Genomic DNA, 54,590 nt, shown 5'->3' with positions numbered 1-54,590 from the left:
CGAGGAAGATCGGGGTGATCCCGGGGGGATCCATGATGACGAAGAGGGTCAGGAACAGCGAGCCGAACACGGCGATGTCGAACATGGGGAAGTGCAGGCCTTGCGGGAAGAGGAACTACGGGCGTGAGGCGGTCCGGACCGCGGGCATGAGGCAGTACGGACCGCGGGTGTGAAGCGGTACGGCGGGACGGCCCTCCGAGGGCCTCAGGCTCCGCCGGTCCCCGGCACCGGGAACGCGCCCGTCGCCCGCCGGGTAATCTCCCCGTAGACCTCGGGGTCGGTCGTGAAGGCGCCGAGCGCCACGGTCTTGCGGCTGCCGTGGTAGTCCGAGGAGCCCGTGACCAGCAGCCCCAGCTCCTTCGCCAGGCCCCGCAGGCGGTCCCGGGCGTCGGCGTCGTGGTCCATGTGGTCGACCTCGATGCCGTCCAGGCCGGCCTCGGCCATCTCCGCGATCCGGGACTCCGGCACGGTGCGGCCGCGCTTGGCGGCGGCCGGGTGCGCGAACACGCTGACCCCGCCCGCGGCCTTGACCAGCCGGATCGCCTCGAAGGGGTCGGTCTCGTGCTTCTCCACGAAGGCCCGCGCGCCGTCGGCCAGCCACTCCTCGGTGAACGCGTCGCCCACCGTCGGTACGACGCCCAGCTCGACCAGCGCCGAGGCGACGTGCGGGCGCCCCACCGACCCTCCGGCGGCGATCCGCTCGACCTGCTCCCAGGTGACCGGCACGCCGAGCGCGTTCAGCTTGGCGACCATCGCCCTGGCCCGCGGCACCCGGTCGTCCCGGACCAGCTCGCGCTCGGCGAGCAGGGCGGGCTCCTCGGGGTCGAAGAGGTAGGCCAGCAGGTGCATCGAGACGCCGTCGACCCGGCAGGACAGCTCGGCCCCGGTGACCAGCGTCAGCCCCTCGGGCAGCGCGCCGATCGCCTCGCCGTACCCCCGCGTGGTGTCGTGATCGGTCAGCGCGACGACGTCCAGGCCGGCGGCGGCGTTGCGCACCAGCTCGGCCGGGCTGTCCGTACCGTCGGAAGCCGTGGAGTGGCAGTGCAGATCGATACGCACGACGACTCCAGGACACGGACGGAAGCAGGGGGACACCTAAGGATAGCGGTGTTTTCGACCCCTACTGTCACACCCGCAACCGGTGAGCACCCTTTACTTCAGCGCCCCGGAAGGGGCGCGGGCCACCACGGCTCACCCGCGGGCGCGAGCCACGGAACCCGGCACCCCGGGGGCGTCACGGCCGGAGCAGGCGCGGCGACAACGCCCCGCAGGGCACCAGGTCCAGCTCCGCCCCCGCCTCCCGCAAGTCGGTCAGCACCAGCTCGTCGTACATGAGCAGACCGGACTGCTCGGGCCACATGACCGCCCACAGCCACATCCCGAGCGCCTCGCCGGCGAAGACGGCGCGGTCGTCCGGGGTGCGGTAGACGTGCCAGAGCGGGGTGGGGCGGCCGGCGGCCAGCACCTTGGCCTCCGGCGGCTTCTCCACGTTCATGTACGACCCCGGGTCGGGGCCGTCGATGCCCGCGTAGTGCGCGCCGAGGCCGACGCCCAGCTCCTCGGCGATCAGGATCAGCTCGCCGGGCCCGCCGAGCGGTCCGGGGCCGGAGCAGGCCACCGCGGTCGCCCGGCCGCCGCTGCGGTCGTCACCGGCGTACGCCACCCCCGTGAACAGCCAGCCGACGGGCAGCGGCCACGGCATCCACACCGGCACCTGCGTGCGGTGCACGACGGCGTTGAGCGCCTCGACGCTGGGCGGGATCACGGGCTGCAGCGGATACACCGTGCCGTGCACGTCGCACTGCCACGCGTCGGCGAAGAGTCCGGGAGCCCTGACCCGGCCACCGCACCTCGGGCAACTGGGTTCGCCCCTCATAGGGCTCCACGGTCCTACCCCTGCCCGCCCACGTCAAGGACGATCACCCGTCCGGACCGAAGTGCCCTCCCTGTGCCCCGCCGAGGTGCTCCGTCTCCAGGCGGCCGAGCAGGATAGATGCACCTTGCATTAATTAGCCGACCTAACTTACTATGTGCATAGCCCAACTATCTATCGTGAGGATGGGAGAAGCACATGGACCCCCTCGACGCGGGAGCCGGCGGCATCCTGCGACAGCCCAAGGCGGTCTGGGCCACGGCCGGCGCCTCCGTCGTCGCCTTCATGGGCATCGGTCTCGTCGACCCGATCCTGCCGTCGATCGCGCAGGGCCTGCACGCCACCGCCAGCCAGGTGTCCCTGCTCTTCACCTCGTACTTCCTGATCACCGCCGTCGCGATGCTGCTGACCGGCTTTGTCTCCAGCCGCATCGGCGGCCGCAAGACCCTGCTGCTGGGCCTCGCCCTCGTGGTCGTCTTCGCCGGCCTGGCCGGCACTTCCGGCTCGGTCGGCCAGCTCGTCGGGTTCCGGGCCGGCTGGGGGCTCGGCAACGCCCTCTTCGTCTCGACCGCCCTCGCGGTGATCGTCGGCGCGGCGGCCGGGGGCAGCGCGGCCGCGATCCTGCTCTACGAGTCCGCGCTCGGCCTCGGCATGGCCTGCGGCCCGCTGCTCGGCGCGGTCCTCGGCAACGTGAGCTGGCGCTACCCGTTCTTCGGCACGGCCACGCTGATGGCGATCGGCTTCCTGTGCATCACGGCGTTCCTGAAGGAGCAGCCGAAGCCGGCCCGGAAGACCTCGGTCCTCGACCCCCTCAAGGCGCTCGGCCACGGCGGCCTGGCCTCGGCGGCGGTCTCGGCGTTCTTCTACAACTACACGTTCTTCACGGTGCTGGCCTTCACGCCGTTCGTGCTGAACATGACGCCGTACCGCTCGGGCGCGGTCTTCTTCGCCTGGGGTGTGCTGCTCGCCGTCTTCTCGGTGATCGTCGCCCCGCGCATGCAGGCCCGGTTCGGCTCGCTGAAGGTGCTCGGCGGCTCGCTGGTGCTGCTCGCGGCGGACGTCCTCGTGCTCGGCTACGGCGGTCACACCGCGGCCGTCGTCTGCACGATCCTGTCCGGTGCCTTCATCGGCGTGAACAACACGGTCTACACCGAGCTGGCCCTCGGGGTGTCGGACGCGCCGCGCCCGGTGGCGAGCGCGGGCTACAACTTCGTCCGCTGGTTCGCGGCCGCCGCAGCGCCCTACTTCGCGCCGAAGATCGAGGAGTGGACCGACGTCCACGTCCCGTTCGCGGTCGCGGCCGTCACGGCGGTGCTGGGCGCGCTCGTGGTCGCCGTCCGGCGCAGGGCCCTCACCCACGAGGCGGAGGTGCTGGAGCCGAAGCACGCCACCGAGGACGGGGTCGGCGTCTTCGCCAACTGACCGGATCCGGCCTTGTGTTGGTGAGTTCGGTCACGCACGGCCGGGGCCGGATCAGTCCAGCGGGACGGATCGGCGGACGGGGTCCCTCAGGTCCGTCCCGTGTCCGAGCCAGCGCTCCTGGAGGGCCTGGGCGCCGTGCACCCGCTTCCAGGCGGCCTCGTTCGGGGTCATCGGCAACAGCGGCAGGAACCGCACCGGGTCCATCGGGGCGTCCAGTTCCAGGTCCTGAACCAGCCCGCCGGGCTCGCCCACCAGCACGGAGGTGAAGGGGGCACCCGGCCACAGCGGCTCGCCCACGTCCAGCGAGGCGCCCGGGGTCACCACCAGCCCCTCCACCTGCGGAGTCGCGGCGAGCACGGCGAGCGGGCGCAGCACCTTGCCGGTGTCGGCGAGGCCCGCGCGGACCGACAGGACCAGTTCGGCGCGGGGGCCCTTGACCGGATCGGCGAGCATCGCCGTGGGGTCCGCCATGGGGTGCCGGGACATGCCGAGGGTGGCGTAACGGACGACGTCCCCCTCCTGGAAGCGGAGCACCTCGATGCGGTCCGTGCCGAGGAAGGTGACCGCGGCTCGGGCGTCCGGCTCGCCCAGCGCGGTGGTCAACCGGGCCTCGACCAGAGGAAGAACATCAGCCATGCGCCGAGCATAGAACTCGTCAGCGGCGGGCAAAGCGGCGCCTTGACAGTACGGGCGGCTGGTACTCTGAGCCGGTGGTTCGGGGCCAGCACGCCGAAGCGTGCCGTCGGGTCCCGACGCCGATGGGACTCCCTTACGAGGGACCGGCCGGAGGAGGTGGGGCTGTCATGGATCGAAGTCGACCGTGCAGTACCACTCGCTCTTCCGGCTGCTGATGTAGTTACCGGCTGGCCGCCGCCTTCCCCTGCGCTCCGTCGTTCGGAAGAGCACTTCGTTTCGCTTTGCCTGATCTGTCTGACCTGAATCAGTTCTGCGTCAGCAGCGAAGTCGCCACCGTGACGGTGCGGTGCTCCCCGCTTTGTGGACGTGCCAAACACACGCACTCAGGACGTCCCCATTCCGGGTAGTTCCACCCGTCGCCGCGTGCCCTCGCTGCCCGCCCGCGAAGGAGCCTGCCCATGTCGATGATCCGCGACCTGCGCGCCGTGGTCCGCCCGTCGTCCCGTGTCTCGCTGCGCAAGGACACGAGCACGTCGTACGACGCCACGCGCGCCCCCGGCTCGCCCTCGGCCGTCGTCGACTGCGCCGTCTACCGCGACGGCGCCCGTGTGCAGAGCCCGGGGCCGCTCAGCCCGCAGGAGGCCATGCGGCTGGTGCGCCGGGACGGCGGCTTCGTCTGGATCGGGCTGCACGAGCCGACCGAGGCCGAGTTCGCCGGTATCGCGAGCGAGTTCGGACTGCACCCGCTGGCCGTCGAGGACGCGGTGCAGGCCCACCAGCGGCCGAAGCTGGAGCGGTACGACGACTCGCTGTTCACCGTCTTCAAGACCATCCACTACGTCGAGCACGACCGGCTCACCGCCAACAGCGAGGTCGTGGAGACCGGCGAGGTGATGTGCTTCACCGGCCGGGACTTCTTCATCACCGTCCGGCACGGCGGCCAGGGCTCGCTGCGCGCCCTGCGGCACCGCCTCCAGGACGACCCGGAGCTGCTCGCCAAGGGCCCCTCGGCCGTGCTGCACGCCATCGCCGACCACGTCGTGGACGGCTACATCGCGGTCGCCGACGCCGTCCAGGACGACATCGACGAGGTGGAGACCGAGGTCTTCTCACCCGGCCGCCGGGGCGGGGTCTCGCGCGGTGTGGACTCCGCGCGGATCTACCAACTCAAGCGCGAGGTGCTGGAGTTCAAGCGGGCGGTGGCGCCGCTGCTGCGGCCGATGCAGCTGCTGAGCGAGCGGCCGATGCGGCTGATCGACCCGGACATCCAGAAGTACTTCCGGGACGTCGCCGACCACCTCGCCCGGGTCCAGGAGCAGGTGCTGGGCTTCGACGAACTGCTGAACTCCATCCTCCAGGCCAACCTCGCGCAGGCCTCCGTCGCGCAGAACGAGGACATGCGCAAGATCACCGCGTGGGCGGCCATCATCGCCGTGCCGACGATGGTGTGCGGGGTGTACGGCATGAACTTCCAGTACATGCCCGAGCTGCACTGGAAGTACGGCTACCCGGTGATCATGGGCATCACGGCCGCGCTGTGTGTGGGCATCCACCGCACGCTGAAGCGCAACGGCTGGCTGTGAGCGGGCCGGTACGGCCTGGTTAGGCTGGGGCGCATGACTAGCGAGCTGCTCGACCGGGCCCTCATCGAGGAGGCCGCGAAGAAGTCCGGCCTGATCTGGGTCAGGGGCGCCGGGGCCACGGCCGCGCGTGCGCTGTGGCACGTGTGGCACGAGGGTGCGGTGTGCGTGGTCGGTGACGGGCCCGGTGAGCAGCCTCTGGAGGGGCTGGCCGACGGGGGCTCCGCCGAGGTGAGCGTGCGCAGCAAGGACAAGGGCGGCCGGCTGGTGACGTTCGCGGCGACCGTGTCCGAGCTGGTGTCCGGTTCGCCGGAGTGGGAGGCGGCCGTCGCCGAGCTGAAGGGCAAGCGGCTGAACGCCCCCGACGGCGAGCGGATGCCGGCCCGCTGGGCCCGCGAGTGCCGGGTGCTCCGCCTGGCACCGGCCGGACCGGTGGCCGCGCTGCCGGACGGGAACCTGGCGCAGCGCCCGGTCACGACTCCGGCGACCACCCGCAGACCGGTGCCGGCGGGCCTGCCGAAACTGTTGCTCGGACGCCGGAAGGGCAAGTGACCGGCCGCCCCCGCGGCAACAGTCCCACGACCCCGCGGCTCCCCTACGACGCCGGCAGCTGCCTGCCGTAGTCCACCGTCTCCGACTTGGCCGGTTCCTCGACGGTGAAGTTCCTGCCCCAGTCGGAGAAGCGGAGCGTCCCGGCGTCGCCGGCGCGGACCAGGCGCAGGGGGTAGGGCGTGCCCTCGAGGGACACGTCCAGCGTGCCGCCGGCGCCCTTGTCGCCGGTGACGCGGACCGTGCGGGTACCCGTCCCGTCGGTGTGGTGGCCGTCCGTCGCCAACGCGCCGTGCAGCGTGAGGAGACCGTCGAGGAGGACGTCCTTGTCCGTGAAACCGCTGAACTTCTTGTACGAGGGATCCCCCTGCGGCACCTTCACGTACTTGCCGTCCAGCTTGCCCGCGGCGCCGTCGCTGCCGTCGGCGTGGCTCCAGAAGTCCGCGTCGGCCTTGAGGTACAGCTCCTCGCCGATCCGCAGCAGTTTGAAGGTCGCCCCCTGCGAGGTCACCGACCCGGTCCCGCCGGCGTCCTTGAGCCGCATGTCCAGCCGGTACGTACGGCCACTGGTCACCACGGTCCCGGCCAGCCGCACGGCCGACGCCGCCTCCGCCGCCGCCCGCGTCTTCGCCTGGATCCTGTCGGCGGGCAGCTTGCCCACCCCGTTGGTGCCCGCGTCCGGGTCGTCGCCGCCGCAGCCCGACAGCACCATCGCTCCCGTCACCGCCAGGGCGCAGGTCGCGGTCAGCAGCGCGGTCCGGCGGGCACGGCCCCGGGGCATCGCAGTCACGGGTGGGATCGCCTTTCTGACGGTTCCTGAGCGGCGTACCGCAGCGTACCGGTGCCCCGCCCGCCCGGCGGAGCCAGTCCGTCCGGACCCCCCACCAGGGCGTATCCGAGCGGTACGGGCTAGCCTGAAGCGCACCCGCGCGGGCAAATCCGAGCAAATTCCACCCACAGCAGTCCTCAGCGACTCCCAGGCAGACTCCCAGCGACTCCCAGGCAAAGGAAGCACAGCCATGGCAGCCGGCGCCCCCCGGATCTTCGTCTCGCACCTCGCCGGGGTCCCCGTCTTCGATCCGACCGGCGACCAGGTGGGTCGCGTCCGCGATCTGGTCGTCATGCTGCGCGTCGGACGACGGCCCCCGCGCGTCCTCGGACTGGTCGTCGAGCTGTCCACCCGACGCCGCATCTTCCTGCCCATGACCCGGGTCACCGGCATCGAGTCCGGCCAGGTCATCACCACCGGCGTGGTCAACGTCCGCCGGTTCGAGCAGCGGCCCACCGAGCGGCTGGTCTTCGGCGAACTGCTGGACCGGCGCGTGACGCTGGTGGAGACCGGCGAGGAGGTCACCGTCCTCGACGTGTCCGTGCAGCAGCTGCCCGCCCGCCGGGACTGGGAGGTCGACCGCGTCTTCCTGCGCAAGGGCAGGAAGGGCGGCGCCTTCCGCCGGGCGAAGGGGGAGACGCTGACCGCCGAGTGGTCGGCCGTCACCGGGTTCTCGCTGGAGGAGCACGGACAGGGCGCCGAGAGCCTGCTCGCCACCTTCGAGCAGCTGCGCCCCGCCGACCTCGCCAACGTCCTGCACCACCTCTCCGCGAAACGACGGGCCGAGGTCGCCGCCGCCCTGGACGACGACCGGCTCGCCGACGTGCTGGAGGAGCTGCCGGAGGACGACCAGATCGAGATCCTCGGCAAGCTGAAGGAGGAGCGCGCGGCGGACGTGCTGGAGGCGATGGACCCGGACGACGCGGCCGACCTGCTCGCTGAGCTGCCCGAGGCGGACAAGGAGCGGCTGCTGAGCCTGATGCAGCCCTCCGACGCGGCCGACATGCGCCGCCTGATGTCGTACGAGGAGCACACGGCCGGCGGTCTGATGACGACGGAGCCGATCGTGCTGCGGCCCGACGCGACCGTCGCCGACGCGCTCGCCCGGGTCCGCAACCCGGACCTGTCCCCCGCCCTCGCCGCCCAGGTCTACGTCTGCCGCCCGCCCGACGAGACCCCGACCGGCAAGTACCTGGGCACCGTCCACTTCCAGCGGCTGCTGCGCGACCCGCCGTACACCCTGGTCAGCTCGCTCGTGGACGACGATCTCCAGACGCTGTCCCCGGACGCGGCCCTGCCGGTCATCGCCGGGTTCTTCGCCACGTACGACATGGTGGCGGCGCCCGTGGTGGACGAGTCCGGGTCGCTGCTCGGCGCGGTGACCGTGGACGACGTACTGGACCACATGCTGCCCGACGACTGGCGCGAGACAGAGTTCCACCTCGATCAGGGAGAGGAGGCGCCCACGCATGGCTCCTGAGCGCGAGACCGCGACCCGCGAGCGTCATCCGGCGGGCGCCACGGCCGCCGGGCGGCCCCGGACCACCCGGCTGGACCAGCCGCGCGCGCCGCGCCGCCGGATCCTGCCCGAGTGGGACCCGGAGGCCTTCGGCCGGCTGTCGGAGAAGATCGCCCGCTTCCTGGGCACCGGGCGCTTCATCGTCTGGATGACGGTCGTCATCATCGTGTGGGTGGTGTGGAACGTCGCCGCGCCCCGCCACCTGCGCTTCGACGAGTACCCGTTCATCTTCCTGACCCTGATGCTGTCCCTCCAGGCGTCCTACGCGGCCCCGCTGATCCTGCTCGCGCAGAACAGGCAGGACGACCGGGACCGGGTCAACCTGGAACAGGACCGCAAGCAGAACGAGCGGTCCATCGCCGACACCGAGTACCTGACCCGGGAGGTCGCCGCCCTGCGCACGGGCCTGGGCGAGGTGGCCACCCGCGACTGGATCCGCTCGGAGCTCCAGGACCTGGTCAAGGAGCTGGAGGAGCGCCGCCGCCACGACGGGCACCCGGGTCACGTCGTATTCCCGGCGGAACGGGCGGAACGGCCGCCGGGACGTGACACAGACGACCGCTGAGGGGCATCCCGGACGCCCCTCGGCGCGCCGTACCATCGTCCTTATGGCTACGGAAGACGCGGTGCGCGAGGCACTGGCGACGGTGAACGACCCCGAGATCAACCGCCCGATCACCGAACTCGGGATGGTCAAATCGGTGGAGATCGGCGCGGACGGAGCGGTCGCGGTCACCGTGTACCTGACGGTGTCCGGCTGCCCGATGCGCGACACCATCACGCAGCGCGTCACCGAGGCGGTCTCCCGGGTCGAGGGCGTCACCCGCGTCGGCGTCACCCTGGACGTGATGAGCGACGAGCAGCGCAAGGAGCTGGCGACGGCCCTGCGCGGCGGCCAGGCCGAGCGGGAGGTCCCGTTCGCCAAGCCGGGCAGCCTCACCCGGGTCTACGCGGTCGCGTCCGGCAAGGGCGGCGTCGGCAAGTCCTCGGTGACGGTGAACCTGGCCGCGTCGATGGCGGCGGACGGCCTGAAGGTCGGCGTCGTGGACGCGGACATCTACGGCCACAGCGTGCCGCGCATGCTGGGCGCCGACGGCCGCCCCACCCAGGTCGAGAACATGATCATGCCGCCGTCCGCGAACGGCGTGAAGGTCATCTCGATCGGCATGTTCACCCCGGGCAACGCGCCGGTCGTCTGGCGCGGCCCGATGCTGCACCGCGCCCTCCAGCAGTTCCTGGCGGACGTCTACTGGGGCGACCTGGACGTGCTGCTGCTGGACCTGCCGCCCGGCACCGGTGACATCGCGATCTCCGTCGCCCAGCTGGTCCCGAACGCCGAGATCCTGGTCGTGACGACCCCGCAGCAGGCGGCGGCCGAGGTGGCCGAGCGGGCCGGCTCCATCGCCGTGCAGACCCACCAGAAGATCGTCGGCGTGGTCGAGAACATGTCCGGCCTGCCCTGCCCGCACTGCGGCGAGATGGTCGACGTCTTCGGCACGGGCGGCGGCCAGCTGGTCGCCGACGGTCTCACCCGCACCACGGGCGCGTCCGTTCCCGTCCTCGGCAGCATCCCGATCGACGTCCGCCTCCGCGAGGGCGGCGACGAGGGCAAGCCGGTCGTCCTGACCGACCCGGACTCCCCGGCGGGCTCCGCGCTGCGCGCGATCGCCGGCAAGCTGGGCGGGCGGCAGCGGGGGCTGGCGGGGCTGTCGCTGGGGATCACGCCGAAGAACAAGTTCTAGGTCCGCCGCCGCGTTCCGGATCCGCCACGCCGAAGGGGCGCCGTCTTCACGGACGGCGCCCCTTCGCCGTACCCGGCGCGCTCACCTCGTACCCGGCGCGCTCAACGGCTCTCGTGGTCGTCACGGCGCTCGTGGCCGTCCGCGCGCCCGGGGCAGAGGTCGAGCGTGGTGCACAGCATGATCTCCTGCACGGAGCCGCCCGCGGCCCCCGCGTCGCCCGGCTCCTGCCCGGCGTGCGGCACGAACCGCCACTGCGACGCTTTGGCGTGCCGCGTCCCGTCCGCCTTCTCGACGTGGGCGTGCAGTGTGCGGGCCACGGGGTCGTTCGTCTCCACCAGCACTTCACCGGCGCGCAGCGGGAAGTGGTCGTGCAGCAGGCAGAGTCCGAACCGGTCCAGATTCCCGTGCCTGGCCAGCACCGCCACCAGATCCTCGACGAACTCGGCGTCCTGGGGCCCCAGTCCTTCGGCCTCCTCGAACCGGGGAAGCGGAGTGCGCGGGACGCCCGTTTCGGTGTCGGTCATGGGTCCTCCGTCAATCGGCTGACGGTCACCGGGCTTCCATTGTCGGACGCCCGACCAGCCCCCGCAAATGCCGCCGGCACGCCCAAGCAGGTGGGTGAGGGCGGTCCGCCGTGTGTCCACGCATGACATGTACAACGCTTTGTCTACATTCGCCGGGACAGGGAGAGGTGGCGGCCCTATGGCGATGACTCGGTGGTGGCGGCTGCTGCTGCCGCTCCTGGCGCTGGCGGCCTGGGCCGGGGGGTGCGGTCCGGCCCAGGCACGGCAGCGCGATGCCGGTACCGGCTGCATGGCGGACGGCCTCAGGGGAAGCACCGTCAGCGCCACCCTGCGGCTGGAGCAGCACAAGCGCTCGACTCCCCTGCTCACGTCCGACATGACGGTACGGGTGCCCCGACAGTGGCCGCACGCCAGGCATCTGACGTTCGGTGAGGAGTCCCCGCAATACCGCCAGGCGATGCGGTGCCTGCTGCTCGGGGACGAGGCCCCCGGGGGCCGCAGCGAATGGCGCCACCACGACCCGGTGGTGACCGCCACCGACGCCGAGGTCACGGTGCACTACGTCGCCTACAACTGGATCACTTCGGAAAACCCCGTCCTCGTGGGCCCCTGGCAGGTCATCCCCACGGGACGGACGTGGATGATCTACCTGTGGCCGCCGACGCTCCAGACCGCCCGCTGGGAGCGGATCGAGGTCGATCTGGGCGGCCTCAGCTTCAACGACCTCGTGGAACACGCGTCGTTCTCCACCGGGAGCCACCTCGTGTGGGAGGACAAGCTGCCCGAAGAGGTACAGGTGGAGGTCGATCCACCCTGGCAGCGCCTGCTGCCGATGGAGCTCGGTCAGTCGCTCTGGGCCACCGCGGGCATCGCCTCGTGGTGGGTGTGCGCCTCGATCCTGATCGCCGTGGCCGCACTGCGTGCCGGGCCCGCCGAGCAAGCCACCGGGCCCGGCGCGGCACGGCGGCCGGCACCGGAGGAGGAGGACCGGCCGTCCACGGCGGACGCCCCGGACACCGGCTCCGGACAGGACGTCAGTTTCACGCGCACGCTGCTGGAGTGGGCCGGTCTGAGCGCGGGGGTCGCTCTGGCACTGCTCCTGTTCGTCCCCCAGGGCCGGTTCTCCCCCCGGTCGCACGCCCTTCTGTGCATCCCCGCGGGCGTGGCCCTCGTCTTCGCCGCCCGCCCGTGGAGCCCGGGCGCGTCACAGACCCCGGCGGGCGCCGGCCCGGACGCGCCGGCCCGGCCGGCGGAGAGCCGGCACCGTCAGGCGCTCGCCGTCATGGCGACCACGTGTGCGGTGGCGGGCACCGGCCTGCTGGTGATCCTGGCCCACGATGTCTTCGGGCTTCCCGGGAGCCTGGCGGCGAGGACGACGACCGCCTTCGGCCGCTTCGGGCTCGCCCTGCTGGGACTGGTGACCGTGTGGTTGTGGCTGGCCGCGATGGCCGCCTGGGCCTGGCGCTTCGTGCGCGAAGGAGGACTGCTGCGCGGGCGACGCTGGACCAGGTGCTGGGACGACGACCCGGTCCGGTGCGTGGCCGTGGCCGGAAGCGTGCTGGCCGGCGTCGCCGTGGCCCTCCTGGCGTGCGCCTGGTGGGTGAACGAACGGCGCTGGGCACGCGTCAACTGGCTCGTCGAGCAGCCCGACCCCGCTGCTCACAACGCGGCCCTGAGCCAGATGTTCGCCAACTTCTTCTACACCGACCTGAGATGGCTCTACGCCTACAGCTGGGTGCTGACAGGGATCGCCCTGCTGGCTCTGCTGCGCTTTCGCAGCAGACCGCCCGGGGCACCCGGCCGCCGGGGACACGAGCGGTTCCCGCTGGGGCCGAGCAGGCCGGATCTCCTGCTGACCGTCTCGCTGTTCGCCTTCTTCGTCGGCGTCCGGGCCGCGCGGTTCGCGGGCGCCGGCGCGCTGTACGGCGTCTGGCTGGGCCTGAACATCCTCGCCCTGTACGCCCTTCTCGCCCTGGGGCGGCGGTGGTCCGTGCTGAGCCGGATGGGGGAGCACTGGCGCGGGGAGCGGCTGGGCGGCGAGCAGGACAGGAACGAACTGCTGGAGAAGGCCCGGCAGTACCGCACCGCGAACCACCAGATGCACCTGCTGGACCAGGGTCACGCCGGCCAGGTGACCTGCGAGCAGTTGGAGGAGAAACTGAACGAGCTGCACCAGTGGGTGGTCACCGCGTACGAGGGGGACGACCCACCGGAGCAGATCTCGGTGCTGGACCTCGCGCTGGCCTGGGGACCTGAAGGGCACTGGTGGTCCAACGCGGTTCGCGCGGCGCGTCTGGCGTTCTGGTTCGGGACGCCGGCCACCGCGCTGCTCGTCTACTACGAGGCGCAGGACGCCTACGCCCGGCAGCAGGCCCTGTACTCCCCCATCGGCCTCCCGGAGTTCATCGCGGACCTGGTCCTCTACCAGCTGGGGTGGGCGGTCGCCGGCTTCACGCTGGGGGCGCTGTGGCGCCTGCTGCCCGGGCACCGCAGCCAGGGGCGGGCCTGGCTCCTCACGGCCGCCTACGGCTTCCCGGCGGTGCTGGCCGCCGCGCTCATCCACCTCATGGACACCGATCCCCGCCAGCTGCTCCTGTACGCCGCGCTGCTCCTCGCCGTCCTGACGCTCACCAGCGTCTGGATGGACCTGGCGACGTTCCGGAGGGAGCGGAAGTACTGGCCCAGCGGTTTCGCCCTGCTGGTCTCCATCCACCAGCTACGCGGCTTGTCCGTGGGGGTCACCTGGATCCTGGCCCAGTTCGTGGCCATCGTGACGATCTTCAAGAGCCTGACCCGCTGAACGCACGGGCCGGCCCGGGCGGCGGCACACCCGGGCCCGGCCCGTCAGGCGTAGGCCGCGATGTCCTTGATCACCGAGAAGCCGAGGCCGTACGCGCTCATCCCCCGGCCGTACGCGCCCAGGTGGACCCCGGCCTCCGTGGTGCCGGCCAGGACCCAGCCGTACTCGGACTCCCGGTAGTGGAACGAGGCGGACACGCCGTCGACGGGCAGGGAGAGCCGGGACCACTCCGGGCCCTCCAGGTCGTCGGCCAGGGCCCACGCCGTCTCCGTCTGCTGGTCCAGCCAGTCGTCCCGCAGGCTGTGGTCCATCTGCCCGGGCCAGGTGAACGACAGCAGCCCCACCCCGGCCAGCCACGCCGCCGAGGACACCGAGGTCGCCTCCAGCAGTCCCGTGCCGTCGGCGCTCCGCCGGGACGGCTGTGCGGCGACGGTGACCACGACCGCGAACTTCTCCCGGGGCTCGCCGGCGGAACCGGTCTCGCCCCGCACCGAGGGCTCGTCGCCGTGCCCGATCGAGCCGTGCTCGACCGCGCCGTCGGCGGCCGTACCGACCTGCATCAGCCAGCGCGGCCCCGTGAAGGCCTCGTCGAGCCCGTACCACGGGAAGGGCGCCCGCAGGTAACCGTCGACCGTACGCCCACCGGAGGGGAGCTGCTGTCCGCCCTCCCCGGCCGGCACCTGCGCGCCCACCCGACTCGTCGTCTCCATCTGCCCGGACGCCTCCTCGCTCTCGTCGGACCGGGGTGGCCCGCCCCCCATTCGGGCGTACGCGTCCGGTCCGCACAACAACTCGGCAGCATATCCACACCGCCGAAGGCAGCAGGGCAGGCGCTGACGCGTGGGTCGCGCGTACGGCCTGTTCAGGTCGTGTGCGACGGACGTGCGCTATGAAACGCGTCACGTGCGCGGCGTACGGACGCGCGCGTGTCGGCGGGCGGGAGCGCCGGCGGACGCGGCTACGTGGCGTCCGCGTCGAAGGGCGGGCGCTCGTCGTCCCCGGGCGTCTCGGGCTTCTTGGTCATGTCCACGCGTCCGCCGGAGGACGGCGAGGGCGTGGCGGACGACGACGTGGAGGACGAACCGTCGCGGCCGTGGACCGCGTCCGTGACCTCCGCCATCTCCTTCTTCAGGTCGAAGCCGTTGCGGATCTCCTTGAGCCCCAGCTCGTCGTTGTCCAGCTGTTTGCGGATGAACGTCTTGGGGTTCAGATCCTCGAACTCGAAGTCCTTGAACTCGGGACCCAGTTCGGAACGGATGTCCTGCTTGGCGCTCTCCGAGAACTCGCGGATCTTCCGGATCGTGCGCATCACGTCCTGGATGACCTTCGGGAGCTTGTCCGGACCGAAGACGAGCACGGCGAGCACGATGATCGTCACCAGCTCCAGTGGTCCTATGTCATTGAACACCTGACGCTCCTTGCGATGTCCTCGGTCGCTCAACGGTACCCGGCGTTCCTGTCCGACCGGTACCGTCCCAAGGTGAGACTTCTGTCAGTTCTGCTCCGACTCGCCCAGCACGAGTGACACCTCCCGCTCGCCGCCGTCCCGCTCGACCGTCAGCCGCAGCCGGTCCCCCGGCCGGTGGGCGCGGATCTTGACGATCAGTTCCTCACCGGTGTGGACGCGCTCACCGCCGACCGCGGTGATGACGTCGCCCGCCTCGAGCCCGGCCCGCTCGCCGGGGCCGCCCCGGGTGACGGCGGGACCGCCGTTCGCGCTCTTGCTGTCGACACGGGCGCCGTCGCCGGTGTAGCCCATGTCGAGGGTGACGCCGATGACGGGGTGCGTGGCGCGGCCGTCGTCGATCAGTTCCTCGGCGACGCGTTTGGCCTGGTTGACGGGTATGGCGAAGCCGAGGCCGATGGACCCGGCCTGGCCGCCCTCGGCCTCGGAGCCGCTGCCGGCGGAGCGGATGGCTGAGTTGATGCCGATGACCTGGGCCCGGGAGTCGAGCAGCGGACCGCCGGAGTTGCCCGGGTTGATGGGGGCGTCGGTCTGCAGCGCGTCGACGTACGACACATCGCTGCCGTCGCTCTTCTCCCCGCCGGCGGTGATCGGCCGCTCCTTGGCGCTGATGATCCCGGAGGTGACCGTGTTGGCGAGGTCGAAGGGGGCGCCGATGGCGACGACCGGGTCGCCGACCTGGACGTCGTCGGAGTTGCCGAGGGGCAGCGGGGTGAGCCCGTGCACGCCGCGCACCTGGACCACGGCGAGGTCGTAGCCGCTGTCCCGGCCGACGACCCTGGCCTTGACGGTGTCGCCGCTGCTGAACGTCACGGATATCTCGCCGCCCGTCCCGGCGGGCTCGACCACGTGGTTGTTGGTGAGGATGTGCCCCTGGGCGTCGAGGACGAAGCCCGTGCCGGTGCCCGCCTCGTCGGCCCCTCGGACGTGCAGCGTGACCACGCTGGGCAGGGCGCGGGCCGCGATCCCGGCCACGCTGTCCGGCGCCCGCCCGGCCGGCACGCTCCCGGCCTGCGGCAGCCGTACGCCGTCGCCGAGGCCCTCGCGCTGGACATAGGCGCCGGCGACTCCGCCGACGCCCGCGGAGACCAGGGCGACGACCAGGGTCCACGCGAACAGCAGGCGCCGCGCGCTCCTCTTGCGCCGCTGCTCCGTCGGCACGGGCTCACCGGTCTGCTTAAGCGGCCCCCGGGCGAGCGCCTGCTCCGTGGCGGAACCGGCGGCCCAGGGGTCGTACCGGCTCCAGGGGTCGGCCCCCTGCGCGGCGGTGCCGGGAGGGACGGGGGCGGTGGGGGCCGGTGCGGGGGCCGGTGCGGGGGCGGCCAGGTGCGGCCCGGTCGCCACGGGCGTGGGTGCGGACACGGCCGTTCCGTGCGCCGGGGTGGCCGCCGGATGCTGCACCGGCGGTGCGGGCGCCCAGGGGCCGGGCCGGCCGTACGGCGGGGTGCCGTACGGGTCGGGGTCGTGCAGCGGCCTGGGCCGCTCGGAGGGAGCCGCCCAGGAGGTGTCCCCGGCCGTTACGGCGTCGCCACCGACGCCTCCCCGGACGGCTCCCTCCGTGCCGGGGCCGTGGGTCCGCTCTCCGTCCGCGGCCGCCGGTGACCGCGTCGGGCCGGCCAGTTCGAAGTCGCCGTCGGACCCGGTGGCTTCCGGTACGGCGCCCCCGGGCGCCCCGGTCCGGCCGGCCGGTGCCGGCTCCGCCGCTCCCTCCGGTCCGTTCACCGGCGGGACACGGTTCCCCTCGTTCATGCTCTCCCCACGGCTGGGCCGCGACCGCGCGCTGCCGCGGCCTTGGAACGTCGTCCACCGCCCCCGGGTCATCGCCGCGGGAGCGGTCTCTCAGGATTCAACCAGGTTCGCGGGCCGGGGCGCAGTGGCCGGTCAGGGGGACTGGTGGGGCACGGCGGGAGCGGGAGCGGGGGCGGTGGGGGCGGGGGTGGTGTCGGGGACGGGGGCGGACAGCGGGCCGGAGCCGGTGACCGCGGGGGCGGTGGGCCAGTCGGCGAGCGGCAGGGGCACGGTCTCGTCGAGCTTGCGTATCAGCGGGGAGACGGCGGCCACACCGGCCAGCATCGGCGCGGTGACGGGGCGCACCCGCTCGGTCCGGTCCTGCCCGGCGGCCGGGGCCGGCCCTCCGGGGAGCAGCGGCGCGGACAGGGTGGTCGGCGCCGCGGGGGCCGGCGCGAGCAGCGCGCCGGCCTGGCCGAGCAGCGGTCCCACCTGGCGCCGGCGCTGGGTGTCCGGGGTGGCCGCGCCGCCGCCCGCGCCGGTGCCGGCCGGGCGGGCCGGGGTCACGTTGCTGCCGGCGCCGGTGCCGCCGCGGGCGTCCGTGGTCAGGTCGCCGGGGAGGGAGGTGGTCACGCCGCCGAGGGCGACCGCGGCCAGCGACACCGCGCCGGCGGCGGCGAACGCGAACCGCAGTCCGCGCCAGGCGGAGCGGCCGTCGTCGGCGCGGCCGACGGGGTGGATGCGGAAGCCCCGGTCCTCGGGCGCCGCCACGCGGTCCGCGCGGGCCGGGAGGAAGCCGGGAGCGCGGGCGGGGACGTAGCCGAACGAGAGGCGCTCGCCGCGGCTCACGCCGAACGGCCCGGGGTCGTCGGACGCTCCGGCGGCGGTGCCGCCGCCGAGGAGTCCGCCCCCGGGTGACGGCGTCCCGCCGCCGTCCGGGTCACCTCCCCCGGGAAGGCCCTGGAGGCGGGCCAGGAAGCTCGCCGAGGGCGGGGGCGGGGCCGCCTCCGCGAACACGTTCTTCAGCGCGCGCTGGGCGTCCGCCTCCGCCTTGCACCGGGCGCAGGTCGCCAGGTGCGCGAGGACGCGCTCACGCGTCTCATGACCGAGCTCTCCGTCCACGAGGGCGGAGAGCCGGTCTCCCAGGTGCTGCTCTGCGAGGCGCGCCTCCTCGACAGGTTTCGGCCGAGATCCACTCACGCGGTCGCGCCCCCTCCCCCCAGAGCGGGGACACGGGGGGTCAGGAAGGAGCGCCGCTCGGCCGCGCGGGCCTCCGGCGAGCGGTGCGCGAGGGCCTTGCGGAGCTGGGAGCGGCCGCGGTGGATGCGGGAGCGGACCGTGCCGAGCTTCACGCCGAGGGTCGCGGCGATCTCCTCGTACGACAGGCCCTCGATGTCGCACAGGACGACGGCCGCGCGGAACTCGGGCGCGAGGGTGTCGAGGGCCTGCTGGACGTCGGCGTCGAAGTGGGCGTCGTTGAAGAGCTGCTGCGGGGTGGGCTCCCGGCTGGCCAGGCGGTCGGCGGCGTCCTCGCCGAGGGCGTCGAAGCGGATGCGCTGCTTGCGCCGGACCATGTCCAGGAAGAGGTTCGTGGTGATGCGGTGCAGCCAGCCCTCGAAGGTGCCCGGCGAGTACGTCGACAGGGAGCGGAAGACCCGGACGAAGACCTCCTGGGTGAGGTCCTCGGCGTCGTGCTGGTTGCCCGTCAGGCGGTAGGCGAGTCGGTAGACCCGGCCGCTGTGTGTGCTGACGATCTCCTCCCACGCGGGCGGAGTCCACGCCTGCGCGTCCGCGTCGGTGGCGAAGGTCGCGGTCTGGGTCTCGCCCGTGGCGAGGCCGGCGGCGTGGCTGTCGGCAGCGGTGTCGGTCACGGATTTCGGCCTGCCCGCCGACCCGAGGAAGCGCCGCAGCACTCCACCCCGGTCCCCGGGCGCAGCCGCACCTCCCCTGTCGGCTCTGGTGGTGTCCAGTGGAGCCCCTACCATAGCCACCTCGCCCGTTAGCTCCGGATAAGCGGTTTTACGAGAATTTGATACACGCTGATACGGCTCATGCGGCTGCGTCAGCAGTTGCTCGGCGTCCTGTCCCACCTCTCGCCCCCCGTCGCGTCCCCGGTCACCGGCTCATCCTTCTAAACGCCCGGTCCCATCTGCGGGTTCCCGACGCCAACGGATACAGTCACGCCCAGGCAACCACGGGGACAGGAGAGGGTCATTACCGGCAACCGGCAGACGAGCTGGGCGTTCGCCGACGCCTTTGTCGCCGAGGACGAAGCGCTGCGCTGGGCCCGCGACCGGGCCCGCGAGGCAGGGCTGCGCTCGGTGTCGCCCAGCACGGGCGCCGCGCTGCGACTGCTCGCCGCCTCCGTGGACGCGAAGGCGGTCGCGGAGATCGGCACGGGCTGCGGGGTCTCCGGCATCCATCTGCTGCACGGGATGCGGCCCGACGGGGTGCTCACCACGGTGGACCCGGAGCCGGAGCACCAGCAGTTCGCCCGGCAGGCCTTCCGCGTCTGCGGCTTCGCCAGCAACCGGGCCCGGTTCATCCCCGGCCGCGCGCTGGACGTGCTCCCGCGCCTCGCCGACGCCGGCTACGACCTCGTCTTCTGCGACGGGGACCGCCTGGAGTACCCGGACTACCTCGCTGAATCGTTGCGTCTGCTGCGGCCGGGCGGGCTGGTGGTGTTCGAGGGCGTGTTCGCCAACGGCCGTACGGTCGACTCCGGGCCGCAGCCCACCGAGGTGCTGCGGCTGCGCGAGCTGCTGCGCACCGTGCGGGAGAGCCAGGAACTGGTCCCCTCGCTGCTGCCGGTGGGCGACGGCCTGCTGTGCGCCGTCAAGCGCTGAGGCCGCGGCGGGGTGCGGGAACGCGGCTGCCCCGGCACCGCGTACGATGCCGGGGCAGCCGGAAGGACTGATCGCTGGGGCGTCAGACGACGACCTTCTTCAGGGCGTCGCCGAGCGCCTCGGCCTCGTCAGGGGTCAGCTCGACGACGAGTCGACCGCCGCCTTCGAGCGGAACGCGCATGACGATGCCCCGCCCCTCCTTGGTCACCTCGAGCGGGCCATCACCCGTCCGCGGCTTCATGGCCGCCATGCTCGTTCCCCTTCCTGAAACCAGCTCATCGTCTGCCGACGGCCCCACGGGGCACCCGCCATCCGGAACGGACACGCGACACCGGCATCGAACACATTGCTTCCAGGCCATTATCCCGCATCGCAGGACCCGATGACCAACATCAGTCGGCATCGCTTGGGCAACGCGCGCGAGCAAAACCACCCAATTCGGCGATGTGGCTGCGATACTGCGCCCCCGCACGAAGATCCGCCGACGGCTTCCGCTCCGGTTTTCTTTGACGCAGGTCACACGACCGGTCCGGCCCCCGGACGGCGATCTCCGCCATGCTGTCCTCAGACATGGACGTACTGAGCGGTACGTCACCCGCCGCGAAGCAGAGGGGATGCGCCATGGCCGACACCGTGCTCTACGAGGTCAGCGACGGACTCGCGACGATCACGCTGAACCGCCCGGAGGCGATGAACGCGCTGAACATCGCGACCAAGGCCGCCCTCCGGGAGGCGGCGGAAACGGCGGCCGGGGACACGGCCGTGCGGGCGATCCTGCTGACCGCCGCCGGGGACCGGGCGTTCTGCGTGGGCCAGGACCTCAAGGAGCACATCGGGCTGCTGGCCAGTGACCGGGAGACCGGGGCCGGGCAGACGATGACCACGGTCAGGGAGCACTACAACCCGATCGTGCGGGCGCTCGCCGGAGCGCCGAAGCCGGTGGTCGCGGCGGTGAACGGCGTGGCGGCGGGGGCCGGATTCGGCTTCGCGCTCGCCGCGGACTACCGGCTGGCGGCCGACAGCGCCTCCTTCAACACGTCGTTCGCCGGTGTGGCCCTCACCGCCGACTCCGGGATCTCCTGGACGCTGCCCCGGGTGATCGGCCCGAGCCGCGCCGCCGACCTGCTGCTCTTCCCGCGCAGCATCAGCGCGCAGGACGCGCTGGAGCTGGGGATCGCCAACCGGGTCGTCCCCTCCGCCGAGCTGCGCGCGGAGGCCGGGAAGGTGGCGCGGGCGCTGGCCTCGGGGCCGACGGTGGCGTACGCGGCGCTCAAGGAGGCGGTGGCCTTCGGGCTGACCCACTCCCTCGCCGAGACGCTGGAGAAGGAGGACGAGCTCCAGACCCGGGCGGGGCGGTCCGAGGATCACGCCATCGCCGTCCAGGCGTTCGTGAACAAGGAGAAGCCGAAGTACCTGGGACGGTGACTCAGCGGGCGCTCCTGGCCACGCACGTCTCCAGGTGGTCGTCGACCAGGCCGCACGCCTGCATCAGCGCGTACGCCGTCGTCGGGCCCACGAATCTGAGCCCCCGCTTCTTCAGGGCCTTGGAGAGCGCCGTCGACTCCGCGGTCACCGCCGGGACGTCGGCGAGGGTCTTCGGGGCCGGGCGGGTGGCCGGGTCGGGGGCGTGGGACCAGATCAGCTCGTCCAGTTCGCCCGTCGGCCAGTCGGCGAGGACGCGGGCGTTGGCGAGGGTGGCGTCGATCTTGGCCCGGTTGCGGATGATGCCGGGGTCGGCGAGCAGGCGGTCGCGGTCGGTCTCGGTGAAGGCGGCGACCTTCTCGATGCGGAAGCCGGCGAAGGCCGCGCGGAAGCCCGGGCGGCGGCGCAGGATCGTGATCCAGGACAGGCCCGACTGGAAGGCCTCCAGGCTGAGCCGCTCGAACAGGGCGTCGTCGCCGTGGACCGGGCGGCCCCACTCCTCGTCGTGGTACGCCACGTAGTCGACGGTGGACAGGGCCCAGGGGCAGCGCAGGGCGCCGTCCGGCCCGGGAACGGCCGCTTGGCTGGTCATCGCTGCTCCTCCGGGCCCTCGCTCCGCTCCGGCTGTGCGGGGTGCGCGTGCGCCGCTGCGGCTCTCGCGCCGGCCAGCGCGGACTCCAGGTCGGCGATGCGGGCGTCCCGCTCCGCCAGTTCCGCGGCGAGCCGGCCGAGCGCGTCGTCGACGTCGGCCATGCGGTAGCCGCGCGGGGCGAGGGGGAAGCGCAGGCCCTCCACGTCCGCGCGGCCCACCGGGCGGTCCGCGGGGAGGGGGTCCTGGAGCCGCTCGGGCGCCACCTCGGGCAGCGGGGCGCTCTCCCCGCCGCCCACCACGGCCAGGGTCACCGCGGCGACCACGACGGCCAGCGCGACGACCAGGAACAAGAACATCACCATCGCCGTAGGGTCCCCACGCTCGTTCACCGGACGCTGTGCCGGAAGCCGAAACTGTCAGGGTCCGATCGTGCCATGCGAGTCTGACAGTTAGGGTCGCAGGCGGCCGTACTGCGGAACGTACTAGGAGAGGTCACAGCGGATGCTCAGGCTGGGCAGGCGGGAATTCGGGCCGCACGAGCCGGTGATCATGGCGATCGTGAACCGGACGCCGGACTCCTTCTACGACCGGGGAGCCACCTTCCGCGACGAGCCGGCCCTCGCACGTGTGGAGCAGGCGGTGGCCGAGGGCGCCGCGATCATCGACATCGGCGGGGTCAAGGCCGGGCCCGGCGAAGAGGTCACGGCGCAGGAGGAGGCGCGCCGGACGGTCGGTTTCGTCGCGGAGGTGCGGCGGCGCTTCCCCGAGGTGGTCATCAGCGTGGACACCTGGCGGGCGGAGGTCGGCGAGGCCGTGTGCGAGGCCGGCGCGGACCTGCTGAACGACGCGTGGGGCGGGGTCGACCCGGGCCTCGCGGAGGTCGCGGCCCGCTACGGGGTGGGGCTGGTGTGCACGCACGCCGGGGGCGCGCAGCCGCGTACGCGTCCGCACCGGGTGACGTACGACGACGTCATGGCCGACATCCTGGACGTGACCGTGGGACTGGCGGAGCGGGCGGTCGCGCTCGGGGTGCCGCGCGAGTCGGTGCTGATCGATCCCGGGCACGACTTCGGGAAGAACACCCGGCACAGCCTGGAGGCGACGCGGCGGCTGGACGAGATGGTGGCCACGGGGTGGCCGGTGCTGGTGTCGCTGTCCAACAAGGACTTCGTCGGGGAGACGCTGGACCGGCCGGTGAAGGAACGGCTGATCGGCACGCTGGCGACGACCGCCGTCTCCGCGTGGCTGGGGGCGCAGGTGTACCGGGTGCACGAGGTGGCCGAGACCCGTCAGGTGCTGGACATGGTGGCGTCCATCGCCGGCCACCGGGTCCCCGCCGTGGCGCGCCGGGGCCTGGCCTGACCGGCGGGAGGCCGGCCTGACCGGCCGGGGGGCCGAGGCGGGCGGACGCTCCCCTCGGCCCCCCGGTGCCGGCGCTCAGCGGGCCGCCTCCTTGGAGACCAGGGACACCGCCTCGTCCACCTCGTCCGTCACGTGGAACAGCAGGAGGTCCTGCTGCGACGCCTTGCCCTGGGCCACCAGTGTGTTCTTCAGCCAGTCCACCAGGCCGCCCCAGTACGCGCTGCCGAACAGGACGATCGGGAACCGGGTGACCTTCTGGGTCTGGACCAGCGTCAGCGCCTCGAAGAGTTCGTCGAGGGTGCCGAGGCCGCCGGGGAGGACCACGAAGCCCTGCGCGTACTTCACGAACATCATCTTGCGGACGAAGAAGTAGCGGAAGTTCAGGCCGATGTCGACATAGGGGTTGAGCCCCTGCTCGAAGGGAAGCTCGATGCCGAGGCCGACCGAGACGCCGCCCGCCTCGCACGCCCCCTTGTTGGCCGCCTCCATCGCTCCCGGGCCACCGCCCGTGATGACCGCCCAGCCGGCCTGCACCAGCCCCCGCCCGAGCCGCACGCCCGCGTCGTACTCCGCCGAGTCCACCGGGGTCCGCGCCGAGCCGAACACGCTGATGGCGGGCGGGAGTTCGGCGAGCGTGCCGAAGCCCTCGATGAACTCCGACTGGATCCGCAGCACCCGCCAGGGGTCGGTGTGGACCCAGTCCGTGGGGGCGCGCTCGTCCAGCAGCCGCTGGTCGGTGGTGCTGGCCGTCACCTGGCCCCGCCGTCGGAGGACCGGTCCCAGCCGCTGCTCGTCCGGCGGCTGCTTCTTCCCCTCGGGATTGCCGGTAGGCATGTGCGCTCCCTCCGCTTGCCGGTAGTTCGACCTCAGACTAGATCTACGCGGGTTACGGCGGGGGGACCCGGGCGTGTCCGGCGTGCGGTGGCGCGTCCCGGGCGGGCTACGCGGTGAGCCAGTTCCGCAGCCGTTCCTCGCCCGCGAGGATCTTCGCGGTCTCCACCCGCTCGTCCCGCTTGTGCGCCAGGTGCGGGTTGCCGGGGCCGTAGTTGACCGCGGGGATGCCGAGCGCGGAGAAGCGGGACACGTCCGTCCAGCCGTACTTGGGCCGCGGGGTGCCGCCCACCGCCTCGATGAAGGCGGCGGCGGCCGGCTGGGAGAGGCCGGGCAGCGCGCCGGGGCTGTGGTCGTCCACCACGAACTCCTCCACCCCGCAGTCCGCGAACACCTCGTGGACGTGCGCGACGGCCTCCTCCTCGGTGCGGTCGGGGGCGTACCGGAAGTTGACCGTGACCACGCACTCGTCCGGGATGACGTTCCCGGCCACTCCCCCGCTGATGCCCACCGCGTTCAGGCCCTCGCGGTACTCCAGCCCGTCGATGACCGGCCGGCGCGGCTCGTAGGAGGCCAGCCGGGCCAGCACGGGGGCCGCCGCGTGGATGGCGTTGGAGCCCATCCAGCCGCGCGCCGAGTGGGCCCGCTCGCCCTTGGTCCTCAGCAGCATCCGCAGCGTGCCCTGGCAGCCGCCCTCCACCTCGCCGTCGGAGGGCTCCAGCAGGACCGCGAAGTCGCCCGCCAGCCACTCCGGGTGGGCCTCGGCGACGTGCTTCAGGCCGTTGAGGTCGGCGGCGACCTCCTCGTTGTCGTAGAAGACGAAGGTCAGGTCGCGGTTGGGGGCGGGGACGGTGGCCGCGATGCGCAGCTGCACCGCCACGCCCGACTTCATGTCGCAGGTGCCGCAGCCCCACAGCACCCCGTCCGCGTCGAGCCGCGAGGGCACGTTGTCCGCGATCGGCACGGTGTCGATGTGCCCGGCGAGGATGACGCGCTCGGCGCGGCCCAGGTCCGTCCGGGCGATCACGTTGTTGCCGTAGCGGTCCACCGTCAGGTGCGGCAGGGCGCGCAGCGCGGCCTCGACGGCGTCCGCGAGCGGCTTCTCGGTGCCGCTCTCGGAGGGGAAGTCCACGAGCCGCGCGGTGAGCGCGGCGGCGTCCAGCGTGAGGTCAAGCGAGGTGTCGGCCATGGTCACGACCCTAGCGCGCCGCCCGCCGGGGCCCGGGGCGCGCGGGACGGCACGGTCCCGCGGACCCCGCGTGAGGGGCCCGGGGGGCTCCAGTACCTTGTACGCGTGTCAGAGCCGTCCCCCACCCGTCCCAAGCGCCGCGGGCGCCTCTTCCGTTACGCCGCGGCCCTGTTGGTCCTGTGCGGTGTCGCCGCGTACCTCGTGGTGCAGTACGTCACCGGAGGCGGCGGTGCGCGCGGCTGCGCGGTGGTCTCGGCCTCGGGCGACGGGCAGTCGTACGAGTTCACGCCCGAGCAGGCGGCGAACGCGGCGACGATCGCCGCCGTCGGCACCGGGCGCGGGATGCCCGAGCGGGCCGTGACGATCGCGCTGGCGACCGCCATCCAGGAGTCGGGGCTGCGCAACATCGAACACGGCGACCGGGACTCGCTGGGCCTGTTCCAGCAGCGGCCCTCGCAGGGCTGGGGCACCGAGCGGCAGATCATGGACCCGGCCTACGCGGCGGGCATCTTCTACGCGCACCTGGCCAGGGTGCCGGACTACACCGGCCTGCCGCTGACGGTGGCCGCGCAGCGGGTGCAGCGCAGCGGCTACCCGGAGGCGTACGCCAAGCACGAGCAGGACGCCACGCTGCTGGCGGCGGCCCTGACCGGGCGGGCGGCGGCCACCCTGACCTGCGACGGACGCCCGCGGCGCACGGCCTCGGCGACCGGTCCGGACGCGGTGCGGGCCGCGCTGGTACGGGACTTCGGGCGGGACGCGCTCCAGGAGACCGGCGCGGTGGTGGGCGGGACGCCCGTGCCGTCGCCGTCCCCGTCGCCGAGCGTGACCGCGACCGCGCGCGGGCGGACGGTGACGGTTCCGGTGCCGGAGGGGGCGAGGACGGACGCCACCGGGCGCGGCGAGCGGGAGCGGGGCTGGCAGCTGGCGCAGTGGGCGGTCGCCAACTCCTCGGCGCTGCACATCGAGCGGGTGGCGTACGCGGGCCGGGTGTGGACCGCGGGGAGCGACAGCGACGAGTGGCGGACGGCCGCGCCGGACGGGGCCGGGGGCGCGGAGGGCTCCGCGGGGACGTCCGGGGAGACCTCCGTGGGCGCGGTGCGGATCGTGGCCGGACAGTAGTACGGGCGATCACTCCGGCGGGTTGTGCGGCGCCGGGGCGCACGACGGTGCGGGCGGGTGGCGCACCCGTCCCGGAAACCCCTGGGAATCAAGGGCGGGAAGGATTCTGCACGATCTCCGGCGGACGGTGTTTGCCCGTTTTTATCCACACCTGATAATGCGACGCGTTATCCATTCTTTACCGGGGGCGTCCGCAACCTTCGCGGGCTTCGAGCGGTAGTCACGGCGTCCGAGCCGCAGACGGGCTCGGACACCGACACCGTTCTCTCCCGTCGAATGGAGCATCATGTCCCTCCCCCTGACCCGCCGGATCGCCCGTGCCGCGCTGCTCGTCGCAGCGGGAGCGGCCGCCGGGGTCGGTGCGGCCGGCTCCGCCGGAGCGGCCACGAATCTGCCGGCGGCCACCCCGAACCTGGGCGGTCTGACCGCCCTGGACGGCGCGCACGTCGGCAACACCGTCGACGGTGCCGCGCAGAGCGTCACCTCGGTCGCGGGCCACACGGGCGGCAAGGCGGTCGAGCAGGCGGTGCCGGCCGCGGGCAAGACCGGCGGCGGCGCCGTGAAGAAGGCGGCTCCGGCGGCGCAGAAGGCCGCGGGCGACGCGGCCGGGACGGCGGGCGGTGTCCTGGGCGACGCGGCCTCCGGTGCGACGAAGGGCGGGCTGCCGACGGACTCCCTCACCAAGGGCGGGCTGCCGACGTCGTCCCTGCCGACGTCCTCCCTGCCGACCAAGGGTCTGCCGCTGGGCGGCTGAGCGCCGGGCTGTGCACGCCGACGGGGTCCGGGTCTCCCCTCCCGGGCCCCGTCCGCTCGTGCACCGGCACGACGCCGGGACGGCGGACCGGCGGGCTAGGCGGTCAGGCGGGCCACCGCCGCCCGCACGCGTTCGTCCGTCGCGGTGAAGGCCACGCGGACGTGATCGCGGCCCGCCTCGCCGTAGAAGTCGCCCGGGGCCACCAGGATGCCCCGGTCGGCCAGGCGGGCGACCGTGGTCCAGCAGGACTCGTCGCGGGTGGCCCAGAGGTAGAGGCTCGCCTCGCTGTGCTCGATGCGGAAGCCGTCGGCGAGGAGCGCCTCGCGGAGGGCCTCGCGGCGGGCGGCGTAGCGCTCGCGCTGCTCGTGCACGTGGACGTCGTCGCCGAGCGCGGCCACGACCGCCGCCTGCGTCGGCGCGGAGGTCATCATGCCGCCGTGCTTGCGGATCTCCAGCAGCGGGCCCAGGACGGCCGGGTCACCGGCGGCGAAGGCCGCGCGGTAGCCCGCCAGGTTGGAGCGCTTGGAGAGGGAGTGGACGGCGACGATGCCGTCGTAGGTGCCGCCGTTGACGTCCGGGTGCAGGACCGAGACCGGGTCGGCCTCCCAGCCCAGCTCCAGGTAGCACTCGTCGGAGAAGACGAGGACGCCGTGGGCGCGGGCCCAGGCGACGATGTCCGTCAGCTCCTGCCGGGAGAGGACCTTGCCCGTGGGGTTGGACGGCGAGTTCAGCCAGAGCAGCTTCAGGCCGGCCGGGTCCAGGTCGCGCGGGTCGTCGTAGACCTCGTACGCGGCGCGCGCCAGGCGGGCGCCGACCTCGTACGTGGGGTAGGCCAGGCGCGGGTAGGCGACCTTGTCGCCGGGGCCGAGGCCGAGCTGGGTCGGCAGCCAGGCCACCAGCTCCTTGGAGCCGACGACCGGCAGGACGTGCCGGTGGGTGATCCCCCGGGCGCCCAGGCGGCGCTCCAGCCAGCCGGTGATCGCGTCGCGCAGGGCGGGGGTGCCCCAGACGGTCGGGTAGCCCGGGGAGTCGGCCGCGTCGATCAGGGCCTTCTGGACCAGCTCGGGAACCGGGTCGACCGGGGTGCCGACGGAGAGGTCGACGATGCCGTCCGGATGGGCCGCGGCCGTCTTCTTGTACGGCTCCAGCTTGTCCCAGGGGAAGGTGGGGAGCCGGTCGGAGACTGCGGACACGGGAATCAGGCTCACTTTCGTACGGTGCGGCAAACGCCTCGGTCCCGTGCGGCGGTGATCAGGGTGATCGGGCCGTACGGGACCGAGGCGGCGCGGTATGGCGGCCGCTTGGCGCTCAGACGGTCACTCGCCCTGCGGCGGCAGTGCGGCGACGAAGGGGTGGTCGCGCTCGATCAGCCCCAGCTTGCTGGCGCCGCCGGGCGAGCCGAGCTCGTCGAAGAACTCGACGTTCGCCTTGTAGTAGTCCTTCCACTCCTCGGGGACGTCGTCCTCGTAGAAGATCGCCTCGACCGGGCAGACCGGCTCACAGGCACCACAGTCGACGCATTCGTCCGGGTGGATGTACAAGGACCGCTGGCCCTCGTAGATGCAGTCGACCGGGCACTCCTCGATGCACGCCTTGTCCTTGACGTCGACACAAGGCTGCGCGATGACGTAGGTCACGCTGTCGTTCCTCCTCGATAGGGCGCTGGCGGGCCTCCTCAGGCTCCGCCGCCTGGCGCGCGGGAGCGCGGCGTCGTCGATGCCCGCCCCTAGTATCTCCGTTCCGGAGCACGATCCGAACAGGAGGGGTGAACTCACCGGTGGAAATCTCGGCGAAAGGACGCCTGGAGGTCCGAATCACCCCTGCTGACGTGGGGAAACGGGTCTCTGTACGGCAGTTGGGCGAACCCGGCGGCGGACCGGAGAAGTTCACTGACACGGTGGGTGTTCTCACATCATGGGACGGTGGCGTGCTCATGATCACACGCCGGAACGGCGAACGGGTCCGGATTCCGCAATCCGCGCTGGTCGCCGGGAAGGTCGTGCCCGCAGCCCCGGCGCGGCGCAGGGGGCCCGCCGCCACGTACCCGGAACTCGCGCGGATCTCCTCCCGGGCGTGGCGGCCGGTGGAGAGCGAGCGGCTGGGCGAGTGGGAGCTGCGGGCGGCCGGCGGGTTCACGCGGCGCGCCAACAGCGTGCTGCCGATGGGGGACCCCGGGCTCCCTCTCGACGCGGCCCTGGCGGCCGTACGGCGCTGGTACGGCGCGCGGGGCCTGCCCGCGTACGTGCAGACCGCGACCGGCGCCGAGGGCGCGCAGGAGATGCTGTGCGCGGAGCTGGAGCGGCGCGGCTGGGTGCGGGAGGTGACGGCCGAGCTGTGGACCGGGGCCCTGGCGCCGGTCGCGGACCGGGCCGGGGGCGCGGGGGTGGTGCTGTCCCGGGCGGCGGACGAGGCGTGGCTCGCGCGGTACCAACGCAAGGGGGTGGGCGAGGTGGCCCTGCGGGTGCTCGGTTCCGGCCCGTCGGTGTGGTTCGCCTCCGTGCCCGGCGCCGGGGAGGGCGAGCCCCCGGCGGCGATCGGGCGGTGTGTCGTGGACGGGCGGTGGGCCGGGTTCGCCGCCGTCGAGGTGGACCCCGGCCGGCGGCGGCAGGGGCTGGCCACCGAGGTCATGGCCGCGCTGGCCCGGCGCGCGCTGGAGGAGGGCGCCTCGGCGGCCTGGCTCCAGGTGGAGACGGACAACGACTCCGCCCGAGCCCTCTACCGCGCCCTCGGCTTCACCCCCCACCACGCCTACCACCACTACCGGGCCCCCGAGGCGCAGAGCCCGCCGCAGCAGCCCCCCGCCACCGCCGACCGGCCGTCCCCGGGGGACGCGCCGCAGGGGCGGTCCCTGGCCCAGGGCGCCTCCGGGGCGGGGTCTCTGCCGCAGGACGCCTCCCACACCGGGTCCCTGGCTCAGGGCGCCCCCGAGACCGGGTCCCCAGATCAGGACACCCCCGAGGCCGGACCCCTGCCGCAGGGCGCCTCCCAGACCGGATCCCTGGCTCAGGGCGCCCCCGGGGCCGGGTCCCTGGCTCAGGGCGCCCCCGGAACCGGACCCTCGCCTCACGGCACCCCCGAGACCGAGTCCCTGCCGCAGGACACCCCCCAGACCGGATCTCTGGCCCAGGGCGCCTCCGGGGCCGGATCCCTGCCGCAGGGCGTCTCAGGGACGGCGTCTCTGCCGCAGGACGCCTCCCACACCGGGTCCCTGGCTCAGGGCGCCCCCGGAACCGGACCCTCGCCTCACGGCACCCCCGAGACCGAGTCACTGCCGCAGGGCACCGGCCCCCTGCCCCAGGACACCCCCGCCACCCGCCCCCTGCCCGAGAACGCCCCCGTGACCCCGGGTCCGGGCCGGTGACGTGGGCGGTGTCCGCCGGCGGCGGGGCGACGTGCGCAGGGGTCCGACTCGGCCGAGAGGCCACCGGATCCGGCCCCGTGGCCCCCCGGTGTCCCGGGCGTCGCGGGCGTCCCGGTCCGGGCGGCCGTAGAACTCCTCGTGGAAGGGCATGAGGCTGCCATGAGCCATCCGTATCTGCCGCCCCCGTATCCGCCCCCCGAGGACCGCTCCGCCGAGCTGCGGCGGCGGTTCGCCGAGGAGGCCCGGTCCGAGCGGCCGGACCTGTCGGCGCTGTGCCTGCTGATCGGCGCGGAGACGGACGGCTCGCTGGACGAGGCCGGCCTGGACGCCGCGCAGGCGGAGCTGGACCGGCTGGCGGGCGAGCTGCCGTACCGGCCGGGCGGGCCGCGGGCGTGGGCGGAGGCCGTACGGGGGCTGCTCGGCACCCGCCACGGGTTCCACGGGACGCCGGGCGACTACCAGCGGCTGGAGTCCTCACTGCTGCACGAGGTGCTGCGGCGGCGGCGCGGGCTGCCGATCCTGCTGTCGGTGGTGTGGCTGGAGGTCGCGCGCCGGGCGGGCGCCCCGGTGTACGGGGTCGCGCTGCCGGGGCACTTCGTGGTCGGGTTCGGGGCGGCGGCGGAGCAGGTGCTGGCCGATCCGTTCGACGGTGGCCGGCTGCTCACCGGGACGGACGCCGAGCTGCTGGTCGTGGGGGCCACGGGCACGCCGCCGGACCCCTCGATGCTGCGACCTGCGCCGCCCCTGGAGGTCGTCCAGCGCGTCCTGAACAACATCCGGGCGTGGGCGGCGGCCCGGCCGGAGCGGTCGGACGTCGCGCTGCGGGCCGTCGAGCTGGCGCTGCTCATCCCCTCGCACCCGGCGCGGCTGCGCTACGAGCGCGGGCAACTGCTGGTGCAGCGCGGCGAGTTCACCGCGGGCGCCGAGGAGTTGCAGCACTACGCCGACCTGATCGAGGTGGTGGACGAGTCCGCGGCCCGCAAGGTCCGGCAGGAGGCGCGCACGGCGAGGGCCAAACTCAACTGAGCCGGTCGCTCAGAGCCATCCCTTGTCCCGGGCTATCCGTACCGCCTCCGCCCTGTTGCGCGCGGCCAGTTTCTGGATGGCGGTCGACAGGTAGTTGCGGACCGTCCCCTGGGACAGGTGGAGGGCCCGGGCGAGTTCGGCGTTGGTGGAGCCGTCGGCCGCCGCGCGGAGCACCTCGCGTTCGCGTTCGGTGAGCGGGTTGGCGCCCTCGGCGAGCGCGGCGGCGGCCAGGGTGGGATCGATGACCCGCTCCCCGGCCAGCACCTTGCGGATCGCCTCGGCGAGCTGCGCGGCCGGGGCGTCCTTGACGAGGAAGGCGTCGGCGCCGGCCTCCATGGCGCTGCGCAGGTAGCCGGGGCGCCCGAAGGTGGTGAGGACGACCAGCCTGACCCGCGGATGCTCCCGGCGCACCCGGGCCGCGGCCTCGATGCCGGTGCAGCCGGGCATCTCGATGTCGAGCAGCGCGACGTCCACGTCGTGCGCGCCGACGGCCGCGAGCACCTCGTCACCGCGCGCCACCTGGGCGACGACCTCGATGTCGTCCTCCAGGCCGAGCAGCGCGGCCAGCGCCTCGCGGACCATCGACTGGTCCTCGGCGAGGAGGACCTTGATCATGCTCGTCATGCCCCGGATCCTACGTCCGCCCCGGCGGACGCGGGCACGCGCGCGACGAGCCGGAACCCGCGCCCGGCCCGCCCTGCCTCCAGAGCGCCGCCGGCCTTCTCCAGGCGCTCGGTCAGCCCGGTCAGCCCGTTGCCGGGCCCCTTCCCGGAGCCCCCGCTCCCGCTGTCCTCGACGGACAGTTCGAGCACCGGTCCGTCCAGGGTCTGGCGGCGCAGCAGCCGTACGGCGCAACGGTCGGCGCCGCTGTGCCGGACCACGTTGGTGACCGCCTCGCGCAGCGCCCAGGCCAGCGCGGACTCGGCCTCCTCGGGCACGCCGGCGAGGTCGGGTTCGGCGGGCACCTCGGCGACGACCCCGGCGGCCGTCAGGGCGACCTGGGCGCCGGCGAGTTCGGCGGCGAGCCGGGGCCGCCGGTAGCCGGTGACGGCCTCCCGGACGTCCACCAGGGCCTGCCGGCTGACCTGCTCGATGTCGGCGACCTGCTGGGCCGCCTTGTCGGGGTGGCCGGGCAGCATCCGGCCGGCCAGCTCGCTCTTGAGCGTGATCAGTGACAGGGAGTGGCCGAGCAGGTCGTGCAGGTCGCGGGCGAGGCGGAGCCGCTCCTCGTTGGCGGCGAGCTGGGCGACGGTGGCCCGCGCCTTGCGCAACTCGATCGTGGTGCGCACCAGTTGCCCGACGCCGACCATCGCGAAACCGATGAGCACGACGAGGAGCAGCAGGCCACGGGCCTCCTTCTCGTTCGAGTGCAGCCCGACCAGGTACATCAGCGCGGCCGTCGCCGGGATCGCCCAGTACGACGCCCGGACCGGCAGGGTGGCCCCGCAGGCCACCGACAGGTAGACGAAGAGGCCGAGCCAGGCGCTGCCGAGGGTGCAGGCGAGGACGGGGGCCAGGACGGCCAGGACCACGAGGAGGCCGACGACGGTCCGGGGCGCGAAGGACCGGCCCATGTTGCGGAAGACCAGCGCCAGGTAGATCCCGACGAACGCGGCCAGGCCGAGGGAACCGGCCAGGGTGGCGCGCGCGGTGTGGCCGCCGTTGACCAGGTCGTCGACCGGTGAGCTGAGGAAGACCAGCCACACGCCGATCCACAGCACCTTGGTCAGCACGTCCCGCCGGGTGCGGGGGAGCTGGCCCAGCCGCACGTGGTGTTCCGGCCGCTTCTCGTTGGTCAGGGGGTCTTCCGTCATCGCGCTCACGCCTTCAGCGTGTCCTTCCGGTACAGCCAGGCCGCGCCGCCCGCGAACAGGACGAAGTAGACGGCGAGGACGGCGATGTCCGCCCCGTGGGGCGCCTGGCTCTGCTCGATCGCCCGTCCCAGGGCAGCGTACGCGTGCGTGGGGAGCCACCTGGCGATGTCCTGGAGGACCTGCGGGAAGGTCGTGGACGGCATCCACAGGCCGCCGAGGATCGACAGACCGAAGTAGACGATCATCGTGATCGGGCGGACCGCGTCCCCGGAGGCGAGGTAGCCGAGGGCGACGCCGAGCGCGGCGAAGACCAGGCTGCCGGCCCAGATGACCCCGGTGAGGGCGAGCCACTGCCAGGCGTCCAGGCGCACCTGCTTCACACCGGCGGCGACGGCGAACACGACGACGATGGCCGGCAGGCTCACCACGGCGGCGCTCGCGGTCTTGGCGAGGACGTAGCCGCGGCCCGGCAGCGGGGTCAGCCGCAGCTGCCGTACCCAGCCGCTCTCGCGTTCCTTGGCGATGCGCTCGCTGTTGCCCATCAGGACGGCGGTCAGGGCACCGAAGGAGGCCATGGAGACCATCAGGTAGGTGGCGACGGTCAGGCCGGTGCCGTCGACCCGCTCGTTCGCGCCGGCGCTGCTGGAGAAGATCAGGTAGATGATCGAGGGGTAGAGCACCGAGAAGAACAGGAACTTCCTGTTTCGCAGGGCGCGGGCCAGTTCGAGCTTGATGAGGGCGTTCACGACTGCCTGGCCTCCTCGGCCTCCGTGATGGCGACGAAGGCCTGCTCCAGACCGAGCCCGGCGACTTCGAGATTGCGGGGGTAGACGCCGAGGCCGTAGAGGGCGTGCACGGTCGCGTCGGCGTCGGCGGACTGGATGCGGACGGTCTGGCCCGAGACGTCGATCGAGGTGAGGAACGGCAGCCCGCGCAGGGCGCCCTCGTCGATCTCGCCGGCCAGGTCGAAGGAGATCCGCCGCGCGCCCGCCCTGGCCTTGATCTCGGCGGCCGTGCCGTCGGCGAGGAGCCGGCCCCGGTGCAGCACCAGGACCCGGTCCGCGATGGCGTCGGCCTCCTCCAGGTAGTGCGTGGCGAAGAGGACCGTACGGCCCTGGTCGGCCTGTTCGCGCATGGTGGCCCAGAAGGCCTGGCGCGCGGCGACGTCCATGCCGGTGGTCGGCTCGTCCAGGAGGATCAGGTCGCTGTCGCCGGCGGTGGCGAGGGCGAAGCGGACCCGCTGCGCCTGGCCGCCGGAGAGCTTGTCCACCTTGCGGTCGGCGATCTGGGCGATGCCCGCGCGGGCCAGCACGTCGGAGACCGGGTACGGCCGCGGGTGCAGGGAGCACGCCAGCTTCACCAGTTCGGCGACGGTGACCCCGTCCATCAGGCCGCCGCTCTGCAGCATCGCCCCGACCCGGCCGGCGACGATCGCCTCGCGCGGGCTGCCGCCGAACAGGCTCACCGTGCCGGTGTCGGCCTGCTTGAGCCCGAGCAGCAGGTCCAGGGTGGTGGACTTGCCGGCCCCGTTCGGGCCGAGGAGGGCGACGGTCTCGCCCGGGTACAGCCGGAGCGAGAGGCCGTCGACGGCCCGTACGCTCCCGTACGTCTTGGTCACCTGGTCGAACCCGACCACCGGGGTGGTGGTGGCCGGTGCCGCTGTCGTCGTCATGCCGTCCATGCTGACGGCGGGAGCCCCCGGCCGGGCAGTGCCGGGCGTCCTGAGTGCCGCATGACAGATGTCACGCGGACCGGGCCGCCGACCCGGCGGGGGGCGCCCCCTCGGCGGGAGCGCCCCGGAAACGGCCGGGCTACTTCGGGTTGGTGTCGATGACCCCGACCCGCTGCGCCTCCGTCTTGCCCCGCAGGGCCTGGCGCAGCGCGCCGACCACGTCCTGCGGCAGCACACCGCGCTTTCCGGTCGCGGTCTGGATCTGTACGCCGTCGAAGGTGCTGCCGTACGCCTCCTTGAGCGCGTTGAGGTCGTACGTATCCACGAGCTTGCCGTCCACGGCCTTGAAGCCGAGGATCTTCGGCAGCGAGACCGGGCCGAACCGGATGACGTGCGCCGCGTCGGTCTGCACCTTGACGATGCCGGACATCGCGGGCTTCGCGAAGTCGTTCATGACCCGGTCCACCTCGGCGTTCGACACCGTCGGCTGCTTGATGGCGGTCGGCACGGTGACCGGGGGCGTGCTGCCCGTCTCCACCAGCGTGCGGTACGCCTGCTCGACCGCCGTGGTCGAGCGGGCCGCGTCGATGGCCTTGCCCGCCTTGCCGTAGACCGCCACGGCCTTGCCGCCGGGCTCGAACTTGATGGTGCCGTCCGTGGCCGAGCCCGAACCTCCGCCGGCCTGCTGGAGCGCGGCCTGGAGCTTCTCCTCGTCCACCGGCATGACCGGCTCGACCACGCGCTTCTGCCCGAAGAGGGAGCCGACGACGTGGACCGGGTTGTAGTCGCTCTTCGCGGCCCCGCTCACCGTGGACTGGTAGTCGAACTGGAGGCCGGCGTTCTCCGGCGTGAGGGTGACCGTCCTGCCGCCCACGGCCAGCTTCAGCGGCTTGTTCACCCGGCTGCCGAAGGCGTCGTCCAGCTTCTTGACGGCGTCGTCGCGGGTGCCGCCGCCGATGTCGACGCCGAGCACGGTGGTGCCCTTGGGCACGTCGGTGCGGTTCATCAGCAGTCCGGCGCCGTAGGCACCGCCCGCCACGACGAACACGCCGACGACGAGCAGCATCAGCTTGCTGCGGCCCTTCTTCTTCTTGCCCGCCGCCTTGGGCGCGGCCGCCGGCTCCGGCTTGGGCGCAGCGGGCGCCGCGGGGCCGCCCGGCGAGCTGCCGAACGGGAGGGGCTTGCCGGTGTCCGGGCCGACCGGGATGCCGCTGGTGACGGTGTGTCCGGAGACGTTGTCGGCGGACGGGGGCCGGTATCCGGGCGTGCCCGGCTCGGGGGCGTGCTTCTGCGGGGTGAGGATCGCGGTGTCGTCGCTGAGCCCGCCGCCGGGAGCACGGCCGGCCGGGCCGCCGGGGGTGACTCCCGGAGCGCCGGGACCGCCGGGTCCGTTGAAGCCGCCGGGGCCGCCCGCGGCGCCGGGCGCGTCGAGAGCGGCGATGTCGGTGAGGGCGCTGCGCGCCGGCGAGGAGCCCTGGCCGCCGAAGCCGGCGGCCGGCGGGACGAGGGTGCCGTCGCCGGTCACCGGGCCGCTGGTGGGACCGGCCGGGCCGCCCTGCGGACCGCCGGGGCCGCCGTGGCCACCAGGTCCGCCGTTCCCACGGGCACCGCCCGCGGCACCGCCGAAGCCGTCCTGGCCGCCGACGCCCGCGGCACCGCCGCCGAAGCCGTCCTGGCCGCCGAAGCCGTCGTGTCCGCCGGTGCCCGTGCCGTAGTCGTCCTGGCCGCCGTGCTCCGAGAAGTACGGCAGGTCGTCACGGCGGGGCTCGTCGGAGCCGGTGGAGGAGCCGGGGCGGGAGCCGCCGAGGGGGCCCGCGGTCAGGGCCTCGGTCACGTCGAAGGAGCCGGTGCCGCCGCCGTGCCCCGGGGCGACCGGGCCACCGGTGGCGCCGGGCAGTCCCTTGCCGTTCGTACCGCTGGTGCGCGGTCCGCCCGGCACGCTCATGGAGCCGACCACCCCGCCGGGACGCCCGCCGCCGGAGCGTGCGCCGGTGGTACCGGCCGCACCCGAAGCTCCCGGACCACTCGAACGGGTGCCCGACACGCCGGAGGGGGCGGCGGCGGAACCGCCGGACGCCCCGGCGCCGTTCGCGCCGCCGCCGCCCGGACCGCCCTTGGGCGCACCCGACTTGCGCGGTGCGAACCAGTCGCTGGTCTTCTCCCCCGCCTGGGCGTCGGGCCCGGCCGGGGCCTCGGCGGCGCCGGCGGACGGGCCGTCGGCCACGGGCCGCGGCTCGGCGGCCGGTGCCTCCTCCCCGGCGCCCTCGCCGTCCCCGACGGGCTTGCGCACGACGACCGGCGGGATGGGCCGGGACCCGGGGATGTTGATCCGGATCCGGGTCGTCAGCGTGGTCTCGGTCTTCTTCTCCTCGGGCCGCGTGCCCGAACGGCCCGCGCCCGTACCGTCGTCGGAAGCCATGGGGGTCCCGTACGGCGGCGTGCCGGAGGGGTATGCGGCTCCGCCGCGCCCGTTGGGCCCGGAGGACGGAGTGTCAGTTTCACGACTCAAGGCAGGTTCTCCCGGTTGGCTCCGCCGCCCGTTTCGACCTCAGCTGGGGGCACCCCCTGTTCGAGCGCAGTCGACAACTTGGGGGAGGCTCGGCGGCGCGCACCACCATACTGGCCACTTCTGGCGCGTATCCCATGACCGCCGAGGAAACCCACACCGGACTCGCACGGGCGCCGCACGGCGAAGTGGTACGTCACTTGGCAAGTCGGGCGGAGCCGCCGCGCGGTTGCCGTCCCGCGCCAACGGTGGCGCAGATCACAGCGACGGCCATGCCGCCGAGCAGGTACAGGTAGGAACTGCCGCCCGCGCCGAAGAGGTAGTCGCCCTCCGGGCGCGTGGTGGTGAGCAGGATGACGGCGACGACCCAGCCCGCCGCCGGCGCGACCGCCCCGCCCCGGCCCCGGGTGGCGTACGCCCCGCCGAGGAAGAGCCCGGCGGCGCCCGCGAGGGAGAGCAGCAGCCCGCCGGGGAACCAGGCGGCCTGGAGCAGGGCCCCGGCGAGGCCCGTGACGGCCCCGAGCAGGAACAGGCCGACGAGGGCGGCGGCCCGTCCCGCGGAGGGCGGACGCAGCGGCTGGGCGAGCGGGGATCCGTTCCCGCCGCCGCTCATGACGTCTCCCCGAGGCCGAGACCGGCGAAGAGGTCGGTCTCCCCGCGCTCTCCCACCCCGTGCACCAACTCGTAGTACTCGGTGGTGAACAGCGGCTGGGCGAGTGCGTTGGAGAGCGCGAAGTACGGCTCGGCGACCTCGATCTGGGTGGCGTGGGCGCGCATGGCGGCGGCCTTGGCGGCGGCGTACGCGCTGCCGTCGATCGTGGTGGTGATCCGCTCGTCGGCCACCACGCCGGGTACGTCGTCCACGGTGGCGCCCTTGTCGAACGGCAGTACGGACAGCTCGTCCTGGAGGCGGGCGAAGGCGGCTTCGGCGACGGAGCGCGGGACGCGGTTCCAGTACACCTTGGCGACCCGGTGGCCGCGTCCGGCCGCGAGGTCGACCGCGCGCATGGCGACGCGGTGGGCCTGGATGTGGTCCGGGTGGCCGTAGCCGCCGTCGTCGTCGTACGTCACGAGGACCTGGGGGCGGACTTCCAGGATCACCTCGGCGAGCGTCCCGGCGGCCTCGTCGACGTCGGCCCGCCAGAAGCAGCCGGGGTCGTCGTTGTCGGCGAGGCCCATCATCCCGGAGTCGCCGTACCGCCCGGCGCCGCCGAGCAGCCGGACGTCCGTGACGCCGAGCGCGGACACGGCAGCGGCCAGCTCGCCGCGCCGGTGCGCGCCCAGCGCGGCGCCCGTCAGGTGCCGCAGCCCGGGCGGGATGACCTCGCCCCGCTCCCCCAGCGTGCAGGTGACCAGGGTCACGTGGGCGCCCTCGGCCGCGTACCGGGCCATGGTCGCGCCGTTGTTGATCGACTCGTCGTCCGGGTGCGCGTGCACCAGGAGGAGACGCCGGGAGGGCAGTTCCGTCATGGGGACCAGCCTACGAGGTCCCCGCGCCCCGCCCCGCGAGGCCGCCCGTCAGAACTTGATGCTGCCGATCATGCTCGCGACGTTGGTCGTCAGCTCGCTGATCGTGGGAGCCACGGTCGAGGAGGAGAGATAGAAGCCGAGCAGGATGCAGACGACCGCGTGGCCGCCCTTCAGCCCTGACTTCTTGATCAGCAGGAAGACGATGATCGCCAGCAGCACCACCGCCGAAATCGAGAGTGCCACGGCGGCTCACCTCCAAAGATCCCAGGGACGCGGGTTCTAGATCAGTTGAGCAAATCCATGCAGACGCCAGCAGGTTCCTACCCACTCTGCGGTAGTGATCATAACTATCCGTACTCGCGCATCGATCGGCGCACAGCCGCACAAGGGGGCGCATGGCCAATATGGTCGGGGTATGACGACCGAGGCTGACTCCTTCCCCCGACGGCACGCCCGCACCCAGCGGTTCACGCTCGGCGCGCCGCGTGCGTTCGCCGTGGCACCCGATGGTTCGCGTGTCGCGTTCCTGCGTTCCGGCTCGGGCACCGACCGGGCCAACTCCCTGTGGGTGATGGATCTTCCGGGGGGTGCGGAACGCCTGGCGGCCGATCCGCGCGCGCTCCTGCAGGGTGCCGCCGAGGAGCTGTCGGCCGAGGAGCGGGCGCGCCGCGAGCGCAGCCGCGAGGGCGGCGCCGGGATCGTCGGCTATGCCACCGACGGCGCCCTGGAGTTGGCGTCTTTTGCCTTGTCAGGGCGGCTTTTCACGGCGGAGCTGCGCGCCGGGACGGCCCGTGAACTCAGCGTTCCCGGACCGGTGGTCGACCCGCGTCCGTCCCCCGACGGCCGGCACATCGCGTACGTCGCCGGGGGTGCGCTGCGGGTGGTCGGCGCCGGGGGCGACGGCGACCGGGCGCTGGCCGAGCCGGAGTCGGCGGACGTCTCCTACGGCCTCGCGGAGTTCATCGCGGCCGAGGAGATGGCGCGTTCGCGGGGCTTCTGGTGGGCGCCGGGGTCGGACCGGCTGCTCGTGGCGCGCGTGGACGACACGCCGGTACGGCGGTGGTGGATCTCCGATCCGGCGCACCCGGACCGTGAGCCGGCCGCCATCCGGTACCCGGCCGCCGGCACCCCGAACGCGGACGTCCGCCTGTTCGTGTGCGGGCTGGACGGGACGCGCACGGAGGTGGTCTGGGACCGTGCGCGCTACCCGTATCTGGCGCGTGTGCACTGGTCAGAGGCGGGTGCGCCGCTGCTGCTCGTCCAGGCGCGGGATCAGCGGGGCCAGCTGTACCTCGCGGTGGACCCGGATTCCGGGGCCACGCGGATGGTGCACGCCGATGAAGATCCAACTTGGCTTGAACTTTTCGCCGGTGTGCCCTGCTGGAACCCCTCCGGGCAGCTTGTCCGCATCGCGGACGAGGGCGGCGCGCGGGTGCTGGCGGTCGGCGAACGTCCCTTGACCAGCGGTCAGTTGCATCTGCGGGCGGTCCTGGACGTGGGTGCGGACGACGTACTGGTTTCCGCCTCTTCCGGCCCGGAGGCCGAGGCGCCCGAGATTGGCGAAGTCCATGTGTACCGGGTGAACGAACTGGGCGTGGAGCGGCTGTCGCGGGAACCCGGTGTGCACTCGGCGGTGCGCTCGGGGAACGTGACCGTCCTGCTGTCCGCGGCGCTGGACCGGCCGGGCACCCGGGTCCAGGTGCTGTGTGACGGAAAACCAGCGGCAACTGTACGGTCGTACGCCGAAGATCCTGGTTTGTCCCCCCGGGTGACTCTCACCCAAGGGGGCGCACGCCGGATTCCGTGCGCCGTGCTTATGCCACGGGACTACCCCGGTGACACTCCCCTGCCGGTCCTCCTGGACCCCTACGGCGGTCCGCACGGCCAGCGCGTGGCCGCCGCGCACAACGTCCACCTGACCTCCCAGTGGTTCGCCGACCAGGGCTTCGCGGTGGTCGTCGCCGACGGCCGGGGCACCCCGGGCCGCTCGCCCGCCTGGGAGAAGGCGATCCGGGACGACGTGGCGGCGGTCGTCCTCGAGGACCAGGTCGACGCCCTGCACGCGCTCGCCGAGCGGTACCCGCTGGACCTCACCCGGGTGGCGATCCGGGGCTGGTCCTTCGGCGGCTACCTGGCGGCGCTGGCGGTGCTGCGCCGCCCGGACGTCTTCCACGCGGCGGTGGTCGGCGCGCCGGTCACCGACCTCAGGCTGTACGACACCCACTACCAGGAGCGCTATCTCGGCGACCCGAACGAGCGGCCGGAGGTCTACCGGCGCAACTCGGTGATCGACGACGCGGGCCTGGTCGACCCCGCCGAGCCGCACCGCCCGATGCTGGTCGTCCACGGGCTGGCGGACGACAACGTGGTCGTGGCGCACTCCCTGCGCCTGTCCTCCGCGCTGCTGGCCGCCGGCCGCCCGCACGAGGTGCTGCCCCTGTCGGGGGTGACCCACATGACCCCGCAGGAGACGGTCGCCGAGAACCTGCTCCTGCTCCAGCTGGACTTCCTCCGCCGCTCCCTGCCCCGGCCCGCGGACACCGGTGAACCGCGTTAACACACAGGCAACTTCACGGAAGCCGTGCCGCTATACGGACACGGCATCCTGAAGGACGTACGGCCGTGCGGGTGCCGTGAACGGGCCGGGGTGCGCCATGTCACCCCGGCCCGTTGCCGTTCAGCCGGGACTCCTCCGGCGGCACCACGTGTTTCTCCTCCGCGAAGTGGCAGGCCGAGGCGTGCGCGGCGGGACCGGCCGCGTCACGGAAGGCGGCCGGCACGGCGAGCGCGGGCACCTCCACGGCGCAGCGTTCGCGCGCCTTCCAGCAGCGGGTGCGGAAGCGGCAGCCGGAGGGGATGTCGGCCGGGGAGGGCACGTCACCGGTGAGGATGATGCGTTCGCGGTGTTCGCGGGCCTCGGGATCGGGTACCGGGACGGCCGAGAGCAGCGCCTGGGTGTACGGGTGCGTGGGGTGGTCGTAGATCTCGGTGTCGCGTCCGGTCTCCACGATGCGGCCGAGGTACATGACGGCGACGCGGTCGGAGATGTGGCGGACGATGGACAGGTCGTGGGCGATGAAGACGTAGGAGAGGCCGAAGTCCGTCTGGAGGCGGGCGAGGAGGTTGACGACCTGGGCCTGGACGGAGACGTCGAGGGCGGAGACGGGTTCGTCGGCGACGATGATCTCGGGGCGCAGCGCCAGTGCGCGCGCGATGCCGATGCGCTGGCGCTGGCCGCCGGAGAACTGGTGGGGGTAGCGGTTGGCGTACTCGGGGTCGAGGCCGACGACGTCGAGGAGTTCCCGGACCCTGCGGCGGCGGTCGCCTTTGGGAGCCGCCTCGGGGTGGATGTCGTAGGGCTCGCCGATGATGTCGCCGACCGTCATGCGGGGGTTGAGGGACGTGTAGGGGTCCTGGAAGACCATCTGGATGTCGCGGCGCACGGCCTTGAGGGCCTTGCCGGACAGCCGGGTGATGTCCTCTCCCCTGAACGTGACGGTGCCCGCGGTGGGCCGTTCGAGGCCGCACAGGAGCCTGGCGACGGTGGACTTGCCGCAGCCCGACTCGCCGACGATGCCCAGGGTTTCGCCCTGGGCGAGGGTGAAGTCGACGCCGTCGACGGCCCGGACCGCGCCGATCTGCTTCCTGAACAGCACGCCCCGGGTGAGCGGGTAGTGCTTGACCAGGCCGGTCACTTCGAGCAGGGGCTCAGTGTCCGGGGCCATCGAGGCACTCCCTCCAGAAGTGGCAGGCGCTGCCCCGCTCGCCGGACACCTCGTACAGCGGGGGTTCCTCGGTACGGCAGACGTCCCTGGCCAGGGGGCAGCGGGGGTGGAAGGAGCAGCCGGGCGGGATGTGCGTCAGGTTGGGCGGCAGGCCCTTGATGGCGTAGAGCTGCCGGCCCTTGTGGCCGAGGCGGGGGATGGAGTCCAGCAGGCCCCGGGTGTAGGGGTGGGCGGGGGCTCTGTAGAGGTCGTGCACGGGCGCGGACTCCACGATCCGGCCCGCGTACATCACCGCGATCCTGTCCGCGACGTCGGCGACGACGCCCAGGTCGTGGGTGATGAGGATCAGCCCCATGCGGTACTCGCGCCGCAGGTCCGCGAGCAGGTCCATGACCTGCGCCTGGACGGTGACGTCGAGGGCGGTGGTGGGTTCGTCGGCGATGATGAGCGCCGGTTCCAGGGCCAGCGCCATGGCGATCATGATGCGCTGGCGCATCCCGCCGGAGAACTGGTGGGGGTAGTCGCGCACACGCTGGGCGGCGGCCGGGATGCGTACCCGCTCCATCAGCTCCACGGCCCTCGCCCGCGCGTCCTTGCGTGACGCGCCCCGGTGGACGACGAACATCTCCCCGAGCTGATCCCCCACCGTCATCACCGGGTTGAGGGCGGACAGGGCGTCCTGGAAGATCATCGCCATTCCGGTGCCCCGGACCCTCCTGCGCTCCTCACCCTTGAGCGTCAGCAGATCCCGGCCCTGGAACAGGATCCGCCCCCGGGTGATCCGCCCGGGCGGCGTGTCGAGGATGCCCATCACGGCCTGCGCGGTGACCGACTTCCCCGATCCCGACTCCCCCAGCACCGCCAGCGTCTGACCCGCGTCGACGGCGTAACCGACGCCGTTGACGGCGTGGGCGACGCCGTCCCGGGTGTGGAACTCCACGTGCAGGTCGCGGACGTCGAGCAGCACGGCGTGCGTCACCTCAGCTTCGGGTCGAGGGCGTCGCGGACCGCGTCGCCGAGCATGATGAACGCCAGCACCGTCACCGCCAGGGCACCCGAGGGCCACAGCAGGGCGTGGGGCGCGTTGCGGATGTAGGGGGAGGCGGCGGAGATGTCGATGCCCCAGGAGACGCTGGGGGGTTTCAGGCCCACGCCGAGGTAGGACAGCGTCGCCTCCAGGGCGATGTAGGTGCCCAGCGCGATGGTCGACACGACGATCACCGGGGCCACCGCGTTCGGCGCGATGTGCCGCAGCAGGATCCGCGCGTCGGAGGCGCCCAGCGCGCGGGCGGCCTGGACGTAGTCGTTCTGCCGGGCGGTGATGACCGAGCCGCGCGCGATGCGGGAGATCTGCGGCCAGCCGAGCAGCACCATGAACCCGATGACCGGCCAGACCGTATTGGAGGTCACGACCGAGAGGAGGACGAGTCCGCCGAGGACGACCGGGATGGCGAAGAAGACGTCCGTGATCCGGGACAGCACCGCGTCCCACAGGCCCCCGAAGTAGCCCGCCAGCCCGCCCAGCACCGACCCGAACACCGACACCCCGAGGGTGGCCAGCACCCCGACCGTCACCGACGCACGGGCGCCGTACACCGTGCGCGTGTAGACGTCGCAGCCCTGGCCGTCGTAGCCGAAGGGGTGCCCGGGAGCCGAGCCGTCCTGCGCCTTGGCCAGGTCGCAGGCGAGCGGGTTCCCGGAAGCGATCGCCGACGGCCGAAGCGAGATGAACACCAGGAAGAGGATGACCAGGGCGGAGAGCAGGAAGACCGGGTTGCGGCGCAGGTCCCGCCAGGCGTCCGACCACAGGGAGCGCGGCTTGCCGGCCGGCCCCACGCCTCCCGGCCCGACTCCCCCGGCCCCGGGGCCCTCCGGTCCGCCCGGGGTCCGCTCCAGCGTGGTCGCCTCGCTCGCCGCGAGGTCCATCGCGCCGCCCATCCCGGTACCGGCGACGGCACGCCCGGCCTCGTACGGCTGCTGCTCAGGCATAGCGGATCCTCGGGTCGAGTACGGCGTACAGGAGGTCGACGAGCAGGTTGGCCGCCAGGAAGACGAGGACGAGTACGGTGACGAAGCCGACGACCGTCTGGGTGTTCTGACGCAGGATGCCCTGGTAGAGCTGGTAGCCGACGCCGTGGATGTTGAAGATGCGCTCGGTGACGATCGCCCCGCCCATCAGCGCCCCGATGTCCGTGCCGATGAACGTGACCACGGGGATGAGCGAGTTGCGCAGCAGGTGCCGGATGATGACCCGCCGCCGGGGCAGGCCCTTCGCGACGGCCGTACGGACGTAGTCCGCGCGCTTGTTCTCCGCGAGGGAGGTGCGGGTCAGCCGGGTGACGTAGGCCAGGGAGACCGAGGCGAGGACCAGCCCCGGCACGATCAGCTCGCCGAAGGCCGCGTCCGGGGAGACGGAGGGCTTGACCCAGGCCCACTTCACGCCGAGGAGCAACTGGAGCAGCAGACCGGTGACGAAGGTCGGGACGGAGATCACCACCAGGGTGAGCAGCAGCACGGTGGTGTCGACGGGCCGGCCGCGCTTCAGGCCCGTGACGACGCCCAGCGCGATGCCGATGACGGTCTCGAACAGGATCGCCACGACGGTCAGCCGGATGGTGACCGGGAACGCGGCGCCCATCAGCTCGGTGACCTTCTGCCCGTTGAACGCCGTGCCGAAGTCGCCGGTGAACAGGTGCCCCATGTAGGTGAGGTACTGCTGCCAGACCGGCTTGTCCAAGCCGAACTCCCGCTTCAGCTGGGCCGCCGTCGCCGGGTCGCACGCCCGCTCCCCGCACAGGCCCGCCACCGGATCGCCCATCACGTTGACCATGAGGAAGATCAGCAGCGTGGACCCGGCGAAGACGGGGACCATCTGGAGCAGTCGCCGTACGACATAGCGCCCCATCGCGGCTCAGCTGACCTTGATCTCGTTGTAGACGGGCACGCTGAACGGGTTGAGCGCCACGTCGGACAGCCGCTCGGAGTAGCCGGCGCTGCCGTTCTGGTACCAGAGCGGGATGGCGGCCATGTTGTCCCGGACGACGCCCTCGGCCTGCTGGAACAGCCGCACGGCCTTGGCCTGGTCGCTCTCGGCGTTGGCCCGGTCGACCAGTGTGTCGAACTCCTTGTCGGACCACTTGCCGTCGTTGGAGGAGGCGTTCGTGTAGTACAGCGGCTGGAGGAAGTTCTGGATGAGCGGGTAGTCCATCTGCCAGCCCGCGCGGAACGGTCCGGTCATCTTGTGCTGCCCGATGCGGTTGCGGAAGTCGGCGAAGGTGCCGACCGGGTTGCCGACGCACGCCTTGTCGTTGCCGAGGGCGTTGTTGATGGAGTTGCACACGGCGTCCACCCACTCCTTGTGCGAGCCCGTGTCCGCGTTGTACGTGATCCTCACCTGGCCGCCGGGAATCCCGCCGCCCTCCTGGATCAGCTTCTTCGCCTGGTCCGGGTGGTACTCGCAGGGCTTGCCGCACAGGCCCTCCTTGAAGCCGCCGGCCGCGCCGAGGACGGGCGAGGTCCAGTCGGTGGCCGGGGTGCGGGTGCCGTGGAAGATCGTCTCGGTGATCTGCTTCCGGTTGATCGCCATGGACAGGCCCGTGCGGACCTTCTCCGAGCCCGGCTTGTCCCACGCCTTGTCGTAGTAGGGGAAGGCGAAGGTCTGGAGGATGCCGGCCGGGGTGTTGATGTAGCGGTCGCCCAGGTCGGTCCTGACGTTCTTCAGCTGGGCGGCGGGCACGTCGTCCACCAGGTCGAGGTTGCCGGACATCAGGTCGGTGTAGGCGGTGTTGCCGTCGGTGTAGACCTTCAGGTCGACCCCGCCGTTGCGTGCCTTGTCCGGGCCCGGGTAGCCGTCCCACTTCCGCAGGGACATCTGAGCGCCCTTCATATAGGAAGCCACCGTGTACGGACCGTTGCCGACCGGCTTCTGGAGCCAGGCCGCGTGGTCCGTGAAGAAGGCGCGCGGCAGCGGGGCGAAGGCGGCGTAGCCGAGGGTGTCCGGGAAGCTGGAGAACTTCTGGCTGAGCCGGACGGTGAAGGTGTGGTCGTCCACCACCCTCAGCCCGGACAGGGTGTCGGCGGTCTGCCGGCCGCTGCCGGGGTGGACCTTGTCGTAGCCGTCGATGTAGCCGAAGAAGAGGGCGTTCTTCTGGTTGTTCCTCAGGCCGGCGCCGTAGTTCCAGGCGTCCACGAAGGAGCGGGCGGTGACCTTCTCGCCGTTGGAGAAGGTCCAGCCGGGCTTCACCCTGATGGTGAAGTTCCGGGAGTCGTCGGTTTCGATGGACCGGGCGAGCATGTCGGTGGCCTTGCCGGTCCTCGGGTCGTACTTCTTCAGGCCCCGGAAGATCATGTCGAGGACCTTGCCGCCCTGCACCTCGTTGGTGTTGGCGGGCTCCAGCGGGTTCTGCGGGTCGCCCCAGGACGAGCTGAGCACCGCGCCGGCGGTGCCGCCGCCTGAGCCGCCGCCCCCGCAGCCGGTGGCGGCGAGGGCCAGCGCCGCCGCGCACACGGCCCCTCGGGCCCGGGTGACTCCCCGCATGGCGTGCCTCCTCCGCGACGTTGATCCACTACTGGTCAATATCGTCATATAAGGCATGTATCGCATGCCCGCCGCCCGATTGAGCGGCCTTTGGGGGGAGACGTCATCCGAATGCACGCACCACCCCCTCGGAGGGCTTGATGATCTTGCGTGGAGAGCGCAATAGATCTTCGCGTAACGATGCCGAAACGTTGGATTGCGACGGGCCGATGTACGCATGTCGACACTCCACCGTCCGCATATCGAACGCCTTGCCCGTTTAATCCCATTAGCCCGATGTGAAGCACGGATTGATTACGGCGCGCTACCCGCGTAGCTACGGAACGATCAAGCGAAGGTAAAGAAGGTAAAGACAAAACCAAGGCGGTCGAGAATTTATTGACCTTGAATGAATTGCGTTGAAAAAGTCCGGCGTAGCCCGTAGGGGAGTGCCCTGCGGAGTCATCAGACCCTCCCTTGGGCCAGGAGCACCATGACCCTCCCAACTCCATCTGCGGCTGTCCCCCTCGAGGTGACCGACGAGTCCGTCGAGAAGGTGACTCCTTCCGGCGACCCGAAGGGCGGCGAGGGGCGTTCCCCGGGACGACTGGCCTGGAAGCGCTTCAAGCGCGACCGGACAGGCGTCATATCGGCCTGCATCGTGATCTTCTTCTTCGTGATCGGCGTCGCGGCGCCGCTCATAGCGAAGGTGTACGGCAAGAACCCGTACACCACCTACGCGAGCCAGGACCCGAGCCTGCTCGACGCCTTCTCGTACCCCGCGGGCCCCAACGGCGGCATGAGCTCCGAGTTCTGGTTCGGCATCGAGCCCCAGCTCGGCCGGGACGTGTTCACCTTCCTGCTCTACGCGATCCGCAACTCCCTGGGCATCGCCACCGCCGCCACCCTGCTGACCACCATCGTCGGCGTCGTGGTGGGCGTCACGGCCGGCTACCTGGGCGGCAAGACGGACTACCTCGTCGGCCGGGTCATCGACATCCTGCTGTCGTTCCCGTCCACGCTCTTCTTCATCGCCTTCATGCCGGTCGTCTACGGCATCTTCGTCAAGCCGGACGACAACATCCCGACCGGGCTGGTCGTCTTCTCCCTGATCGTCGTGCTGTCCGCCTTCGGCTGGGCGTCCATCGCGCGTCTGCTGCGCGGCCAGGTGCTCGGCCTGCGTGAGCGCGAGTTCGTCGAGGCGGCGAAGGTCACGGGCGCGTCCCCGATGCGCATCGTGTTCAAGGAGCTGCTGCCCAACCTGTGGACCCCGATCATCATCCAGTCCACGCTCATGCTGCCGGCGTACGTGACCGCCGAGGCGGGACTGGCCTTCCTCGGCGTCGGCGTCACCGACCCCACTCCCGACTGGGGCGTGATGATCGGCCGCGGCGCCACGTTCTACACCGAGGACATCACCTTCCTGCTCTTCCCGGGCCTCGCCATGGTGATCTTCGTCCTCGCCTTCAATCTGCTCGGCGACTCCGTACGCGACGCGCTCGACCCGAAGTCGAAGCGGTAGCAACGCAGTTCCACCCGGCCCGGGGCGGAGACACCCGGCTGGTCCCGTCTGTTCCGACCAACCTTCTAGGCAGGCTCAGCATGTCCTTTTCTCGTAGAAACTTCCTGATCGCCACCGGTGTGGCGGCAGCCTCCACCTCGGTGCTGAGCGCCTGCAGCAGCGATGACTCCAAGGGCTCCGGTCGCGACAACGTGCCGTCGGTGAGCAAGTCCAAGACGGTCAACATCCCGGTCGGCACGAAGGCCGACTCGGTCGGTCCGGCTCCCGAGGTCGCGGGCGCCGTCAAGGGCGGCACGATCTACTCGCTGGACCAGTTCGACATGGACCACATGGACCCGGCGCAGATCTACGTCTCCACCGAGGGCGCCATCACCGTCCCGATCATGCGTGGCCTGACCGGCTACAAGATCGACGACAAGGGCGGCTGCACCCTCGTCGGCGACGTGGCCACCGACGCCGGCACCATGAAGAACGGCGGCAAGACCTGGTCGTTCACCCTCAAGGACGGCATCAAGTGGGAGGACGGCTCGGACGTCACCATGGACGACGTCCGCCACACCTTCGAGCGCCTCTTCGCGAGCTTCATCACCGAGGGTCCGCGCTACGTCCAGCAGTGGCTGGTCGGCGGTGACAAGTACAAGGGCCCGTACGACGGCAAGCAGCTCGCGTCGATCGAGATCTCCGGCAAGACGGTCACCTTCCACCTCACCGAAGCCCGCACGGACTTCAACTACACGCTCGCCATGCGCGGCTACTCCCTGGTGCCGAAGAAGCACGACACCAAGGAGAAGTACGACAAGCGCCCGTTCTCCTGCGGTCCCTACAAGATCGGTGACCGCAAGATCGGCAAGTCGCTGACCTACGTGCGCAACGAGCACTGGGACGCGAAGACGGACCCGATCCGCAACGCCTACCCGGACCAGTTCGTCTTCCAGTTCGGCTTCGAGCTGATCGCCTCCACCGACCGCTACATCGCGGACAAGGGGAACGACCAGTACACGATGTCGATCTTCAACGAGGTCGCCCCGGAGCGCATCGCCCAGGTCCTCACCAACGCGAAGCTCAAGCAGCGCGTCCTCACCCAGGTCGACACGGTCACCTACTACTGGCCGATCAACACGACCCGCATCAAGGACGTCAAGGTCCGCCAGGCCATCAACTGGGCGTGGCCGCACCTGCAGCTCCAGACCATCCGCGGTGGCAAGGCCTCCAGCGAGCTGGCCACCACGATCCTCAGCCCGGTGACCCCCGGTTACCAGAAGTTCGACCTCTACGGCACGGACAAGAAGCCCGGTGGCGACCCGGCCAAGGCCAAGGCCCTGCTGAAGGAGGCCGGCAAGCTCGGCCAGAAGCTGGTCATCGCCTACCAGCACTCCGACAACGCGGTGAAGTCCGCCGTCGCGATCAAGAACGCGCTGGAGGCGGCCGGCTTCCAGGTCGTCAACAAGCAGGTCGACAAGTCGACGTTCTACACCCAGATCGGCAAGATCGACAACGACTACGACCTGTTCGCGGCCGGCTGGAGCCCGGACTGGCCGAACGGTTACTCGGTCTTCTACCCCTGCTGGAGCGGCAAGAACATCGGCGACGGCCGCAGCAACTACGCCCAGCTGAACGACCCGAGCGTCAACAAGGCGATCGACGCCGCGGCGAAGATCGCCGACCCGGCGGAGGCCAACAAGGCCTGGGGCAACGTCGACCGCCAGATCATGGAGCTGGCGGCCGTCGTCCCGGACTACCACTCCATCCGCAACTGGATGCACGGGTCCAAGGTCGGCAACGTCGTGTTCGACGCCGGCAACACCTGCATCGCGCTCTGCAAGCTGTACGCCAAGAAGTAAGGCGCACGACCCCTCGGGGGCGGCCAGGACCTGGCCGCCCCCTCCGGCCCACCCCTCACCCCGGCGACGGCGCCCCGTCCGGAAAGTCACGCCCCATGTTCCGCTTCCTCGTCCGCCGACTCCTCGGCGCGCTGGTCATCCTGTTGATCATCAGCGCGGTCACGTTCTGGCTGTTCTATGCCATCCCGCGTGACCCCGCCATGATGTCCTGCGGCAAGAACTGCACGCCCGACATGCTGAAGCAGGTGCGGCACAACCTGGGCATCGACCACCCGATCCCGGTCCAGTACTGGTACTGGCTCAAGGGCATCTTCGTCGGACGCAGCTACGGCGACTTCGGCGACTGCAGCGCTCCGTGCCTGGGCTACTCCTTCGCCAACCGTGAGCCGGTCCTGGGCACGATCATGGACAGGCTCCCGCTGACGCTCTCCCTCGCCTTCGGCGCGGCCGTGGTCTTCCTCGTCATCGGTGTGGGCGCGGGCATGATCGCCGCCCTCAAGCAGGGCAAGTGGCAGGACAAGGTCGCCAGCTCGGCCTCGCTGCTCGGCTCCTCGCTGCAGATCTACTTCGTCGGGTACATCGCGATGTACTTCCTGGTCTTCAAGCTGGGAGTCCTGGACAACCCGTCGTACACGCCGATCACCGAGAACCCGGTCAAGTGGGTGTCCGGCCTGCTGCTGCCGTGGCTGGTGCTCGCCATCATCTTCACCGCCAACTACACGCGCATGTCCCGCTCGCAGCTCGTGGAGCAGCTCAGCGAGGACTACGTCCGCACGGCCCGGGCCAAGGGACTCTCCCGCCGCAACGTCTTCCTCCGCTTCGCCTGGCGCGGTGCGATGGGCCCGATCGTCACGATCTTCGGTGTCGACCTGGGCACCCTGATCGGCGGCGCGATCATCACCGAGTCCGTCTTCAGCCTCCAGGGCGTGGGCCGGCTCGCGCTCGACGCCGTGAACAAGAGCGACCTGCCCATGGTGCTCGGCGTCACCCTCCTGTCCGCCGGCGCCATCGTGCTCTTCAACATCGTCGTCGACGCCGTCTACGCCCTCATCGACCCGCGGATCCGGCTCGCCTGACCTCCGCCCCGCCGTCCCTTCCCACCCGCCCCACCCGGCGACACCTCGCATCACCCCCCAGGAGCGTCCCCGTGACGAGCACCGATCAGCAGCCGTTCCTCTCCGTCAAGGACCTCAGGGTCCACTTCTCCACCGAGGACGGCATCGTCAAGGCCGTCGACGGACTCAGCTTCGACCTCGTCAAGGGCCAGACTCTCGGGATCGTCGGCGAGTCGGGCTCCGGCAAGTCCGTCACCAACCTGACGATCCTGGGCCTGCACGACCGCGACCGCACGGCGATCGAGGGCGAGATCGTGCTGGACGGCAAGGAACTGCTCACCGCCTCCGAGAAGGAGCTGGAGCGGCTGCGCGGCAACAAGATGTCGATGATCTTCCAGGACGCGCTGGCGTCGCTGTCGCCGTACCACACGATCGGCACGCAGATCGGCGAGACGTACCGCAAGCACACGGGCTGCTCCAAGTCCGAGGCGCGCAAGCGCGCGATCGAGATGCTGCGCCGGGTCGGCATCCCGCAGCCGGACATGCGGGTGGACGACTACCCGCACCAGTTCTCGGGCGGTATGCGCCAGCGCGCGATGATCGCCATGGCGCTGGTGTGCGACCCCGAGCTGCTGATCGCGGACGAGCCGACGACCGCCCTGGACGTGACGGTCCAGGCGCAGATCATGGACCTGCTCAAGGACCTCCAGCAGGAGTTCGGCACCGCGATCATCTTCATCACCCACGACCTCGGCGTCATCGCCGACATCGCCGACGACGTGCTGGTGATGTACGGCGGCCGGTGCGTGGAGCGCGGCACCAAGCAGGAGGTGCTGCGCGACCCGCAGCACCCCTACACCCTGGGTCTGCTGGGCTCGATGCCGAGCCTCCAGGGGTCGGTGGACGTGCCGCTGACGCCGATCCCCGGTTCGCCGCCCTCGCTGCTCAACCCGCCGTCGGGCTGCCGTTTCCACCCCCGGTGCGCCTTCGCCGAGAAGGTGGCGGGCGGGCTGTGCTCCAAGGAGAGCCCGCTGCTCGAGGTCGTCGGCGGCCGCGGCGCCGCCTGCCACCTCACCCCGGAGCAGAAGCGGGAACTCTTCGCTGACTTCGCCGGAACCCGGCACAACTGACGGACACGAGAGCGGATTTCACGATCATGAGCAACACGAACCCCCTCCTGGACGTCTCCGGGCTGACGAAGCACTTCCCGATCAAGGGTGGCTTCCCGATCCGGCGGACGGTCGGCGCGGTGCAGGCCGTCGACGGCCTGGACTTCCAGGTCGGCGAGGGCGAGAGCCTGGGCCTGGTCGGCGAGTCGGGCTGCGGCAAGTCGACCACCGGCCGGCTCATCACGCGCCTGCTGGAGCCCACCAGTGGCAAGATCACCTACCGCGGTCAGGACATCACGCACGCCAACCGCAAGCAGCTGGTGCCGATCCGGTCCGAGATCCAGATGATCTTCCAGGACCCGTACGCCTCGCTGAACCCCCGGCAGACGGTCGGCAAGATCATCTCCGGTCCGATGGAGATCAACGAGGTCAACCCGCCCGGCGGCCGGGAGAAGCGGGTCCGTGAGCTCCTGGAGATCGTCGGCCTGAACCCCGAGCACTACAACCGCTTCCCGCACGAGTTCTCCGGCGGCCAGCGCCAGCGCATCGGCGTCGCCCGCGCGCTCGCCCTGGAGCCCAAGCTGATCGTCGCGGACGAACCGGTCTCCGCGCTCGACGTCTCCATCCAGGCCCAGGTCGTCAACCTGCTCCAGAAGGTGCAGCGCGAACTCGGCATCGCGTTCGTCTTCATCGCCCACGACCTCGCGATCGTGCGGCACTTCTCCCAGCGCGTGGCGGTCATGTACCTCGGCAAGATCGTCGAGATCGGCGACCGCGAGGACCTGTACGACAACCCGCGCCACCCCTACACCCGGGCCCTGCTCTCCGCCGTGCCCGAGGCCACGGTGGACGAGGAGCCGCGCGAGCGCATCCGCCTGGTCGGTGACGTGCCGTCCCCGATCAACCCGCCCTCCGGCTGCCGCTTCCGCACCCGCTGCTGGAAGGCGACCGAGAAGTGCGCCACGGAGGCTCCGCCGCTGGTGCAGGTGGAGGGCAACAAGCCGGGCCACCTGACGGCGTGCCACTACCCGGAGACGGAGCCCACGATCCCGGCCCCCCGTCTCTCCAAGGACCCCGAGGCGGCGGCCTGACACACCCCTTTCCGTCAGCCGCCACCTTGCGGATCGGACTGTCACGGCCCATTGACCCGAGCCCTTGATCGTCCGCTCCAGGGGACGAGGGCCCGCGCCTTCCCAGGCACGGGCCCTCCTCCGTGTTCCGGGCCCCCACGCCTTGCGCCGGCCCGCCTTCCGTGCGGCCGCCCCAACCCCCGCGCAGGTATGAGGAGTTCATGAACCGCCGGTTTCCTGACCCACCGTTCAAGACGGTGTGTCAGACTGCCGCGGTGGTGGATCACGTCTTTGCCGATCTCTCGCTCGCCGCGCTGTACGACAGCCTCAATCCCTGGGGACCGGGTGACGACTTCTACCTCGGTCTGCTGCGGGACGCCGGCCGTGTGCTGGACATCGGGTGCGGCACCGGCCGGTTGCTGCGGCGGGCCCGGACCGAGGGGCACCGGGGACGGCTGATGGGCCTCGACCCGGCCGCCGCCATGCTCGTGCAGGCGCGGCGGGCGCGGCCGGACGTCGAGTGGGTGCTCGGCGACGTGCGGGTGCGGCGGTGGCAGGAGGAGTTCGACCTCGTCGTCATGACCGGGCACGCCTTCCAGGAGCTCGTGACGGACGAGGAGATCCGGGTCTGCCTGCGCGCAGCCCGCGCGGCCCTGCGGGACGGGGGACGGTTCGTCTTCGAGACCCGCAATCCGGGCGCCCGCGCCTGGGAGCGGTGGACCCCGGACCGGGTGCACGAGATCAGCGCCGCCGACGGCACCGCGGTACGGGTCTGGCACGAGGTGCGGGGCGACGGCCCGGACCGGGGCCGGGTCCGCTTCACCGAGACCTACGCCGGCCCCGGCTGGCCCGCCCCCCGGGTCAACCACGGCGTCCTGCGCTTCCTGGACGCCGGCGCGCTGGAGACGTACCTCGCCGAGGCGGGCCTGGCCGTCGCCGAACAGTACGGCGACTGGAACCGGGGCCCCCTGACGGACGCCTCCCCGGAGATCATCACGGTGGCCCGCCGGGCCGGCACAGGAGCCTAGTAGTGCTTCGTTAGGTTCTGGGTCTGGTTCTGTTGGTGGTGAGGGGTTGGCCGCAGGTGGTGCAGGTGCCGGTCCAGCACCTCAGCAGGT

The 54,590-nt window shown here is 72.1% G+C and carries 51 protein-coding genes and 1 pseudogene (1 of these 52 running past the window's edge); 21 read left to right on the top strand and 31 right to left on the bottom strand.

What is annotated here, in order from left to right; all coding sequences use genetic code 11:
* The 3 genes from ACZ5DC_RS26765 to ACZ5DC_RS26755 form a co-directional block, all read right to left on the bottom strand.
* Positions 1 to 85, bottom strand: partial view of a MarC family protein gene (locus tag ACZ5DC_RS26765; protein WP_468656806.1) — the start only. It extends 521 nt beyond the left edge of the window; the window shows 85 of its 606 coding nt (coding positions 1-85); its start codon is at positions 83 to 85; its stop codon lies beyond the left edge, outside the window.
* A gap of 119 nt (positions 86 to 204) precedes the next feature.
* A complete protein-coding gene (locus ACZ5DC_RS26760; RefSeq protein ID WP_468656804.1) occupies positions 205 to 1,059 on the bottom strand; it encodes a PHP domain-containing protein in 855 nt (284 codons plus the stop codon).
* A gap of 175 nt (positions 1,060 to 1,234) precedes the next feature.
* Positions 1,235 to 1,876 (bottom strand): DUF6758 family protein, encoded by a 642-nt coding sequence (locus ACZ5DC_RS26755; RefSeq protein WP_058081818.1) that lies wholly within the window; start codon positions 1,874 to 1,876, stop codon positions 1,235 to 1,237.
* 195 nt (positions 1,877 to 2,071) lie between these two features.
* Between ACZ5DC_RS26755 and ACZ5DC_RS26750 the strand changes: the two genes are divergently transcribed.
* Entirely contained in the window at positions 2,072 to 3,295 is a 1,224-nt protein-coding gene (locus ACZ5DC_RS26750) for an MFS transporter (protein ID WP_468656801.1), read from the top strand.
* A gap of 51 nt (positions 3,296 to 3,346) precedes the next feature.
* Here ACZ5DC_RS26750 and ACZ5DC_RS26745 read toward each other — a convergent pair whose 3' ends face one another.
* Positions 3,347 to 3,931 carry a suppressor of fused domain protein gene (locus ACZ5DC_RS26745; RefSeq protein ID WP_468656799.1) on the bottom strand — a complete coding sequence of 195 codons (585 nt, stop codon included), beginning with the start codon at positions 3,929 to 3,931 and terminating at the stop codon, positions 3,347 to 3,349.
* 458 nt (positions 3,932 to 4,389) lie between these two features.
* Between ACZ5DC_RS26745 and ACZ5DC_RS26740 the strand changes: the two genes are divergently transcribed.
* Positions 4,390 to 5,514, top strand: coding sequence for a magnesium and cobalt transport protein CorA (locus tag ACZ5DC_RS26740; protein ID WP_366752053.1), 1,125 nt, complete (start codon positions 4,390 to 4,392; stop codon positions 5,512 to 5,514).
* 33 nt (positions 5,515 to 5,547) lie between these two features.
* Entirely contained in the window at positions 5,548 to 6,063 is a 516-nt protein-coding gene (locus tag ACZ5DC_RS26735; RefSeq protein WP_468656797.1) for a hypothetical protein, read from the top strand.
* A gap of 43 nt (positions 6,064 to 6,106) precedes the next feature.
* Here the strand turns inward: ACZ5DC_RS26735 and ACZ5DC_RS26730 are convergent, their stop codons facing one another.
* Positions 6,107 to 6,841, bottom strand: coding sequence for a hypothetical protein (locus ACZ5DC_RS26730; RefSeq protein ID WP_468657193.1), 735 nt, complete (start codon positions 6,839 to 6,841; stop codon positions 6,107 to 6,109).
* Positions 6,842 to 7,079: 238 nt separating this feature from the next.
* Here ACZ5DC_RS26730 and ACZ5DC_RS26725 point away from each other — a divergent pair, with 238 nt between their 5' ends.
* Genes ACZ5DC_RS26725 through ACZ5DC_RS26715 form a run of 3 tightly spaced genes read left to right on the top strand, consistent with a single transcriptional unit; the run spans position 7,080 to position 10,150 of the window.
* Positions 7,080 to 8,369 (top strand): magnesium transporter MgtE N-terminal domain-containing protein, encoded by a 1,290-nt coding sequence (locus tag ACZ5DC_RS26725; RefSeq protein WP_468656795.1) that lies wholly within the window; start codon positions 7,080 to 7,082, stop codon positions 8,367 to 8,369.
* The gene (locus tag ACZ5DC_RS26720) at positions 8,359 to 8,973 is read left to right on the top strand and encodes a DUF1003 domain-containing protein (protein WP_366752057.1); all 615 of its coding nucleotides are present in this window, start codon (positions 8,359 to 8,361) and stop codon (positions 8,971 to 8,973) included. The genes ACZ5DC_RS26725 and ACZ5DC_RS26720 overlap by 11 nt, the downstream gene beginning before the upstream one ends.
* A gap of 43 nt (positions 8,974 to 9,016) precedes the next feature.
* Positions 9,017 to 10,150, top strand: a complete 1,134-nt coding sequence (locus tag ACZ5DC_RS26715) for an Mrp/NBP35 family ATP-binding protein (RefSeq protein WP_468656793.1) — start codon at positions 9,017 to 9,019, stop codon at positions 10,148 to 10,150.
* 101 nt (positions 10,151 to 10,251) lie between these two features.
* Here the strand turns inward: ACZ5DC_RS26715 and ACZ5DC_RS26710 are convergent, their stop codons facing one another.
* A complete protein-coding gene (locus ACZ5DC_RS26710) occupies positions 10,252 to 10,674 on the bottom strand; it encodes a hypothetical protein (RefSeq protein ID WP_468656791.1) in 423 nt (140 codons plus the stop codon).
* A gap of 178 nt (positions 10,675 to 10,852) precedes the next feature.
* On the opposite strand from ACZ5DC_RS26710, the gene ACZ5DC_RS26705 reads away from it, so the two are divergent.
* Positions 10,853 to 13,474: a DUF6185 family protein gene (locus ACZ5DC_RS26705; protein ID WP_468656789.1), complete on the top strand. Its 2,622-nt coding sequence runs from the start codon at positions 10,853 to 10,855 to the stop codon at positions 13,472 to 13,474.
* 44 nt (positions 13,475 to 13,518) lie between these two features.
* Here ACZ5DC_RS26705 and ACZ5DC_RS26700 read toward each other — a convergent pair whose 3' ends face one another.
* The 5 genes from ACZ5DC_RS26700 to sigE all read right to left on the bottom strand — a co-directional run bounded on the left by ACZ5DC_RS26700 (position 13,519) and on the right by sigE (position 18,580).
* Positions 13,519 to 14,184: a hypothetical protein gene (locus ACZ5DC_RS26700; RefSeq protein ID WP_468656787.1), complete on the bottom strand. Its 666-nt coding sequence runs from the start codon at positions 14,182 to 14,184 to the stop codon at positions 13,519 to 13,521.
* Between the two features lie 248 nt (positions 14,185 to 14,432).
* Positions 14,433 to 14,882: a sec-independent translocase gene (locus ACZ5DC_RS26695; protein ID WP_468656785.1), complete on the bottom strand. Its 450-nt coding sequence runs from the start codon at positions 14,880 to 14,882 to the stop codon at positions 14,433 to 14,435.
* An 84-nt stretch (positions 14,883 to 14,966) separates the two neighbouring features.
* On the bottom strand, positions 14,967 to 16,688 hold the full coding sequence (locus ACZ5DC_RS26690) for a S1C family serine protease (RefSeq protein ID WP_468656783.1): 1,722 nt from the start codon (positions 16,686 to 16,688) through the stop codon (positions 14,967 to 14,969).
* Positions 16,689 to 16,820: 132 nt separating this feature from the next.
* Positions 16,821 to 17,867: a zf-HC2 domain-containing protein gene (locus ACZ5DC_RS26685; protein WP_468656781.1), complete on the bottom strand. Its 1,047-nt coding sequence runs from the start codon at positions 17,865 to 17,867 to the stop codon at positions 16,821 to 16,823.
* On the bottom strand, positions 17,864 to 18,580 hold the full coding sequence (gene sigE / locus ACZ5DC_RS26680; RefSeq protein WP_366752065.1) for an RNA polymerase sigma factor SigE: 717 nt from the start codon (positions 18,578 to 18,580) through the stop codon (positions 17,864 to 17,866). Before sigE ends, ACZ5DC_RS26685 begins: the two co-directional genes overlap by 4 nt.
* Before the next feature lie 234 nt (positions 18,581 to 18,814).
* Here sigE and ACZ5DC_RS26675 point away from each other — a divergent pair, with 234 nt between their 5' ends.
* Positions 18,815 to 19,513 carry an O-methyltransferase gene (locus ACZ5DC_RS26675; protein ID WP_078611812.1) on the top strand — a complete coding sequence of 233 codons (699 nt, stop codon included), beginning with the start codon at positions 18,815 to 18,817 and terminating at the stop codon, positions 19,511 to 19,513.
* An 82-nt stretch (positions 19,514 to 19,595) separates the two neighbouring features.
* Here the strand turns inward: ACZ5DC_RS26675 and ACZ5DC_RS26670 are convergent, their stop codons facing one another.
* Positions 19,596 to 19,763: a DUF3117 domain-containing protein gene (locus ACZ5DC_RS26670; RefSeq protein ID WP_018544333.1), complete on the bottom strand. Its 168-nt coding sequence runs from the start codon at positions 19,761 to 19,763 to the stop codon at positions 19,596 to 19,598.
* A gap of 371 nt (positions 19,764 to 20,134) precedes the next feature.
* On the opposite strand from ACZ5DC_RS26670, the gene chcB reads away from it, so the two are divergent.
* Positions 20,135 to 20,938: a 2-cyclohexenylcarbonyl CoA isomerase gene (chcB, locus tag ACZ5DC_RS26665; RefSeq protein ID WP_468656779.1), complete on the top strand. Its 804-nt coding sequence runs from the start codon at positions 20,135 to 20,137 to the stop codon at positions 20,936 to 20,938.
* Between the two features lies 1 nt (position 20,939).
* Here chcB and ACZ5DC_RS26660 read toward each other — a convergent pair whose 3' ends face one another.
* Both ACZ5DC_RS26660 and ACZ5DC_RS26655 read right to left on the bottom strand, forming a co-directional pair.
* Positions 20,940 to 21,527, bottom strand: a complete 588-nt coding sequence (locus ACZ5DC_RS26660; protein WP_468656777.1) for a DNA-3-methyladenine glycosylase I — start codon at positions 21,525 to 21,527, stop codon at positions 20,940 to 20,942.
* The gene (locus tag ACZ5DC_RS26655; protein ID WP_468656775.1) at positions 21,524 to 21,889 is read right to left on the bottom strand and encodes a DivIVA domain-containing protein; all 366 of its coding nucleotides are present in this window, start codon (positions 21,887 to 21,889) and stop codon (positions 21,524 to 21,526) included. The genes ACZ5DC_RS26660 and ACZ5DC_RS26655 overlap by 4 nt, the downstream gene beginning before the upstream one ends.
* A gap of 139 nt (positions 21,890 to 22,028) precedes the next feature.
* Between ACZ5DC_RS26655 and folP the strand changes: the two genes are divergently transcribed.
* A complete protein-coding gene (gene folP / locus ACZ5DC_RS26650; RefSeq protein WP_468656773.1) occupies positions 22,029 to 22,889 on the top strand; it encodes a dihydropteroate synthase in 861 nt (286 codons plus the stop codon).
* A gap of 75 nt (positions 22,890 to 22,964) precedes the next feature.
* Here folP and ACZ5DC_RS26645 read toward each other — a convergent pair whose 3' ends face one another.
* Together ACZ5DC_RS26645 and dapE are read right to left on the bottom strand one after the other, a co-directional pair.
* Positions 22,965 to 23,723 carry an LOG family protein gene (locus tag ACZ5DC_RS26645; RefSeq protein WP_366752070.1) on the bottom strand — a complete coding sequence of 253 codons (759 nt, stop codon included), beginning with the start codon at positions 23,721 to 23,723 and terminating at the stop codon, positions 22,965 to 22,967.
* A 106-nt stretch (positions 23,724 to 23,829) separates the two neighbouring features.
* Positions 23,830 to 24,909 carry a succinyl-diaminopimelate desuccinylase gene (gene dapE, locus ACZ5DC_RS26640; RefSeq protein WP_468656771.1) on the bottom strand — a complete coding sequence of 360 codons (1,080 nt, stop codon included), beginning with the start codon at positions 24,907 to 24,909 and terminating at the stop codon, positions 23,830 to 23,832.
* Positions 24,910 to 25,014: 105 nt separating this feature from the next.
* Here dapE and ACZ5DC_RS26635 point away from each other — a divergent pair, with 105 nt between their 5' ends.
* A complete protein-coding gene (locus ACZ5DC_RS26635; RefSeq protein ID WP_468656769.1) occupies positions 25,015 to 26,031 on the top strand; it encodes a VldE C-terminal domain-containing protein in 1,017 nt (338 codons plus the stop codon).
* 286 nt (positions 26,032 to 26,317) lie between these two features.
* On the top strand, positions 26,318 to 26,785 hold the full coding sequence (locus ACZ5DC_RS26630; RefSeq protein WP_468656767.1) for an ATP-binding protein: 468 nt from the start codon (positions 26,318 to 26,320) through the stop codon (positions 26,783 to 26,785).
* Positions 26,786 to 26,880: 95 nt separating this feature from the next.
* Here ACZ5DC_RS26630 and ACZ5DC_RS26625 read toward each other — a convergent pair whose 3' ends face one another.
* Both ACZ5DC_RS26625 and fdxA read right to left on the bottom strand, forming a co-directional pair.
* Positions 26,881 to 27,978, bottom strand: a complete 1,098-nt coding sequence (locus ACZ5DC_RS26625) for a bifunctional succinyldiaminopimelate transaminase/glutamate-prephenate aminotransferase (protein ID WP_468656765.1) — start codon at positions 27,976 to 27,978, stop codon at positions 26,881 to 26,883.
* A 123-nt stretch (positions 27,979 to 28,101) separates the two neighbouring features.
* On the bottom strand, positions 28,102 to 28,422 hold the full coding sequence (gene fdxA, locus ACZ5DC_RS26620) for a ferredoxin (protein WP_014674796.1): 321 nt from the start codon (positions 28,420 to 28,422) through the stop codon (positions 28,102 to 28,104).
* Between the two features lie 140 nt (positions 28,423 to 28,562).
* On the opposite strand from fdxA, the pseudogene ACZ5DC_RS26615 reads away from it, so the two are divergent.
* Positions 28,563 to 29,561, top strand: a pseudogene (locus ACZ5DC_RS26615) (GNAT family N-acetyltransferase); the annotation flags it as partial.
* A 744-nt stretch (positions 29,562 to 30,305) separates the two neighbouring features.
* Positions 30,306 to 31,172, top strand: a complete 867-nt coding sequence (locus ACZ5DC_RS26610; protein ID WP_468656763.1) for a transglutaminase family protein — start codon at positions 30,306 to 30,308, stop codon at positions 31,170 to 31,172.
* Positions 31,173 to 31,181: 9 nt separating this feature from the next.
* On the opposite strand, the gene ACZ5DC_RS26605 is transcribed toward ACZ5DC_RS26610, so the two are convergent.
* From ACZ5DC_RS26605 to ACZ5DC_RS26570, 8 genes are all read right to left on the bottom strand, one after another.
* On the bottom strand, positions 31,182 to 31,796 hold the full coding sequence (locus ACZ5DC_RS26605) for a response regulator (protein WP_468656761.1): 615 nt from the start codon (positions 31,794 to 31,796) through the stop codon (positions 31,182 to 31,184).
* On the bottom strand, positions 31,793 to 32,986 hold the full coding sequence (locus tag ACZ5DC_RS26600; RefSeq protein WP_468656759.1) for a sensor histidine kinase: 1,194 nt from the start codon (positions 32,984 to 32,986) through the stop codon (positions 31,793 to 31,795). The genes ACZ5DC_RS26605 and ACZ5DC_RS26600 overlap by 4 nt, the downstream gene beginning before the upstream one ends.
* A 5-nt stretch (positions 32,987 to 32,991) precedes the next feature.
* Positions 32,992 to 33,732: an ABC transporter permease gene (locus ACZ5DC_RS26595; protein WP_366754751.1), complete on the bottom strand. Its 741-nt coding sequence runs from the start codon at positions 33,730 to 33,732 to the stop codon at positions 32,992 to 32,994.
* Positions 33,729 to 34,658: an ABC transporter ATP-binding protein gene (locus ACZ5DC_RS26590; RefSeq protein ID WP_468656757.1), complete on the bottom strand. Its 930-nt coding sequence runs from the start codon at positions 34,656 to 34,658 to the stop codon at positions 33,729 to 33,731. The genes ACZ5DC_RS26595 and ACZ5DC_RS26590 overlap by 4 nt, the downstream gene beginning before the upstream one ends.
* A gap of 139 nt (positions 34,659 to 34,797) precedes the next feature.
* Positions 34,798 to 37,167, bottom strand: coding sequence for a hypothetical protein (locus ACZ5DC_RS26585; RefSeq protein WP_468656755.1), 2,370 nt, complete (start codon positions 37,165 to 37,167; stop codon positions 34,798 to 34,800).
* Positions 37,168 to 37,360: 193 nt separating this feature from the next.
* Complete coding sequence (locus tag ACZ5DC_RS26580) at positions 37,361 to 37,777, bottom strand: DUF6113 family protein (RefSeq protein ID WP_366754754.1); 417 nt, start codon at positions 37,775 to 37,777, stop codon at positions 37,361 to 37,363.
* Complete coding sequence (gene mshB, locus ACZ5DC_RS26575) at positions 37,774 to 38,634, bottom strand: N-acetyl-1-D-myo-inositol-2-amino-2-deoxy-alpha-D-glucopyranoside deacetylase (RefSeq protein ID WP_468656753.1); 861 nt, start codon at positions 38,632 to 38,634, stop codon at positions 37,774 to 37,776. The genes ACZ5DC_RS26580 and mshB overlap by 4 nt, the downstream gene beginning before the upstream one ends.
* A 48-nt stretch (positions 38,635 to 38,682) precedes the next feature.
* On the bottom strand, positions 38,683 to 38,877 hold the full coding sequence (locus ACZ5DC_RS26570) for a hypothetical protein (RefSeq protein WP_014674786.1): 195 nt from the start codon (positions 38,875 to 38,877) through the stop codon (positions 38,683 to 38,685).
* 172 nt (positions 38,878 to 39,049) lie between these two features.
* On the opposite strand from ACZ5DC_RS26570, the gene ACZ5DC_RS26565 reads away from it, so the two are divergent.
* Positions 39,050 to 41,191 carry a S9 family peptidase gene (locus tag ACZ5DC_RS26565; RefSeq protein ID WP_468656750.1) on the top strand — a complete coding sequence of 714 codons (2,142 nt, stop codon included), beginning with the start codon at positions 39,050 to 39,052 and terminating at the stop codon, positions 41,189 to 41,191.
* A gap of 100 nt (positions 41,192 to 41,291) precedes the next feature.
* Here ACZ5DC_RS26565 and ACZ5DC_RS26560 read toward each other — a convergent pair whose 3' ends face one another.
* From ACZ5DC_RS26560 to ACZ5DC_RS26540, 5 genes are read right to left on the bottom strand one after another with little or no spacing between them, the layout of a single operon-like run.
* On the bottom strand, positions 41,292 to 42,359 hold the full coding sequence (locus ACZ5DC_RS26560) for an ABC transporter ATP-binding protein (RefSeq protein WP_468656748.1): 1,068 nt from the start codon (positions 42,357 to 42,359) through the stop codon (positions 41,292 to 41,294).
* Positions 42,343 to 43,326 carry an ABC transporter ATP-binding protein gene (locus tag ACZ5DC_RS26555; protein WP_468656746.1) on the bottom strand — a complete coding sequence of 328 codons (984 nt, stop codon included), beginning with the start codon at positions 43,324 to 43,326 and terminating at the stop codon, positions 42,343 to 42,345. Before ACZ5DC_RS26555 ends, ACZ5DC_RS26560 begins: the two co-directional genes overlap by 17 nt.
* A gap of 8 nt (positions 43,327 to 43,334) precedes the next feature.
* On the bottom strand, positions 43,335 to 44,348 hold the full coding sequence (locus ACZ5DC_RS26550; protein WP_468656744.1) for an ABC transporter permease: 1,014 nt from the start codon (positions 44,346 to 44,348) through the stop codon (positions 43,335 to 43,337).
* Positions 44,341 to 45,264: an ABC transporter permease gene (locus ACZ5DC_RS26545; protein WP_468656742.1), complete on the bottom strand. Its 924-nt coding sequence runs from the start codon at positions 45,262 to 45,264 to the stop codon at positions 44,341 to 44,343. Before ACZ5DC_RS26545 ends, ACZ5DC_RS26550 begins: the two co-directional genes overlap by 8 nt.
* Before the next feature lie 6 nt (positions 45,265 to 45,270).
* Positions 45,271 to 46,896, bottom strand: a complete 1,626-nt coding sequence (locus ACZ5DC_RS26540) for a peptide ABC transporter substrate-binding protein (protein ID WP_468656740.1) — start codon at positions 46,894 to 46,896, stop codon at positions 45,271 to 45,273.
* Between the two features lie 472 nt (positions 46,897 to 47,368).
* Between ACZ5DC_RS26540 and ACZ5DC_RS26535 the strand changes: the two genes are divergently transcribed.
* The 6 genes from ACZ5DC_RS26535 to ACZ5DC_RS26510 all read left to right on the top strand — a co-directional run bounded on the left by ACZ5DC_RS26535 (position 47,369) and on the right by ACZ5DC_RS26510 (position 54,500).
* Positions 47,369 to 48,397 carry an ABC transporter permease gene (locus ACZ5DC_RS26535; RefSeq protein ID WP_468656738.1) on the top strand — a complete coding sequence of 343 codons (1,029 nt, stop codon included), beginning with the start codon at positions 47,369 to 47,371 and terminating at the stop codon, positions 48,395 to 48,397.
* An 80-nt stretch (positions 48,398 to 48,477) separates the two neighbouring features.
* On the top strand, positions 48,478 to 50,238 hold the full coding sequence (locus tag ACZ5DC_RS26530; RefSeq protein WP_468656736.1) for an ABC transporter substrate-binding protein: 1,761 nt from the start codon (positions 48,478 to 48,480) through the stop codon (positions 50,236 to 50,238).
* A 95-nt stretch (positions 50,239 to 50,333) separates the two neighbouring features.
* Positions 50,334 to 51,314 (top strand): ABC transporter permease, encoded by a 981-nt coding sequence (locus tag ACZ5DC_RS26525; protein WP_468656734.1) that lies wholly within the window; start codon positions 50,334 to 50,336, stop codon positions 51,312 to 51,314.
* 71 nt (positions 51,315 to 51,385) lie between these two features.
* Entirely contained in the window at positions 51,386 to 52,423 is a 1,038-nt protein-coding gene (locus tag ACZ5DC_RS26520) for an ABC transporter ATP-binding protein (RefSeq protein WP_468656732.1), read from the top strand.
* Between the two features lie 26 nt (positions 52,424 to 52,449).
* The gene (locus ACZ5DC_RS26515; RefSeq protein WP_468656730.1) at positions 52,450 to 53,493 is read left to right on the top strand and encodes an ABC transporter ATP-binding protein; all 1,044 of its coding nucleotides are present in this window, start codon (positions 52,450 to 52,452) and stop codon (positions 53,491 to 53,493) included.
* A 254-nt stretch (positions 53,494 to 53,747) separates the two neighbouring features.
* Positions 53,748 to 54,500, top strand: a complete 753-nt coding sequence (locus tag ACZ5DC_RS26510) for a class I SAM-dependent methyltransferase (RefSeq protein ID WP_468656728.1) — start codon at positions 53,748 to 53,750, stop codon at positions 54,498 to 54,500.
* Positions 54,501 to 54,590 lie beyond the last annotated feature (90 nt).

This window comes from Streptomyces sp. NPDC031445 (assembly GCF_055581365.1).
Note: the sequence above shows the minus strand (reverse complement) of the source record. Positions and strands in the feature narration are given on the sequence as shown.

What these genes read in the sequence shown, in the direction of transcription:
- ACZ5DC_RS26755 (WP_058081818.1), bottom strand. Translation starts at nt 1,876, where the DNA reads ATGAGGGGCGAACCCAGTTGCCCGAGGTGCGGTGGCCGGGTCAGGGCT.
- ACZ5DC_RS26750 (WP_468656801.1), top strand. Translation starts at nt 2,072, where the DNA reads ATGGACCCCCTCGACGCGGGAGCCGGCGGCATCCTGCGACAGCCCAAG.
- ACZ5DC_RS26745 (WP_468656799.1), bottom strand. Translation starts at nt 3,931, where the DNA reads ATGGCTGATGTTCTTCCTCTGGTCGAGGCCCGGTTGACCACCGCGCTG.
- ACZ5DC_RS26740 (WP_366752053.1), top strand. Translation starts at nt 4,390, where the DNA reads ATGTCGATGATCCGCGACCTGCGCGCCGTGGTCCGCCCGTCGTCCCGT.
- ACZ5DC_RS26735 (WP_468656797.1), top strand. Translation starts at nt 5,548, where the DNA reads ATGACTAGCGAGCTGCTCGACCGGGCCCTCATCGAGGAGGCCGCGAAG.
- ACZ5DC_RS26730 (WP_468657193.1), bottom strand. Translation starts at nt 6,841, where the DNA reads ATGCCCCGGGGCCGTGCCCGCCGGACCGCGCTGCTGACCGCGACCTGC.
- ACZ5DC_RS26725 (WP_468656795.1), top strand. Translation starts at nt 7,080, where the DNA reads ATGGCAGCCGGCGCCCCCCGGATCTTCGTCTCGCACCTCGCCGGGGTC.
- ACZ5DC_RS26720 (WP_366752057.1), top strand. Translation starts at nt 8,359, where the DNA reads ATGGCTCCTGAGCGCGAGACCGCGACCCGCGAGCGTCATCCGGCGGGC.
- ACZ5DC_RS26715 (WP_468656793.1), top strand. Translation starts at nt 9,017, where the DNA reads ATGGCTACGGAAGACGCGGTGCGCGAGGCACTGGCGACGGTGAACGAC.
- ACZ5DC_RS26710 (WP_468656791.1), bottom strand. Translation starts at nt 10,674, where the DNA reads ATGACCGACACCGAAACGGGCGTCCCGCGCACTCCGCTTCCCCGGTTC.
- ACZ5DC_RS26705 (WP_468656789.1), top strand. Translation starts at nt 10,853, where the DNA reads ATGGCGATGACTCGGTGGTGGCGGCTGCTGCTGCCGCTCCTGGCGCTG.
- ACZ5DC_RS26700 (WP_468656787.1), bottom strand. Translation starts at nt 14,184, where the DNA reads ATGGAGACGACGAGTCGGGTGGGCGCGCAGGTGCCGGCCGGGGAGGGC.
- ACZ5DC_RS26690 (WP_468656783.1), bottom strand. Translation starts at nt 16,688, where the DNA reads ATGAACGAGGGGAACCGTGTCCCGCCGGTGAACGGACCGGAGGGAGCG.
- ACZ5DC_RS26670 (WP_018544333.1), bottom strand. Translation starts at nt 19,763, where the DNA reads ATGGCGGCCATGAAGCCGCGGACGGGTGATGGCCCGCTCGAGGTGACC.
- chcB (WP_468656779.1), top strand. Translation starts at nt 20,135, where the DNA reads ATGGCCGACACCGTGCTCTACGAGGTCAGCGACGGACTCGCGACGATC.
- ACZ5DC_RS26660 (WP_468656777.1), bottom strand. Translation starts at nt 21,527, where the DNA reads ATGACCAGCCAAGCGGCCGTTCCCGGGCCGGACGGCGCCCTGCGCTGC.
- ACZ5DC_RS26655 (WP_468656775.1), bottom strand. Translation starts at nt 21,889, where the DNA reads ATGGTGATGTTCTTGTTCCTGGTCGTCGCGCTGGCCGTCGTGGTCGCC.
- folP (WP_468656773.1), top strand. Translation starts at nt 22,029, where the DNA reads ATGCTCAGGCTGGGCAGGCGGGAATTCGGGCCGCACGAGCCGGTGATC.
- ACZ5DC_RS26645 (WP_366752070.1), bottom strand. Translation starts at nt 23,723, where the DNA reads ATGCCTACCGGCAATCCCGAGGGGAAGAAGCAGCCGCCGGACGAGCAG.
- dapE (WP_468656771.1), bottom strand. Translation starts at nt 24,909, where the DNA reads ATGGCCGACACCTCGCTTGACCTCACGCTGGACGCCGCCGCGCTCACC.
- ACZ5DC_RS26630 (WP_468656767.1), top strand. Translation starts at nt 26,318, where the DNA reads ATGTCCCTCCCCCTGACCCGCCGGATCGCCCGTGCCGCGCTGCTCGTC.
- ACZ5DC_RS26610 (WP_468656763.1), top strand. Translation starts at nt 30,306, where the DNA reads ATGAGCCATCCGTATCTGCCGCCCCCGTATCCGCCCCCCGAGGACCGC.
- ACZ5DC_RS26605 (WP_468656761.1), bottom strand. Translation starts at nt 31,796, where the DNA reads ATGACGAGCATGATCAAGGTCCTCCTCGCCGAGGACCAGTCGATGGTC.
- ACZ5DC_RS26600 (WP_468656759.1), bottom strand. Translation starts at nt 32,986, where the DNA reads ATGACGGAAGACCCCCTGACCAACGAGAAGCGGCCGGAACACCACGTG.
- ACZ5DC_RS26590 (WP_468656757.1), bottom strand. Translation starts at nt 34,658, where the DNA reads ATGACGACGACAGCGGCACCGGCCACCACCACCCCGGTGGTCGGGTTC.
- ACZ5DC_RS26580 (WP_366754754.1), bottom strand. Translation starts at nt 37,777, where the DNA reads ATGAGCGGCGGCGGGAACGGATCCCCGCTCGCCCAGCCGCTGCGTCCG.
- mshB (WP_468656753.1), bottom strand. Translation starts at nt 38,634, where the DNA reads ATGACGGAACTGCCCTCCCGGCGTCTCCTCCTGGTGCACGCGCACCCG.
- ACZ5DC_RS26565 (WP_468656750.1), top strand. Translation starts at nt 39,050, where the DNA reads ATGACGACCGAGGCTGACTCCTTCCCCCGACGGCACGCCCGCACCCAG.
- ACZ5DC_RS26560 (WP_468656748.1), bottom strand. Translation starts at nt 42,359, where the DNA reads ATGGCCCCGGACACTGAGCCCCTGCTCGAAGTGACCGGCCTGGTCAAG.
- ACZ5DC_RS26550 (WP_468656744.1), bottom strand. Translation starts at nt 44,348, where the DNA reads ATGCCTGAGCAGCAGCCGTACGAGGCCGGGCGTGCCGTCGCCGGTACC.
- ACZ5DC_RS26545 (WP_468656742.1), bottom strand. Translation starts at nt 45,264, where the DNA reads ATGGGGCGCTATGTCGTACGGCGACTGCTCCAGATGGTCCCCGTCTTC.
- ACZ5DC_RS26540 (WP_468656740.1), bottom strand. Translation starts at nt 46,896, where the DNA reads ATGCGGGGAGTCACCCGGGCCCGAGGGGCCGTGTGCGCGGCGGCGCTG.
- ACZ5DC_RS26535 (WP_468656738.1), top strand. Translation starts at nt 47,369, where the DNA reads ATGACCCTCCCAACTCCATCTGCGGCTGTCCCCCTCGAGGTGACCGAC.
- ACZ5DC_RS26530 (WP_468656736.1), top strand. Translation starts at nt 48,478, where the DNA reads ATGTCCTTTTCTCGTAGAAACTTCCTGATCGCCACCGGTGTGGCGGCA.
- ACZ5DC_RS26525 (WP_468656734.1), top strand. Translation starts at nt 50,334, where the DNA reads ATGTTCCGCTTCCTCGTCCGCCGACTCCTCGGCGCGCTGGTCATCCTG.
- ACZ5DC_RS26515 (WP_468656730.1), top strand. Translation starts at nt 52,450, where the DNA reads ATGAGCAACACGAACCCCCTCCTGGACGTCTCCGGGCTGACGAAGCAC.